A 57671-nucleotide genomic window follows, 5' to 3' on the forward strand; every position below is an offset into this window, starting at 1 on the left:
CTCGCCCTGGCCGGCCTCGCCGCCGCGGCGCTCCGCGTCACCGGCGCCGCGCCCGCCCTCGTCCCCGCCGCCTACGCCCTCGGCGGCGCCGTCTGCGTCCTTGCCGCCCTCCTGGGCGCCCGGGGCCGCACCCGCAGGGCGCTGTGGCTGCTGATCGCCGGGGTGGCCGTGATGGCTCTCGGAGACCAGTTCGACTGAGGTGACAGCGCGGCCGTTACTGTCCTGTGATCTGCCTCGCAGTCCTGTGAATAAGCCCACGAACGCGGCAAACGATCACTTTCGTTTGTAACAGTGGCTTTGCATTGCTCATGCGTTCTTTGCGGGCTGTTCCTTCCAAGGGTCACTGTTCCCGGTCAAAGATCCACACATCCACCCTGGGAGCAAGGTTCGTGGCAGCCCTCGCCCGCTGGTGTGTCCAGCGCCGCCTCGTCGCCGTACTGCTGTGGCTCCTCGCCCTCGGCGGGGTGAGCGCCGCGGCCTTCGCCGCGGGCAGCGCCTACTCCAACGACTACGAGGTCGCCGGCACCGAGTCGGGCCGCGCCACCGCACTCCTCCAGGACGGATTCCCCGACCTCGGCGGGGACAGCGACACCGTCGTCTGGCACACCGACCACGGCACCGTCCGCGCCGCCGACGTCCAGCAGACGATGACCCGGACCCTGGACGAGATAGCCGAACTGCCCGGCGTGGCCTCCGTCACCGGCCCGTACGACGGCCGGGGCACCGCCCTGATCAGCGCGGACGGACACACCGCCTACGCCACCGTCACCTTCGAGGACCGCGCCGAGGACATCGACCGGGCCGAGGCGCAGGCCGTCGTCGACACGGCGAAGGACGCCGAGACCGACGGGCTCCGGGTCGAACTCGGCGGCACCGCCTTCGGGCTCACCGAGTCCTCCGGCGGGCATCTCGCCGAGGTGGTCGGCGTGGCCGTCGCCGCGGTCGTCCTCTTCCTCGCCTTCGGCTCCCTCGCCGCCTCCCTGCTGCCCATCGCCACCGCCCTGGTCAGCGTCGGCACCGCCTACGCCGGGACCGTGCTGCTCGGGCACGTCATGACCGTCGCCGACTTCGCGCCCATGCTCGGCATGCTGATCGGGCTCGGCGTCGGCATCGACTACGCGCTGTTCATCGTCACCCGGCACCGGCGCGGCCTGAAGCGCGGCCTGCCCGTCACCGAGTCCATCACCAACGCCGTCGCGACCACCGGACGCGCGGTCGTGTTCGCGGGTGCCACCGTTTGCATCGCCCTGCTCGGCATGCTGATCCTGCGGCTGAACTTCCTCAACGGCGTCGCCATCGCCGCGTCGCTGACCGTGGTGCTCACCGTCGCCGCCTCCGTCACCCTGCTGCCCGCGCTGCTGTCCTTCATCGGCATGCGCGCCCTCAGCCGCCGCGAGCGGCGCCGGCTCGCCGAGCACGGACCGCAGCCGGAGCTGCCGACCGGTCTCGCCGCCCGCTGGTCGGCGTTCGTCGAACGCCACCCCAAGCTGCTCGGCGCCCTCGCCCTGCTCGTCATCACGATCCTCGCCCTGCCCACGCTCTCCCTGCGCCTGGGCACCTCCGACCAGGGCAACAACCCGCAGACCAGCACCACCCGCCAGGCCTACGACCTGCTCGCCGAGGGCTTCGGGCCCGGCGTCAACGGCCCGCTCACCCTGGTGACGCAGGTCGACGGCGGCGACGACCGGCTCGCCCTGGACAACCTCGACGCCACGCTCCGTGCCACCGAGGGCGTCGCCTCGGTGACCCCGGTCACCTTCAACACCGCCGGTGACACCGCCTACCTCACGCTCGTCCCCGACTCCTCCCCGCAGTCCGACCGGACCAGCGACCTCGTCGAGCGGCTCCGCTCCGAGGTGCTGCCCCGCGCCGAGACCGGCACCTCCCTGGACGTGCAGGTCGGCGGCGTGACCGCCGGCTACGACGACTTCGCCGACGTCATCGTCGGCAAGCTGCCCCTGTTCGTGGGCGCCGTCGTCGGCCTCGGCTGTCTGCTGCTCCTGCTCGCCTTCCGGTCCATCGGCATCCCGCTGAAGGCCGCCGCGATGAACATCGCCGCCGTCGCCGCGTCCTTCGGGATCGTCGTCGCCGTCTTCCAGTGGGGCTGGGGAAGCGAACTGCTGGGCCTCGGCCGGGCCGGACCGATCGAGCCCTTCCTTCCCGTGATCATGGTCTCCGTCCTCTTCGGGCTCTCCATGGACTACCAGGTCTTCCTGGTCAGCCGGATGTACGAGGAGTGGCTGGAGACCGGCGACAACCGGCGGGCCGTCCGCGTCGGCCTGGCCGAGACCAGCCGGGTGATCAACTCCGCCGCGGTCATCATGATCTCGGTGTTCCTCGCCTTCGTGCTCAGCGGCGACCGGGTCATCGCGATGTTCGGCATCGCGCTCGCCGCCGCCGTCGCCCTGGACGCCTTCGTCCTGCGCACCCTGCTCGTCCCCGCCCTGATGCACCTCCTCGGCGGCGCCAACTGGTGGCTGCCGCGCTGGCTGGACGCCCGGCTGCCGAGGATCAGCATCGAGGCGCCCGAAGTCCGCGCCGGCCATGAGAGGCTGGCCGACGTCGTGGAGGAGTTCGAACAGGAGCGACGGGACGATGTACGCGATACCGCTCGGTGACGACGGCGCCGAACTCAGGCCGCTGGAACCCTGGCACGCCGAGGAGTTCCTCGCGCACCTGGAACGGGGCCGGGACTTCATCAACCAGTACGTGCCCTTCGCCTCCAAGGCCCAGGACACCGCCGGCGCCCGCGAGGTCCTCCAGCGCTACGCCGACATGCGCGCCGCCGACACCGGCTCGCTGCACGGCCTGTGGCTGGACGGCAGGCTGGTGGGCGGGGTGCTCTTCCTGAACGTCGACGCCACCGCCCGCAACTGCGAGGTCGGCTGCTGGCTGGAACCGGCCGGCACCGGACGCGGGCTCGTCACCCGCGCGATGCGGGTGCTCCTGGACTTCGCCTTCGGGCCCCGGGGCATGCACCGCGTGGAATGGCACGCGGCGTCGGCGAACCAGCCCAGCCTCAACGTGGCCCGGCGGCTCGGCATGACCCGCGAGGGCGTGCTGCGCGAGAACTGGCCGCACCGCGGCGTCCGCCACGACACCGAGATCTGGGCGATCCTCGCCCCCGAGTGGCAGGCCGCACGCGAGCACACCGCTCACAACGATCATTAAGAAACCTCTCAGACAGCGTCCGTACGGTGCGAGACATGGGAACGAAGACAGTGGACGAGACGAAGACCGCCCCGGAGCACAAGGCCGTCGAGGCCACCGAACCCCAGGACGTCGACCAGCACGACGCCGAGGTCCTCCACAACGGCGGCGAGGACACCGACGACGGCTTCGACGCCAAGCCGGCCGGCACGGAGAACTCCTCCTTCGTCGGCCAGGGCGCCGCGGCGATCGTCGCCGCGGCCCTCGGCGTGGTGTCGCTGACCGGCGGCTGGGTCGGCACGGTGGCCTCGGCGCGCGAGGAGATCACCGGCCAGCTGGAGATGCAGGCCGCGACCAACGCGACCGTCGCCACGCAGCTGGAGGCCGTCTACGGCGACGCCTGGCAGGCCACCGCGCTGTGGGGCGGCGTCTTCGCCCTCGTCGCGCTGATCGTCGGCGTCGTGGTCCTGGCCCGCCCCGCCTTCGGCGCCCCGGGCAAGCCGCAGCCGGCGTGGATCAAGTCCGTCTCCTGGGCCGGCGTCTCGCTGGGCGTCGTCGGACTGCTCCTCGCGGTCCTCAAGTACACCGACGTCCTGCTCAGCCTGCCCTCCGCCGGCTGAATCACCGCAGCTCACAAGGGGCCCCAGGGCGTCCGTAAGCACCTTACGGACGCCCTGGGGCCCCTTCGTCGCATCTAAGGCCCCCGGCGCCGCCGAAGATGCGGAACTCTCCCGATGTGGCGGACCCCCCTGGGAAACGAGAGTGGAGCCATCGCAGAAAGCGAGCACCACACCACCGACTCTCCGCAGGGGACACCATGTTCGAGCACCACCTCCACCACGTCCGTTCCGCCGACCTGATTCGCGAGGCCGAGAACCAGCGGCTGGTCCGCGAGGCCCTCCGCGGCCGCCGCGCCGCCCGCCGGGAAGCCGCACGACGCGCCGCCGAGGGCGAGGTGCATACCTCCCTCCGCGGACGGCTCCGTTCCGCCCGCACCGCGTGAGCGCCGGGGGAGTGCGACGGGGCAACCAGCCCGCCGCACTCCCGAAAACCGGTGCCCCGCAGGCCGGGCCGCGTGCCATGCTCTGGCCCGTGGAGAGCCAGTCCGTCAGCCCGGTGTTCGTCGGCCGCACCGACGAGTCGCAGACCCTGAACGAGGCGCTCGCCCGCGCCGCCGCCGGAGAGCCGCAGGCATTCCTCATCGGCGGCGAGGCCGGCGTCGGAAAGACCCGCCTCGTCGAGGAGTTCGCGGCCCGGGCGGACCGCGCCGGAGCCGTCGTCGCACTCGGCGGCTGCGTCGAGATCGGCGCCGACGGACTGCCCTTCGCCCCGTTCTCCACCGCCCTGCGCGCCCTGCGCCGCGCCCTCCCCGCCGAACTGGCCGCCGCGGCCGCCGGCCAGGAGGACGAACTCGCCCGCCTGCTGCCCGAACTCGGCGAGACCGGCTCCGCACGCTACGACGAGCACGGCACCGCCCGCCTCTTCGAACTCACCGCCCGCATGCTGGAACGCGTCACCGCCGACCGCACCGTCGTCCTCGCCCTGGAGGACCTGCACTGGTCCGACGCCTCCACCCGCCACCTCCTCGCCTACCTCGTGCGCACCCTGCGCTCCGGCCGGCTGGTCGTCCTCGCCACCTACCGCTCCGACGACATCCACCGCCGCCACCCGCTGCGCCCCCTGCTCGCCGAACTCGACCGGCTGCGCACCGTCCGCCGGATCGAACTCGGCCGCTTCAACCACGCCGAGGTCGGCCGCCAGATCGCCGGGATCCTCGCCGCCGAACCCGCCCCCGACCAGGTCGACGCGATCTTCGAACGCTCCGACGGCAACGCCTTCTTCGTCGAGGAACTCGCCGTCGCCGCCCACGAGGGCTGCCGCACCGGCCTCACCGACTCCCTGCGCGATCTGCTCCTGGTCCGCGTGGAGGCGCTGCCCGACACCGCCCAGCGGGTCGCCAGGATCGTCGCCGAGGGCGGCTCCACCGTGGAGCACCGACTGCTGGCCGCCGTCGCCCGGCTCGCCGAGGACGACCTGATCGAGGCGCTGCGGGCCGCCGTCAACGCCAGCATCCTCACCCCCGCCCCGGACGGCGACGGCTACCGCTTCCGCCACTCCCTGGTCCGCGAGGCCGTCGGCGACGACCTGCTGCCCGGCGAGCGCTCCCGCCTCAACCGCGCCTACGCCCAGGCCCTCGAATCCGACCCCGGCCTCGTCCCCGCCGACGAACGGGTCATGCGGCTGGCCAGCTACTGGTACCACGCCCACGACCCCGCCAAGGCGCTGCCCGCCGTCCTGGACGCCTCCGTCACCGCCCGCCGCCGGCACGCCTACTCCGAACAACTGCGGCTCCTGGAACGCGCCATGGAGCTGTGGGAGGCCGCCCCCGCCGAGGTACGGACCACCCTGCGGCCCGTCGACTACACCGAGGTCTATCCCCCCTGCGGCTGCGACCCCGCCACCGCCCCCCTGCGCTATCTCGACCTGATGGCCGAGGCCGCCGTCGCCGGACGCCTCTGCGGCGAACGGGAACGCGCCCTGAAGATCACCAAGCGGGCCCTGCACCTGCTGGAGACCGAGGGCGACCCGCTGCGCTCCGCCTGGTTCTGGATCCAGCGCTCCCGGCTGGTCCAGGCACAGGCCCGCGGCGACGGCTGGGACGAGATCGCCACCGCACAGGAACTCGTCCGCGGACTGCCCCCGTCCGAGGTGCACGCCGAGGTACTGGCCACCGTGGCCTCCTGGGCCATGGTCCGCGCGCCGGGCCCCGACGCGGTGACCGCGGCCGAGCGCGCCGTCGAGTACGCCCGCATGGTGGGCGCCACCGACATCGAGCTCAACGCCCGCCTCACCCTCGGGGTCCTCCTGGTCGACGCCGGCGGCGCCGAGGCCGGGCTCGCCCTGCTGCACGGCGTCCGGGAGGAGGCGGTCCCGCTGGGGCTGCCGTCCGTGCTCGGCCGCGTCCACATCAACCTGGCCTCCGTCCTCGAAGGAATCGGCCGCTCCGAGGAAGCCGTCGACGTCCTGCGTGCGGGCCTCAGCCTCGTCCAGGCCCGCGGCCTGAAGGACTCCGAGGCATGGCTGTGGGCCAACCTCGCCGAGTCCCTGATCTCACTCGGCCGCTGGGACGAGGGCATCGAGGCCGCGCTCACCGCACAGCGCACCGGGCAGGTCGCCAAGCCGTGGGGCTGCGCCGCCCGCTGCCTCGCCCTCGTCGCCCTGGCCCGCGGGCACCACGACGAGGCCACCCGCCACCTGTCCGAGGGCCGCGCCTCCTACGGCGACCACGACCCCATGCCGCAGAACAACCTCCCCCTGGACCGCCTCGCCCTCGCCCTCGCCGCCGACGGGGGCCGCCTCCTCGACGCCCGCGCCGAACTCGCCCGCATCCTCGACCACGGCTTCCAGCCCGGCACCCAGCGCTACGCCTGGCCCCTGCTGCTGGCCGCCGCAGTCGCCGAGGCCGACGCCCGCGACCTGCCCGCCTTCGCCGAGGGCCGCGCCGAGACCCTGCGGAGCATCCACCGGGCGACGAAGACCCTCACCACCGACGTCCCCGTCTGGCGCGCCTACGACCACTGGGTCCGCGCCGAACTGGCACGCGCCGAGGGCCAGGCGTCCCCGGACCTGTGGTGGACGGCGGTCACCGCCTTCGAGCAGCTCCAGCGCCCGCACGACCTCGCCCAGGTCCGCCACCGCCTCGCCCAGGCCCTCCTCGCCACCGGCGGCGACGAGGACCGCGCCTCGGCGGCGGAGCTGCTCCGGCTGGCCCACGCCGTCGCCGACCACCTGGACGCCCGCCCCCTGGCCGAGGAGACCGCCTCGCTCGCCCAGCGGGCCCGGCTGCCCCTGGTGCCCGACGCCCGCCGGCCCCCGGACGGCACCCTCGGCCTCACCACCCGCGAACACGACGTCCTCCGCCTGGTCGCCGCCGGCCGCAGCAACCGCCAGATCGCCGAGGAGCTCTTCATCTCCCCGAAGACCGCGAGCGTCCACGTCTCCAACATCCTCGCCAAGCTGGGCGTCGCCGGGCGCGGGGAGGCCGCGGCGGTGGCCCACCGGACGGGACTGTTCGAGAAGGAGGAGGGCGAACGGGCACCGGCGGGCTGAGCGCCGCTCCCGCACGACCCGCCCCGCTACTTCACCCGCACCTCCAGGATCTTGTCGTCCCCGCCCTCCGGGGAGCCCCGTCCGTCCGTCTCGCTCGTCACCAGCCACAGCCTGTCGCCGCCGGCCGCGACCACCGTGCGCAGCCGGCCGTGGTCGCCCTCCAGGAACGCCTGGGGCTCCGCCGAGCTCTCCGTGCCCTTCAGCGGGATGCGCCACAGACGCTCGCCCCGCAGCCCCGCCATCCAGACCGAGCCCTCGGCGTAGGCGATACCGCTGGGCGACGCCTCGTCCGTGGCCCACTGGGCTATCGGGTCGTGGTACGCCGGATCGTCCGAATCGCCCTCCACCTCGGGCCAGCCGTAGTTGTCGCCCGGCTTGATCGCGTTCAGCTCGTCCCAGGTGTCCTGGCCGAACTCGGCCGCGAACAGGCGCTGTTCGGGATCCCAGGCCAGGCCCTGCACATTGCGGTGCCCGTAGGAGTACACGGGGGAGTCGGGGAACGGGTTGCCCGGCGCGGGCTCGCCCTCCGGGGTCATCCGCAGGATCTTGCCGCCCAGGGACTCCTTGTCCTGGGACAGCCCCTCCTCGCCGCTCTCACCCGTGCCCGCGTACAGCATCTTGTCGGGGCCGAAGGCGATCCGCCCGCCGTTGTGGACGAAGCCCTTCGGGATGCCTCGGAAGACCGTGTCGGGAGCGCCCAGTTGCTCACCGGCCGGCTTGTCCGTGTCGTAGAGCATGCGGACGATGCGGTTGTCCGAGGCGGAGGTGAAGTACGCGTAGACCATGCGGTCCGAGGCGTAGTCGGGGGAGAGCGCGAGGCCCATCAGGCCGCCCTCGCCGGCCGGGGACACCCCGGGCACCTCGCCCAGTTCGGTCTTCTTCCCGGTCTCCGTGTCGACCCGGGTGACGGTGCCCTCGTCGCGCGAGGAGACGAGGAGGTCGCCGTCGGGGAGCGGGGCCAGGCCCCAGGGGGATTTCAGCCCCTCGGCGACCGTGCGCACGACGGTGGCCGAACCCTTCGCGGGCGGGGTCTCCTCGGCCGCCGCCCCGGACGGGGGCGGCGCCGCCGGGGAGGAGCCGCTCGACGCGGTGGCGCCGCCCGAGGCGGACGGCTCCCCTTCCCCGTCGGAGGAACACCCGGCCGCCAGCAGGAGCGCGGCCGCGGCCCACACGGCCGTCACAGCTCGACGTTGCACGATCTTGGTCCCTTCGACGCGGCGAGTTCTACCTGTCATACACCGCCCGCGCCCCACAGGTTCCCGATCACCGCACACCGAACCGCGATCGCCCCGACGAGCCCCCGGCCACGGCCGGCCCCGGTCCCGCCGACCGACGAGTTCCGAGCGGGCCGGTTCCGGGCGGGCGCCGGACGAGGTCCCGACGAGAACCCGCCCCCGGCGCCCCCTCAGTCCCAAGACCCCGAGCCCTTCGGTCCCAAGACCCCAAGCCCTTCAGTCCCAAGACGCCAAGACCCCAAGACCCCAAGCCCTTCAGTCCCGAGACCCCAAGACCCCAAGACCCCAAGACCCCAAGCCCCTCAGTCCCAAGACCCCCGGGCCCCCGGCAGCGCCCCCAGCTCGGCCAGATCCTCCGCCGTGAGCCGCAGCCCCGCCGCCCCCGCGTTCTGCGCCACCCACCGCTCCTGCTTCGCCCCGGGCACCGGCACCACATGCGGCCCCTGGGCCAGTACCCAGGCCAGCGCCACCTGCGCCGGCGCGACCTCCGCCCCGTGCCGGCGGGCGACCCGGCGCAGCCCGGCCACGATCGGCTGGTTGGCCGCCATCATCTCCGCCGTGAAACGGGGGTGCCGGGCGCGCAGGTCGTCGGGTTCGAAGCCCTCGCCCGGCGTCAGCGTGCCGGTGAGGAAGCCGTTGCCGAGCGGCATCGCGGCCAGGAACCCGATCCCGCGCGCCGCGCACCACGGCAGCAGCGCGTCCAGCGCCTCCGGGGACCACACCGACAGCTCCGCCTGCACCGCGGCGACCGGGAAGACCTGCTGCATCCGCCGCAACTGCCGCAGCGTGGAGTCGTGCAGCCCGGCACCGGACCGGCGCCCGCCGCGCGCGCCCACCGCGCACAGGCCCAACGCCCGTACCTTTCCCGCCTGGACGAGCTCCGCCATCGCACCCCACGTCTCCTCGACCGGAACCTCGGGGTCCGCGCGGTGCAGCTGGTACAGGTCGATCACGTCCGTCTGGAGCCGCCGCAGCGAGGCGTCGCAGGCCCGTCTCACGTAGCCGGGGCGGCCGTTGGCCACGATGTGCTGCTCGCCGACCAGCAGTCCGACCTTGGTCGACACGAAGGCCTCCGGCCGGCGCTCCTTCAACACCCGCCCCAGCAGCAGCTCGTTGGTGAACGGCCCGTACATGTCCGCCGTGTCCAGCAGCGTCGAGCCCAGGTCCAGCGCCCGGTGCACCGCCCTCAGCGACTCGTTCCCACGCTGCCGTGATCCGCTGTACGCCCAGCTCATCGGCATGCATCCGAGTCCGACAGCCCCCACCGCGAGCGCCGCCGCGCCGATCGTCCTGCGCTCCACCTGGCCGTAACCCTCCCTCTTCCGCCACCCCAACCTAACCTCTGCCGTCCCGGCGGCCTGACATAGCCTCCTGGGCATGACTGCTGACGTGTGGCTTCCCATCCCCCCGGAAGAGATCGAGGGCCTTCCCGAGGGGCCGGACTATGTCTTCTGGGACGGCGCCGAGGAGTTCCCCGCGGACCCCGCCGCCTGCGCGTTCTACGTCGTCCCCTACATGAGGCCACCGGCCGTCGGGCAGCGCCCGCTGCCCAAGATGAGCTCCGTCGAGGTCGTCCAGACCCTGTCCGCCGGCACCGACCACATCGAGCCGGGACTGCGGCACCTGCGCCCCGGCGTCGCGCTGTGCAACGCCCGCGGGGTCCACGAGGCGAGCACGGCCGAACTCACGCTCGCCCTGATCCTCGCCTCGCTGCGCGGCATCCCGGACTTCGTGCGCGCCCAGGACAAGGGGGAGTGGCTCGGCGGCTTCCGGCCCGCGCTCGCCGACAAGAACGTCCTCATCGTGGGGTACGGGTCGATCGGCGCCGCCATCGAGGACCGGCTCGTGCCCTTCGAGGTGGCGCGGGTGGCGCGCGTCGCGCGCTCCGAGCGCACCACGGCGCGCGGTGTGGTGCATCCACTCACCGAACTGCGCGCCCTGCTCCCGGAAGCGGACGTCGTCGTCCTGTCCACGCCCCTCACCGAGGCCACCCGGCACCTCGTCGACGCCGGCTTCCTGGCACGCATGAAGGACGGCGCGCTGCTGGTCAACGTGGCCCGGGGCGGCGTCGTGGACACGAAGGCCCTGCTCGCGGAGGTGGAAACCGGGCGCATCACCGCCGCGTTGGACGTCACCGACCCCGAACCCCTGCCCCCGGGGCACCCGTTGTGGCAGGCGCCCGGTGTGCTCGTCAGCCCGCACGTCGGCGGCCCCACGTCCGCCTTCGCGCCGCGGGCCAAGCGACTGCTGGCGGATCAGTTGAGCCGATTCGTGAACCGGGAGCCGCTGCGCAACGTGATCCTTACGACGGGCGCCCCCGGCGGCCCGCCGACCGACGCGGCAGCCCCGTAATCCGGTTCGGGTACCCTCCGCGACCGCTCGAACGCTTTCCGTACCCGCATCCTCGCTGGTCGTCACGGAGCGTAGAGAACCTATGTCCCTGAGTGACGAGACTGGTGTATCGTCCCGACAGGGGCTGCGCCGCGCACCGTTCGGCGCCGGGGACGGACATGTGAGACTGTGAGGGGGGCGACGGGCGATGCACGGCCTATGGACCAACGATCCGACGCGGCGGGGCCGCCGACGACCCTGGCGCACCAGCGCGCGCAGACGAGGCCAGCACGGCCAGCACGGCGGCCATCACCACCAGCAGCGCAGGCACGGCGGCCGCCGGAGGCAGACGCACCCAGCGCCCCGGGACCCGCGGGACCCCGGAGCGGCGCGGACCGGGAGGGCCCGGTGAGCTCGCCGCCCCCCACGACCACCCTCAACGGGGCGTTCCGGGCCCGGCCCGTACCGGGCGTGCGGACCGGGCGCCCGTCCTCGGGCGGCGGGACCGGTGTGCTGCCCCAACTCGTCCTGGCCCTGGTCTGCGCGGGATACGCCGTCGGTTCCGCGCTCGGCTGGGGTTCGGAGCAAGCCGCCCTGGTCATGGGGGACTTCGGGCTCAGTGTCGCGGCGGGCGCCGCCGCCGTGTCCTGTTTCCTCTACGCCCGCGACCGCCGTATCCGCTTCCGTCCCGCCTGGCTGCTGTTCGGCCTCTCCTCGCTGATGGCGGCCCTCGGCAATCTGGTCTGGGGGTGGTACGAGGTCGTCCTCGGGCAGCCCGTGCCCAGCCCCAGCTACGCGGACGGGTTCTTCCTCTGCTTCGCCCCGCCGGCCATCGTGGGGCTGCTGGTGCTCGCCAAACGCCCGGTGACCAAGGCGGGTTGGGTCTGCCTCGGCCTGGACGCCTGGCTGATCGGCGGCTCCCTGCTCACCCTCTCCTGGAGCCTGGCCCTCGCGCAGACCGCCGCGCAGTCGGAGGCGGCGAGCGTGGCGCACACCGCGCTGTCGCTGGCCTACCCGATGCTGGACATCGCCCTGGTCAGCATGGTGCTCGTGCTGCACTTCCGGCGCTCCTCGGTGAACCGCACCGCGATCAACACCGCGATCGGCGCCCTCGCGCTGACCGTGATGTGCGACGCCCTGTTCACCTCGCCGCTGATGCACAACGACTACCGCTCCGGCCAACTCCTCGACGCGGGCTGGTTCGCGGGCTCGCTGCTGCTCGCCTACGCCCCCTGGGCCACACCCCGCGCCGACGAGGCCGAGCGGCAGGAGAGCGAGCGGCAGGAGGGCGAGCGGCAGGAGGGCGAGCGGTACGCGCGCGCGGCCCGCGAGCACCCGCCGGGCGAGCGCGGCGGCGACCACCCGCATCCGCCCGCGCCGGGAGGCGATCACGGCCGGTACCCGGTGGCCCGCCCGATCGCCGGCTCGCTCGCCGCCCTCACGCCCTATCTCGCCGCCGCCGTCTGCACGTTGGGGATCCTCTACAACGTCCTCAACGGCCGCAGCGTCGACCGCGTCGTGCTCATCACCGGCGGCACCGTCGTGCTCGCCCTGGTGATGCGCCAGGGCATCATGCTGCTCGACAACATCACCCTGACCCAGGAACTGGCGCAGAAGGAGAACCACTTCCGCTCCCTGGTGCAGGGCTCCAGCGACGTCATCATGATCGCCGCCCCGAACGGCATCCTCCGCTACGTCTCCCCGGCCGCGGCCGGCGTCTACGGCCGCCCCGCGGAGGAGCTGGTGGGGACCGAACTCGCCAACCTCATCCACCCGGAGGACCTGGGCTGCGTGGTGCACGAGGTGCGCCGCTTCCTCGCCGCCGCCCCACCCGAGGAACCCACCACGCGCATCGAGTGCCGGTTCCGCTCCGGCGACGGCGGCTGGCTGAACGTCGAGTCCACCGTCAACCGGCACCACGGCGGCCTGATCTTCAACAGCCGGGACGTGACCGAGCGGGTGCGCCTCCAGGCGCAGCTCCAGCACAACGCCGAGCACGACCCGCTCACCGACCTGCCCAACCGCGCCCTGTTCACCAAGCGGGTGCAGCAGGCCCTCTCCGGCCGCCGCGCCTCCGACCGGGGGGCCGCCCTGCGCGGCACCGCCGTCCTCTTCATCGACCTCGACGGCTTCAAGGCCGTCAACGACACCATCGGGCACCAGGCCGGGGACGAACTCCTCGTGCAGGCCGCCCGACGGCTCCACGAGGCGGTGCGGCACGGCGACACCGCCTCCAGACTCGGCGGCGACGAGTTCGCCGCCCTGATCGTCGGAGACGGCACCCGGGACCGCACCGCCCGCGAACGGCACATCCTGGAACTCGCCGACCGTCTCAGGGTCACGCTCTCCCAGCCGTACGTCATCGACGGCAACGATGTCCGGGTCGCCGCCTCCATCGGCGTCGCCTTCGCCGAGCCCGGCCTCGGCGCGGGCGAGCTGCTGCGCAACGCCGACCTCGCGATGTACCGGGCCAAGGCCGCCGGGAAGGGCCGGGTCGAGCTGTACAAGCCGCAGATGCAGCAGGACGTCGTACGCAAGGCGGAGCTGGTCACCCGGCTGCGGGCCGCGCTGCACGACGGCGAGTTCGCGCTGCTGCACCAGCCGGTGGTGCGTCTCGACGACGGCCGGATCACGGCCGTGTCCGCGCAGGCGCGCTGGCGGTCCTCGCAAGGCGTGCTGTACACACCGGCCGAGTTCCTGCGGGTGGCCGAGGACAGCGACCGGACCGCCGAGCTGGGCCGGTGGATGCTCCACGAGGCCGTCGAGCAGGCCGCCGAGCGCTGCGCCACGGGGCTCACGATGCCGGTGAGCGTCCGGATGACCGCACGCCGGCTGCTGGACCGCGGGATGCCGCTGGACTCGATCGAGGCCCTGCTCACCCGGCACGCCCTGCCGTCGGGCTCGCTGGTCATCGAGGTGGCCGACACCGACGTACGGGTCGGACTGGACGAGCTGGAGCGCCGGCTGGCGGCGCTGCGCAGAATGGGCGTCCGGATCGCGCTGGACGGCTTCGGCACCGGCAGCGCGGCGATCGTCGCGCTGCGCAGGCTCCCGGTCGACGTCCTCAAGCTGGACCGCGGGCTGGTCGAGGGAGTCGTGGAGTCGGCCCGGCTGCACAAGATCACCAGCGGTCTGCTGCGGATCGCCGGCGATCTGGGGCTCCTCTCGGTGGCCGACGGAGTGGATCTGCCCGAGCAGGTGGTGGCGCTGCGCGCGATGGGCTGCACCCATGGACTGGGCATGGCGTTCTCCGGCCCGCTGGACGAGTACCGGCTGCGCAGGGCGCTCGGATCCGGCCGGTATCCGGTCCCGCACGGACCGGTGGAGCCCGCCTTCGCCGGCCTCGCGAGCGAGCCCAAGGCGCGCGTCGCCATCGAGGGCGGATGGGGCTCGGCACGCTCCGCGGACGGCGACGGCACGGGCCCGCGCAGGCCCGACGGGCTGAGCGCGATCGTGGCCTCCACCCCGACCGCGGCGCCCGGGAGGTGAGGGCGATCTCGCACGGGACCGGGGCGGTTGGGTCCGCCCCGGGTGTGCCCACGGCATGCCCGGGCGGGCCGCGGCGTCGCCCACATGTTGAGACTCCCGTCCCACCACCTTGACACGCGGTGCGTGCCGGGGGGAGGGTCAGTGCCATGCGCACCCGAATTCTCGTACTTGGAAAGCGCGTCGGCTGACGCTGAGCCCCTTGACCGCTCAGCTTCCCACTCCGGCGCGCTCCCCTCGCTTGCCTTACGGCACGAGGGGTTTTTTGTTGCACCAGCACCAGTCGTACACCGTACAAACTTCGCAAAAACCCTCAGCATCGAGAAGAGAATGCCGATGACCGAGCAGGCCACCGGGGCCCATCATCCGCAGCCGCGGCCCCGTTCCGGAGGACAGCAGTCCACGCCCGAGCACGTGACGGGTGCGCAGTCCCTCATCCGCTCTCTCGAGGAGGTCGGCGCCGACACCGTGTTCGGCATTCCCGGCGGTGCGATCCTCCCGGCGTACGACCCGCTGATGGACTCCACGAAGGTCCGCCACGTCCTGGTCCGGCACGAGCAGGGCGCCGGCCACGCCGCCACCGGCTACGCGCAGGCCACCGGCAAGGTCGGCGTCTGCATGGCGACCTCGGGACCCGGCGCCACCAACCTGGTGACCCCGATCGCCGACGCGCACATGGACTCCGTGCCGATGGTGGCGATCACCGGGCAGGTCGCCTCGAAGGCGATCGGCACCGACGCCTTCCAGGAGGCGGACATCGTCGGCATCACCATGCCGATCACCAAGCACAACTTCCTGGTCACCAAGGCCGAGGACATCCCGCGGGTGATCGCGCAGGCGTTCCACATCGCCTCCACCGGCCGCCCGGGCCCGGTCCTGGTGGACATCGCCAAGGACGCGCTCCAGGCGCAGACCACCTTCTCCTGGCCGCCCACCATGGACCTGCCCGGCTACCGCCCGGTGACCAAGCCGCACGCCAAGCAGATCCGCGAGGCCGCGAAGCTGATCACCTCCGCGAAGCGCCCGATCCTCTACGTCGGCGGCGGCGTCCTCAAGGCGTCGGCCACCGCGGAGCTGAAGGTCCTCGCGGAGCTGACCGGAGCGCCCGTCACCACCACCCTGATGGCGCTCGGCGCGTTCCCCGACAGCCACCCCCAGCACCTGGGCATGCCCGGTATGCACGGCTCGGTGGCCGCCGTGACCGGTCTGCAGAAGGCCGACCTGATCGTCGCCCTCGGCGCCCGCTTCGACGACCGCGTCACCGGCAAGCTGGACAGCTTCGCGCCGTTCGCCAAGATCGTGCACGCCGACATCGACCCGGCGGAGATCGGCAAGAACCGCGCCGCCGACGTGCCGATCGTCGGTGACGCCCGCGAGGTCATCGCGGATCTGATCCAGGCCGTGCAGAAGGAACACAGCGAGGGCCACCGGGGCGACTACGAGGCCTGGTGGAAGGACCTCTCCCGCTGGCGCGACACCTACCCGCTCGGCTACGACCAGCCCGAGGACGGCTCGCTCTCCCCGCAGCAGGTCATCGAGCGCGTCGGCCGCCTCGCCCCCGAGGGCACGATCTTCGCGGCGGGCGTCGGCCAGCACCAGATGTGGGCCGCGCACTTCATCGACTACGAGAAGCCGGCCACCTGGCTCAACTCCGGCGGCGCCGGAACCATGGGCTACGCGGTCCCGGCGGCGATGGGTGCCAAGGCCGGAGCCCCGGACCGCACCGTCTGGGCGATCGACGGCGACGGCTGCTTCCAGATGACCAATCAGGAACTGACCACCTGCGCCCTGAACAACATCCCGATCAAGGTCGCGATCATCAACAACGGCGCCCTCGGGATGGTCCGCCAGTGGCAGACCCTCTTCTACAACCAGCGCTACTCCAACACCGTGCTGCACAGCGGCCCGGAGGCGGACGGCAAGCAGCCGAGCGCCGGCACCCGGGTCCCCGACTTCGTCAAGCTGTCGGAGGCCATGGGCTGTTACGCGATCCGCTGCGAGGACCCGGCCGACCTCGACAAGGTCATCGAGGAGGCGAACTCGATCAACGACCGCCCGGTCGTCGTCGACTTCATCGTCCACGAGGACGCGATGGTCTGGCCGATGGTCGCCGCCGGCACCTCCAACGACGAGATCATGGCCGCCCGGGACGTCCGCCCCGACTTCGGCGACAACGAAGACGACTGAGCGAGAGAGACGTACAGAACATGTCCAAGCACACGCTCTCGGTCCTGGTGGAGAACACGCCCGGCATCCTGGCCCGGATCGCCGCCCTGTTCTCCCGCCGCGGCTTCAACATCGACTCGCTCGCGGTCGGCGTCACCGAGCACCCCGACATCTCCCGCATCACCATCGTGGTGAGCGTGGACGACCTGCCGCTGGAGCAGGTGACCAAGCAGCTCAACAAGCTCGTCAACGTGCTGAAGATCGTCGAGCTGGAGCCCGGTTCGGCCGTTCAGCGCGAACTCGTTCTGGTGAAGGTGCGCGCCGACAACGAGACGCGCTCCCAGATCGTCGAGATCGTCCAGCTGTTCCGCGCCAAGACCGTCGACGTCTCCCCGGAGGCCGTCACCGTCGAGGCGACCGGTTCCAGCGACAAGCTGGAGGCGATGCTCAAGATGCTGGAGCCCTTCGGCATCAAGGAACTCGTCCAGTCCGGCACCATCGCGATCGGCCGTGGTGCGCGTTCGATCACGGACCGGTCGCTGCGCGCACTCGACCGGTCGGCATAACGACGGATCCGGGCGGCCGGGACACACCGGCCGCCCGCATGCCGAGACCCCAGACCTTCCCTTCCGCCCGCCGTCATACGGTGGGACGCAACACCTGCACACAAGGAGAGAACCCAAAGTGGCCGAGCTGTTCTACGACGCCGACGCCGACCTGTCCATCATCCAGGGCCGCAAGGTCGCGGTCATCGGTTACGGCAGCCAGGGCCACGCCCACGCGCTGTCGCTCCGTGACTCGGGTGTCGACGTGCGCGTCGGTCTGCACGAGGGCTCCAAGTCCAAGGCGAAGGCCGAGGAGCAGGGCCTGCGCGTGGTGACCCCCTCCGAGGCCGCCGCCGAGGCCGACGTCATCATGATCCTGGTCCCGGACCCGATCCAGGCCCAGGTCTACGAGGAGCACATCGCCCCCAACCTCAACGACGGCGACGCGCTGTTCTTCGGCCACGGCCTGAACATCCGCTACGGCTTCATCAAGCCCCCGGCCGGCGTCGACGTCTGCATGGTCGCCCCCAAGGGTCCGGGCCACCTGGTCCGCCGCCAGTACGAGGAGGGCCGCGGCGTTCCGTGTATCGCCGCCGTCGAGCAGGACTCCACCGGCAACGCCTTCGCGCTCGCCCTGTCCTACGCCAAGGGCATCGGCGGCACCCGCGCCGGCGTCATCAAGACCACCTTCACCGAGGAGACCGAGACCGATCTCTTCGGTGAGCAGGCCGTCCTCTGCGGTGGCACCGCCGCCCTGGTCAAGGCCGGTTTCGAGACGCTGACCGAGGCCGGCTACCAGCCGGAGATCGCGTACTTCGAGTGCCTGCACGAGCTGAAGCTCATCGTCGACCTCATGTACGAGGGCGGCCTGGAGAAGATGCGCTGGTCGATCTCCGAGACCGCCGAGTGGGGCGACTACGTCACCGGCCCGCGGATCATCACCGACGCCACCAAGGCCGAGATGAAGAAGGTCCTCGCCGAGATCCAGGACGGCACCTTCGCCCAGCAGTGGATGGACGAGTACCACGGCGGCCTGAAGAAGTACAACGAGTACAAGCAGCAGGACTCCGAGCACCTGCTGGAGACCACCGGCAAGGAGCTGCGCAAGCTCATGTCGTGGGTCAACGAGGACGCGTAAGCCCTCCGCGACGGGGTCGGAGCACATCGCTCCGGCCCCGTTGTCCAGCCTGTCCAGCCACGGACGGGTGATCCTTACGCAGTGGCGCAAAGCGCCGCTCGCGGCGCCACTACACTGCTGCACAACATACGCGTCAGGCCCACAGCGTCGTGCGTCTTCCACGCGGCCAAGCGACACCGTGGGATGCCAGGCAGACCTCCACGGCGCCGCTCCCCCTCCACCGCCTGCGGCCGTCGGGACGGCCGTCCGCATCGCAACTGTGAGGACTCACGTGAGCTCGAAACCCGTCGTACTCATCGCTGAAGAGCTGTCGCCCGCGACCGTCGACGCGCTCGGCCCCGACTTCGAGATCCGCCACTGCAACGGCGCCGACCGGGCGGAACTCCTCCCGGCCATCGCCGAGGTGGACGCGATCCTGATCCGCTCGGCCACCAAGGTCGACGCCGAGGCCATCGCCGCCGCGAACAGGCTGAAGGTCGTCGCCCGCGCCGGCGTCGGCCTCGACAACGTCGACGTCTCCGCCGCCACCAAGGCCGGCGTGATGGTCGTCAACGCCCCCACCTCCAACATCGTGACCGCCGCCGAGCTGGCCTGCGGTCTGCTCGTCGCCACCGCCCGCCACATTCCGCAGGCCAACGCCGCGCTGAAGAACGGCGAGTGGAAGCGCAGCAAGTACACCGGTGTGGAGCTGGCCGAGAAGACCCTCGGTGTCGTCGGCCTCGGCCGCATCGGCGCGCTCGTCGCCCAGCGCATGTCCGGCTTCGGCATGAAGGTCGTCGCCTACGACCCCTACATCCAGCCCGCGCGCGCCGCGCAGATGGGTGTGAAGGTGCTGTCGCTGGACGAGCTGCTGGAGGTCTCCGACTTCATCACCGTCCACCTGCCGAAGACCCCGGAGACGGTCGGTCTGATCGGCGACGAGGCGCTGCGCAAGGTCAAGCCGAGCGTGCGCATCGTCAACGCCGCCCGCGGCGGCATCGTCGACGAGGAGGCGCTGTACTCCGCCCTCAAGGAGGGCCGCGTCGCCGGCGCCGGTCTCGACGTGTACGCGAAGGAGCCCTGCACGGACTCCCCGCTCTTCGAGTTCGACCAGGTCGTCGCCACCCCGCACCTCGGCGCCTCCACCGACGAGGCGCAGGAGAAGGCCGGCATCGCCGTCGCCCGCTCGGTGCGCCTCGCGCTCGCCGGTGAGCTCGTGCCCGACGCGGTGAACGTCCAGGGCGGTGTCATCGCCGAGGACGTCAAGCCCGGTCTGCCGCTCGCCGAGCGCCTCGGCCGGATCTTCACCGCGCTCGCCGGCGAGGTCGCGGTCCGCCTCGACGTCGAGGTCTACGGCGAGATCACCCAGCACGACGTGAAGGTGCTCGAACTCTCCGCGCTCAAGGGTGTCTTCGAGGACGTCGTCGACGAGACGGTCTCCTACGTCAACGCCCCGCTGTTCGCGCAGGAGCGCGGTGTCGAGGTGCGGCTGACGACCAGCTCGGAGTCGGCCGACCACCGCAACGTCGTCACCGTGCGCGGCACCCTGGGCAACGGCGAGGAGGTCGCGGTCTCCGGCACGCTGGCCGGCCCCAAGCACCTGCAGAAGATCGTCGCGGTCGGCGAGTACGACGTCGACCTCGCCCTCGCCGACCACATGGTGGTGCTGCGCTACGAGGACCGTCCCGGTGTCGTCGGCACCGTCGGCCGGGTCTTCGGCGAGGCGGGCATCAACATCGCCGGTATGCAGGTCTCGCGCGCGGTCGCCGGCGGCGAGGCGCTCGCGGTGCTGACCGTGGACGACACGGTGCCGGCCTCCGTGCTGGCCGAGGTCGCCGAGGAGATCGGCGCGACGTCCGCGCGAGCGGTCAACCTGGCCTGACCCGCCGCCCGGGGGCCGAGGCCCCCGGGACGGCCCCCGTCATCGAACGCCGGTCGGACCGAGCAGCTCGGTCCGACCGGCGTTCGTGCGTTCCCGCGGCAGGTACATCACCGCGAGCACCGCCGCCCCCGTCAGTGCGACCGCCCCGGCGACCGCCGCCCCGTGCATCCCGCTGGTGAACGCCTCCCGTGCGACCGCCGCGAGGCCCGGCGTGGAGTCGGCGACCGCCAGGGCCCCGCCCAGCGTCTCGCGGGCCGGTTCCGGTGCCGAGGCCGGCATCTCGTGGCGGTAGACCGCCGTACCGATCGAGCCGAGCAGGGCCATGCCCAGCGCGCCGCCGAACTCCGAGCCCGTCTCCATCAGCGAGGACGCCGAGCCCGCCCGCTCCACCGGGGCGAGGCCCATCGTCAGGTCCATGATCTGGGACATCGCCACGACACCGCCGACCGCGAGCGCCGCGCACCCGGCGAGCAGCAGCCCCAGCGAGTCCGTCCCGACCAGGAACAGCAGCCCGAAGCCGGACGCGGAGATCAGCAGGCCGGCGGCGACGACATGGGCCCGCTCGACGCCCTTGTGCACCAGCTGGGTGGCGAACGGTGCGGCCGCGCCGATCGGCACCGAGGGCAGCAGCGCCCACAGGGCCGCTTCCAGCGCGCTCTTGTCGAGCACCGACTGCAGATACTGCGTGGTGAAGTACGCCGAGCCCATGATCCCGAACGCCGAGACCAGGTTCAGCCCGACCGCGGGGGCGAAGCCCCGGCCGCGGAACAGGGCGGGGGAGATCATCGGTGACGCCGTCGTGCGCTGGCGGTGCACGAAGAGGGCCGTGAAGAGCAGGCCGACGGTGATCGAGACGACGTAGCGGACGTTCCAGCCCTCGGAGGGGATCTCCTTCAGTCCGTAGATCACGGGCAGTACGGCCGCCATGGAGAGCGGGACGCTCAGCAGGTCGAAGCGGCCGGGGGCGGGGTTGCGCGACTCGGGGAGCAGCAGCGGGCCGAGGACCAGCAGCAGGGCCATGGCGGGCAGGTTGACCAGGAAGACCGAGCCCCACCAGAAGTGCTCCACGAGCACGCCGCTCATGACGGAGCCGAGCGCGATCCCGGCCGTCATCACCCCGGACCACAGGCCGATCGCCTTCGCCCGCTGGGCGGGGTCGGTGAACATCGTGCGCAGGATGGCCAGCGTCGAGGGCATCAGGGTCGCCCCGCCGATGCCGAGGACCGCGCGGGCCGCGATCAGCGTCTCGGCGCTGTCCGCGTACGCCGCCACCAGGGAGGCGGCGCCGAAGGCCGCGGCGCCGGTCAGCAGCAGGCGGCGGTGGCCCACGCGGTCGCCGAGCGCGCCCATGGTCATCAGCAGTCCGGCCAGGACGAAGGCGTAGATGTCGAAGATCCACAGCTGCTGGGTGCCGCTCGGCTCCAGGTCGGCGCCGATCGCCGGGATCGCGAAGTAGAGGACGGAGACGTCCATCGAGACCAGCAGCAGCGGCAGCATCAGCACGCTCAGCGCGGTCCATTCGCGCCGTCCGGCACGCGGGGGAGGGGTCGGGTTCGTCGTCATGCCGGTGAATGTACGCGCGTATTAAACGCCTGTCTAGAACGCACGTATGGGACGTGCGTATGGATCGGGGTAGTCTGGCCCGCATGGGACACCGTGAGGATCTGCTCGAAGGCGCCAAGAGCTGCCTGCTGGCGAAGGGCTTCGCGCGGACGACCGCGCGCGACATCGTCAAGGAGTCGGGGACCAATCTGGCCTCGATCGGCTACCACTACGGCTCGAAGGACGCCCTGCTCGCACAGGCGTACATCGCGCTCGTCGAGGGGATGGGCGACGCGTTCGAGGGCGACGGGGAGGCCGGGATCACCGCCGAGCCGGGCTCGGTCGAGCGGTTCGAGGAGGTGTGGTCGAACATCATCGCGACCATGCGCGAGCCCGGGTCGATCTGGCGGCTCAGCGTGGAGATCATCGCCATGGGCGACCAGCTGCCCGAGGTCCGCGACCACCTCGCCCTCGCGCAGCGCGAGGCCGGACGCGGGCTGATCCCGCTGCTGATGGGCGGACGCGAGGAGGACGTCACGGACGAGACCGCCGACACCCTCGGCATGTTCTACGTGACCCTGATGACCGGCCTCATCGCCCAGTGGACCTTCGACCCCCAGACCGCCCCCGGCGCGGAGCAGCTCACCGAGGGGCTGCGCCAGGTGATCGCGGCCGCCGGCAAGTCCTAGGGGTCCCTCTGGCGTCGCGGAGATTCGCCAGAAGGCCCTACAGCCGCGCCGCCTTGAGCACCATGTGCAGCAGCAGCCGGTGCTCACCGTCGTCCAGGTCGAGGCCCGTCAGCTGTTCGACGCGGGACAGGCGGTAGTAGAGGGTCTGCCGGTGGATGCCCAGCTCGGCGGCGGTGCGGGCGGCCTGGCCGGCCCGGTCGAGGTAGACCTCGGCGGTCCGGGCCAGCTCGCGGTGGGCGGGGGAGAGCAGCGGCGCCACCGCGGTGTCCCGCGCCGCTCCCGGGGGCAGCGCCGCCAGCAGCCGGTACGGGCCGATGCCGGCCCACTCGGCGACGGGCCCGAGCCGGGGCTCGGCGAGCACCGCGCGCGCCGCCGCGGACGCCTCCCGCCAGGCCGGCCCCAGTTCCGCCAGCCCGGCCCGGGCGGCCGCGATCCCGGCGCCCGCCCCCTCCGCGCGCTCCAGCAGCCGCCCCGCGGCGCCGGTCGCCGGGGTCAGCACCTCGGGGGAGCGCAGCCTGACCAGCAGGGCCAGGGCGTGGCCCGCCGCCCCCCACGGCACCGTGCACAGCGCCGTCGCGCCCGGCACCGCCCGCACCGAGGGGGCGTCGTCGGCGTCGGCCGACGGCCAGGGCGCCACGCAGACGACCGTGTGCGGGGAGTCGGCGCGCGCGCCCAGGGCCGCCCGGAGTTCGGCGACCGCCATGTCCCGCTGCCAGTCCCGCTCGGCGGTGAGGACCGCCCGCAGCTCCCGGGTCAGGTCGGCGCCGTGCTGGGCCTCGTCGGCGAGCAGGGCGCCGATCCGCGGGGTGACGTCCATGGCGGCGGCGAGCTGGCGGTCGGTGGGGCCGGGGTCGTCCTCCAGGAGCCAGACGTAGCCGAGGACGACACCCCGATGGCGTACCGGCAGGCAGATCCGGCCGCGGTAGACGCCGGCCTCCGGGGTGGGCGGGATGCGGACGGGGGCGCTCGCGCGGGTGATGCCGAACCCCTCGAACCAGCTGCGGACCGCGGCGGTGGAGCGCCGGGTCAGGATCGAGCGGGTGCGCACCGGGTCCAGGGCCGAGGCGTCCAGCGCGTCCTCGCTGTCGTAGGTGCCGAAGGCGATCAGCTCGAAGTCGCGGTTCTCCAGTGTCGCGGGGGCGCCCAGCAGCTCCGAGATCTCGTCCACCAGCTCCTGGTAGTCACCCTTGTAATCGGTCGCCACCCGGGCATTCTCCCTCATCCGGCCGACCGCTTCATACATATGTATGAGATCCGTGGCGCGGATGCGTGACAGCTGTAGATGGCCGAGGATCGGAGGGATCCTTAGATTTCACGGTGGTTCTCCGTGCCGTACCCGAATCGTGGGGAAGCGGCCTGTTTCTGATGGTTTGTGGAGGTGCCCCGTGCTGGGTCCCGTGATTCTCGCCGCGTCGCGCAGTGACCGGATGCGACGTCTGGTCTCGGCGGCCCCGGTCACCAAGCAGGTCGTCGACCGCTTCATCCCCGGTGAGACCGTCGCCGAGATCGTGCCGATCATCGAGGACCTCACGGCCAAGGGTCTGGAACTGACCATGGACGTGGTCGGCGAGGACATCACCACGCCCGGGCAGGCCGAGGCCGCCCGCGACGCGTACCTGGAGCTGATCGACCGGCTCAAGGGCCTCGACCTCGGCACCCGCGCCGAGATGTCGGTGAAGCTGTCCATGTTCGGCCAGGCGCTGGAGGGCGGCCACGAGCTGGCCCTCGCCAACGTCCGCCCGGTCGTCGAGGCCGCCGCCGCCATCGGCACCACGGTCACCCTGGACGCCGAGGACCACACCACCCTCGACTCGATGTTCGCCATCCACGACGAGCTGCGCGAGGACTTCCCGCAGACCGGCTGCGTCATCCAGGCCTACCTCTTCCGCACCGAGGACGACGCCCGCCGCCTCGCCGCGAACGGCAGCCGCGTCCGCATCGTCAAGGGCGCCTACAAGGAGCCCGCCTCGGTCGCGTACCAGGACAAGGGTGAGATCGACAAGGCGTACGTCCGGGTCATGCGCATCCTCATGGAGGGCTCCGGGTACCCGATGATCGGGTCCCACGACCCCCGTCTGATCTCCATCGCCCAGGAGCTCGCCCACCGCGCCGGCCGCAAGCTCGACGAGTACGAGTTCCAGATGCTCTACGGCATCCGCGGCGAGGAGCACCTGCGCCTGGCGGCCGAGGGCCACCGCATGCGCGTGTACACAGCGTACGGCACCGACTGGTACGGCTACTTCATGCGGCGGCTGGCGGAGAAGCCGGCGAACCTCCGATTCTTCGCCCGCAGCATGCTCACCCGAGGCTGAGAGATGACGCTCACGCAGAGGCCTTTCGGCCGGGGGTCCGGGGGTCGTCCCCCGGGAAGGCACAGTATGCGGCGGCTGGCGGAGAAGCCGGCGAACCTCCGATTCTTCGCCCGCAGCATGCTCACCCGAGGCTGAGAGATGACGCTCACGCAGAGGCCTATCCGCCGGAGGTCCGGGGGGCGCCCCCCGGGAGAGCACAGCTTCGTCCGGTCGATGGTCAGCAAGGGCTGAGCCCGAAACACCCGCTCACGTACAAGGAGTTACGGATCTCATGGACGCTGTGACCCAGGTCCCCACCCCCGTCAACGAGCCGGTGCACGGCTACGCCCCCGGCTCGCCCGAGCGCGCCCGCCTGGAGGTCAAGCTCAAGGAGCTGGCCGACAACCCGATCGACCTGCCGATGACCATCGGCGGCGAGAAGCGGATGGGCGGCGGCGAGGCCTTCCAGGTCGTGCAGCCGCACAACCACAAGGCCGTGCTCGGCACCTACCGCAACGCCACCGAGGCCGACGCGCAGGACGCCGTCGACGCGGCCCTCGCCGCCGCCCCGGCCTGGCGCGCGATGTCCTTCGACGACCGCGCGGCGATCATCCTGCGCGCCGCCGACCTGCTCTCCGGCCCCTGGCGCGAGACGCTCGCCGCCTCCACCATGCTCGGTCAGTCCAAGACCGCCCAGCAGGCCGAGATCGACACCCCCTGCGAGCTGGTCGACTTCTGGCGCTTCAACGTCGCCTACGCCCGCCAGATCCTCGCCGAGCAGCCCCCGGCGAACTCCCCGGGCGTGTGGAACCGCATGGACCACCGCCCGCTGGAGGGCTTCGTCTACGCGATCACCCCGTTCAACTTCACGGCCATCGCGGGCAACCTGCCGACCGCCCCGGCCCTGATGGGCAACGTGGTCGTGTGGAAGCCGTCCCCGACCCAGACCCACGCCGCCGTGCTGCTGATGCGGCTGCTGGAGGAGGCCGGTCTGCCCAAGGGCGTCATCAACCTGGTCACCGGCGACGGCATCGCCGTCTCCGAGGTCGCCCTGAACCACCGCGACCTGGCCGGCATCCACTTCACCGGTTCCACCAAGACCTTCCAGTACCTGTGGAAGACGGTCGGCACCAACATCGAGAAGTACCGCTCGTACCCGCGCCTGGTCGGTGAGACCGGCGGCAAGGACTTCGTCGTCGCCCACCCGTCGGCGGACCGCTCGGTGCTCAAGACCGCCCTGACCCGCGGTTCCTTCGAGTACCAGGGCCAGAAGTGCTCGGCGAGCTCCCGCGCCTACATCCCGGCCTCCATCTGGAACTCCGGTTTCAAGGAGGAGTTCGCGGCCGAGGTCGACTACCTGACCATGGGTGACGTCACCGACCTGTCGAACTTCATCGGCGCGGTCATCGACGAGCGGTCCTTCGCCAAGAACAAGGCGGCCATCGACCGCGCCAAGGCCGACCCGGCCTGCACGATCGTCGCGGGCGGCACCTACGACGACTCGGTCGGCTACTTCGTCCGCCCGACCGTCATCGAGTGCGCCGACCCGGAGAACGAGGTGTTCACCACCGAGTACTTCGGCCCGATCCTCGCCGTGCACGTCTACGAGGACGACCAGTACGACGAGATGCTGACCCAGATGGAGTCGGTCTCCGACTACGCCCTGACCGGCTCGGTCATCTCCGCCGACCGCGCGGCGACGGCGTACACCATGGAGAAGCTGCGCTACGCGGCCGGCAACTTCTACATCAACGACAAGTCGACCGGCGCCGTCGTCGGCCAGCAGCCCTTCGGCGGCGGCCGTGCCTCCGGCACCAACGACAAGGCCGGCGCCCCGCAGAACCTGATGCGCTGGACGCTGACCCGCGCCATCAAGGAGACGCTGGTCCCGCCGACCGACTACGGCTACCCGCACATGGGCTGACCCCCCCCGCGACGGGCGCCCGCCCGTCCCGTGAACCCCGCCCCCGCTCCGGATCCCCCCTCCGGACCGGGGGCGGTTTCACGCGTAGCGGGCCCGGCTCACCCGGGCATCTCGGTGCGCTCCCACCACTCGTAGACGGGGAGGGCGCCCGCGGGGGTGTCCGCCGAGCGCGAGGTCGGGCGGAAGTGCTCGTAGCCGTTGCGGAGCTCGATCTTGACGTCGGGGCCGGGGGCCGGGACCGGGACGATCCGCTCGGGGAGGTCGTCCGGTCCGCCTTCGAGGAACACCTGCTGCGTGTCGGTCATGAGGTCAGGTGTTCCCCGGTCGCCGCCGGGGGCGGTGCGGCGCGGGGAGGATCAGCCGTGTGGGCGATCCGCGCCCACGCGGTCATTGCTCCCCGGCACCCGCGCCCACGGTCCGGCCCAGGAAGTCCCGCATCAGCGCGGCGATCTGCGCCCCGTGCGTCTCCAGGGCGAAGTGGCCGGTCGGCAGCAGGTGGATCTCCGCCTTGGGCAGGTCCCGCCGGAAGGCGAGCGCCCCGGCCGGGACGAAGATCTCGTCGTGCCCGCCCCACACGGCGAGCAGTGGCACCCGGCTCTCGCGGAAGTACGCGTGGAAGGCCGGGTACAGGGCGAAGTTGGAGCCGTAGTCGGAGATCAGGTCGAGCTGGATCTCCGACTGGCCGGGGCGGGCCATGTCGGCCGCGTCCCGCTCGTAGGCGTCGGGGCTGACCAGGTCGTGCTGGTCCTCGGGCACGCCGTGCAGGTACTGCCACCGGATGCCGTCGGGGCTGGAGATCTCCCGTACGGCCGCCTCGGTCCTCTCGTTGCGCTCGGCGATCAGCGCCAGCACCGGCGCCCAGGCCTCGGCGCCCAGGCCGTCCTCGTAGGCGTTGCCGTTCTGGGTGACGATCGCGGTGACCCGCTCGGGGTGGGCCAGGGCCAGGCGCAGGCCGATCGGGGCGCCGTAGTCCTGGATGTAGAGGGCGTACCGCGCGAGACCGAGGCGCTCGGTGAACTCTCCGGTGATCGAGGCCAGCTCCTCGAAGGTGTAGCGGAACTCCGCGGCGGACGGCGTCGCCGAGCGGCCGAAGCCGAGGTGGTCCGGGGCGATCACCCGGTAGCCGTCGGCGAGCAGCGGGATCAGCTCGCGGAACATGTGCGAGCTGCTGGGGAAGCCGTGCAGCAGCAGGAGCACGGGCGCGTCCTTCGGCCCGGCCTCCCGGTAGTGGATCTCGTACCCGCGGACGGTGGTGGAGCGGTGGTGAACCCGGTGGGTGGTCATACGGGCATCGTGACCCGCCCGCATCTAACCAGTCAAGTGACTTTTAAAGGTTAGGTGTGGGCGCGGACCGTCTCAGATAGTAGGAAGTCCGAGTAATTGTGGAGACAGAAGCGGTGGGCTCCCTTAACTTTGTAGGAGCCGAACGTGTCGCTCGATCAAGCGAACGGCGGATGTGAGCCGGGCCCCTTGCAGGCAACCCCTGCGGCACCGCTCCCCGCCCCACCCGGCGTCTCGTAACCCCCCTTCCGCACTCCCTGATTTCGAAGGAGTCGATTTCCCATGGCCGAGACGACCGCCCGCCGAGTGCGTCACCTCACCCCCGCGAACGAGTCCGACCGCAAGAACGCCGCCGCCGCGCTCCAGCGCGCGCTCGACCGCCGTGACAACGGCGGCTCCACCGGCCACTGAGCCGGTCCCCACAGCGCCGGGAGCCGCGACCCGCGCGAGGTGCGGCGCGGCCCTACGCGCCGCGCCGCACCTCGAAATGGTCGACCCGCCTGCCGTCGTGGGCCAGCGCGGACACCTTCAGCCGGGGCCGCGCGCCGCTCTCGGCCTCCACCTTGAGCAGCGAGAAGCCCCGGTAGCGCACCCGGGACCACTCCACGGTCTCCTTCCGGGCGTTCCGTGACCGCGTCCAGTGGAAGGTGTCGACCGACTCCAGGTCCTTCACCCGGCCCTCGTAGCTCTCCGCCACGCCCGGCGGGAAGCCGTACAGGTCCTTGCCGCCCCCGCCGGCCGTCACGTACACGGTCCCGTCCCGCGACGGATCCGTGGCCCCGCCGATCGGCACCGGGCGGCCCACCTCGCCGTTCCTGATGGCGTCGGTCCGCTCGTACACATGGTTGTGGCCGTTGATCACCAGATCCACCCGGTGCTCGGCGAAGAGCGGCAGCCACTCCGCGCGCACCCCGCCGTCCGAGGCGTGCGTCGACGTCGAGTAGGCGCAGTGGTGGAAGAAGACGACGACGAAGTCCACCCCCTCCGTCGCGCGCAGCTCACGCAGCCGCCCGGCCAGCCACTTCGTCTGCCGGCCCCCGGTGTGCCCGAGGTTGGCGGGGATCTCGTACGACACGTCGTTGGCGTCCAGCGCGACGACGCCGACGTTGCCGTAGACGAAGGAGTAGACCCCGGGCGCCGTCCGCGGGTCGAAGCCGCTGTCCGGGAGGCTGAAGCGGGCCAGTTGGCCGCCGTAGCCGTCCGGCGAGTACCAGGCCTCCATGTCGTGGTTGCCGGTGGTCACCATCCACGGCACCGACCGCGCGACCTGCTCGTTCTGCTTCAGGAACAGATCCCAGAACCCGGGGTCGTAGCCGTCCTCCTCGGTGCCCCGGCCCTTGGCGTTGGCGTAGCAGATGTCACCGGCGTGCAGATGGAAGGCGGGCTTCTGACGCAGCACCAGCTGGTCGCCGGCCTCGGCCGCGTCGCTGACACCCTGGTCCCCGAAAGCCGTGAAGACGAAGGGACCGGGGCTCGCCGGAGCGGTGCGGAAGGGGACGACGCTCGCGCGGTGCTCCGTCGAGGCGGGGTCGAAGCCGTCGTGGCCGACGCCGTAGTAGTACGTCGTGTCCGGCAGCAGGTCGTCCAGCGCCGCGTGCACGTAGTACTGGTCGAGCGCGAGGCGCACCCCCCGCACCCCCGGGGTGTGCAGGGCGCGGATCTCCGCCGCCACCTTGGCGCCCAGCTCGTCGGGGCGCGCGCCGATCCGCACGTAGGGCCGCTTCACCGCGGCCGGCACCTGCCAGGAGACGCGCATCGCGGTCCGCGGATCGGCGCCGAAGGCGAGATGACGGCCGAACGGCGTGACCGCCGAACCCGGCACCTTCGAGGTGGCCGTGGGCCCCGCCGCCGGTGCCCCCGGCCCCGAGCAGCCGGTCAGCAGGCCGCCCGCCACCGCCCCCGCCGTCACCAGCGCCCGGCGCCGGGTGAGCTTCGTGCGCGCGTACTCGTACTGCTCGGCCATGCTCATCCGGCGGGCGAGCCGCGGCGGAACGCCGATGTCGGGGAGGTCCATGCTGGAGAACTTCCCAGCGAAGCCCAACGCCCGTGGGGCGTACGGGTGAACGGAGACCGACACGATGGGGCGACCGCGGACCGGATGTCCGTATGGCGGACAGCGCATGTCATTCCATGGGACGAGGAGTAGGGTCGCCGACATGTCTCGCAGCATCAATCTCGCAGTGATCCCCGGTGACGGCATCGGCCAGGAGGTCGTGGCCGAAGGTCTGAAGGTCCTCTCCGCCGTCCTGCCGCAGGACGTGAAGCTGGAGACCGAGGAGTACGACTTCGGCGCCCGGCGCTACCACGCCACCGGTGAGACCCTCACCGACGCCGACCTCGACGCGCTCAAGAAGCACGACGCCATCCTGCTCGGCGCCATCGGCGACCCCTCGGTCCCGTCCGGCGTCCTGGAGCGGGGCTTCCTGCTCAAGCTGCGCTTCGCCTTCGACCACCACGTCAACCTGCGTCCGTCGAAGCTCCTTCCGGGTGTCGCCACCCCGCTGGCCGGCGAGCCGGAGATCGACTTCGTCGTCGTCCGCGAGGGCACCGAGGGCCCGTACACGGGCAACGGCGGCACCATCCGCAAGGGCACCGCGCACGAGGTCGCCACCGAGGTCTCCGTCAACACGGCCTTCGGTGTCGAGCGGGTCGTCCGGGACGCCTTCGCCCGCGCCCAGGCGCGGCCGCGCAAGAAGCTGGCGCTCATCCACAAGAACAACGTGCTGGCCTTCGCCGGTCACCTGTGGACGAACGTCTTCAACAAGGTGGCCGAGGAGTTCCCCGAGGTCACCACCGAGTACATGCACGTCGACGCGGCGACCATCTACCTGGTCACCCAGCCCGAGCGCTTCGACGTGATCGTCACCGACAACCTCTTCGGCGACATCATCACCGACCTCGCCGCGGCCGTCTCCGGCGGCATCGGCGTCGCCGCCAGCGGGAACATCAACCCCGCCGGCGACTTCCCCTCGATGTTCGAGCCGGTCCACGGCTCCGCGCCGGACATCGCCGGCCAGGGCAAGGCCGACCCCACCGCCACGGTCCTGTCCGTCGCCCTGCTCCTGCGCCACCTCGGCTACGACGCCGAGGCGGCCCGCATCGACGAGGCGGTCTCCGCCGACCTCGCCGAGCGCACCGGCAAGCCCGCCCGCTCCACCACGGAGATCGGCGACGCCCTCGTCGTACGGGTAGCCGGCTGACCCTGCCGCGCTCCAAGCCGCCGGGTCACTTCGTGCCCGGCGGCTTCCCCATGTCCGCCGCCGGGTGCCACCATCTTCACCTGGGCCGCATTCACGCCGTTTCGTCCACGGCAGGCCGCGCGCGATAATCGAACGCGGAGCCGCGAAATGAGGGAATGCTCGGACGTCCTAGCACTGGCCACGGGCAGTACGGGGCGTGTGCGGCCCTGCCACATCCACCGGTAACCGCATTCCCCGGGGGGCGACCCCCGGACCCCCGGCCGGACGACCGGACGCTGCCCAGCCGTTCGCCAGGAAGCGAAGGACACTTACATGACGACGCCCACGATCGAGCTCAAGCCCTCCGCCAGCCCGCTCGCCGACGCACAGCGCGCGGCGATCCTGGCCGACCCCGGGTTCGGCCGCCACTTCACCGACCACATGGTGACGATCAAGTGGACCGAGGGCCGCGGCTGGCACGACGGGCAGCTCGTCCCGTACGCGCCGCTCTCCCTCGACCCGGCCACGATGGTCCTGCACTACGCGCAGGAGATCTTCGAGGGCCTCAAGGCGTACCGCCAGCCCGACGGCTCCGTCGCCACCTTCCGCCCGGACAAGAACGCCAAGCGCTTCCAGGCCTCCGCCCGGCGCCTGGGCATGCCCGAGCTGCCGGTGGAGACGTTCATCGAGGCGTGCGACGCGCTGGTGAGGCAGGACTCGGCCTGGGTCCCGGCGCACGGCGGCGAGGAGTCCCTCTACCTGCGCCCGTTCATGATCGCGACCGAGGTCGGCCTCGGCGTGAAGCCGGCCAACGAGTACCTGTTCCTGGTGATCGCCTCCCCGGCCGGCGCCTACTTCCCCGGCGGCGTGAAGCCGGTCTCCATCTGGGTCTCCGAGGACCACGTCCGCGCGGTGCCCGGCGGCATGGGCGACGCCAAGACCGGCGGCAACTACGCCGCGTCGCTGCTCGCGCAGGCGGAGGCGGCGGCCGAGGGCTGCGCGCAGGTCTGCTACCTCGACGCGGTCGAGCGCACGTGGGTCGAGGAACTCGGCGGCATGAACCTGTACTTCGTCTACGGCGACCGCATCGTCACCCCGACGCTCACCGGGTCCATCCTGGAGGGCGTGACCCGCGACTCCCTGCTCGGCGTCGCCCGTGACCTCGGGTACACGGCCGAGGAGGGGCGGATCTCCGTCGACCAGTGGCAGCGCGACTCGGAGAACGGCTCCCTCACCGAGGTCTTCGCCTGCGGCACGGCCGCGGTGATCACCCCGGTCGGCACGGTCAAGCGGACCGGCGCCCAGTGGCAGCAGAGCGGCGGCGAGCCCGGCGAGGTCACGCTGAAGCTGCGCCAGGCCCTGCTGGACATCCAGCGCGGCACGGCGGCGGACCGGCACGGCTGGATGCACCCCCTGGGCGACTGAGACGAGCGGCATCGAAGCGGGCGTTAAGGGGCTGCCGCCTCCGGACGCCCGCTTCGGTCTGTACGGCCTCGCTGTCGAGCTCCGGACGAGACCGTCGCCGATGCGGGCGCCCAGGGGCCGCCGCCCCGCATCGGCCTATACGGCCTCGTCCTCGAGCACCGGACGCCCCGGAACCCCCACCTCCGCGGGAACCGTGCCCGGGACCGACACCAGGTAGGCCGCGCCGCCCACCAGCCCCGACAGCAGGAAGCTGCAGTCCACCCCGCCGGTCAGCGCCAGCAGCGGCCCCTCGTACGACGGCAGCGCCACCGCGAGCACGCCCACCGTCGCGCCCAGCGCCCAGGACACCGTCGCCGCGATGTTCCAGCCGCCCCGGTACCAGTAGATCCCGCCCCGAGAGCGGCGGTTGAAGACCTGGAGGGCCTCGGCGTCGTACCCGCCCCGGCAGCGGGCGAAGCCGATCAGGGTGATGACCGCCCAGGGTGTGCCGATCGCCGTCAGCAGCAGGACGAACGAGGTCATCGCGTCCTGCGCGCTGGAGGCGTAGTGGCCGACGAAGACGCAGGCCGTGGCGACGACGGCGACCGCGCAGGTGGCCGTGGCCCGGGAGGCGCGGGGCAGGATGGCGTCCAGGTCCAGGCCCATGGAGTACAGCATCAGCCCCGCGTTGCCGACCGAGCCTGCACAGGCGGCGAGCAGCAGCGGCACCAGGTACCAGGAGGGCGCCGCGTCCACCAGCGGACCGGCGTAGTCCAGGGCCGCGCGCGCCGCGAACGCCGTGAAGGTGCCGAAGAGCTGGGGGACGAGCAGGCCGAGGGCCAGGCCCAGCCAGGTCGCGCGCAGCACCCGGCGCGAGGAGTGGCGGGCGGGGGAGATGTAGCGGGTGTAGTCGCCCAGGAGGGTGATGAAGGCGATCGGCCCCGACAGACCGGCGGCGACCGTGGCCAGCGCCCAGGTCGGCCAGAACCCGCCGAGCAGATGGCCGCCGGCCTCGGGGAGCGCGGCGGTGGTGAAGTCCGGGGCGTAGGCGAGGACGCCGAGCAGCAGCAGTGCCGTCATGCCGACCGCGAGGACGCGGGACATGGCGAGCAGCACCCGGTACCCGTACACCGCGCCGGCGACCGTGGCCGCGGAGAGCAGCCCGTAGACCACGCCGTAGGAGACGTCGTTCACCGGCAGGCCGAAGAGGCGGTTCAGGGCGCCGAGCATCACGTCGCCGCCGATCCACACGGTCAGCGCGGTGTAGCCGAGGGCCAGCAGCAGTCCGACGACCGAGCCGACGAGCCGGCCGCGCACCCCGAACTGGGCGCCGGACGACGTGGAGAGGTTGGTCGCCGTGCGCAGGGAGATCAGGGCGAGCGGCGCGGTGAGGACCGTGCCGACGGCCGTGCCCACCAGGATCGAGCTGACCGAGGCCCACCAGCCGAGGCCGAAGGAGGGCGGCAGCCAGCCGAAGACGATCACACCCAGGCAGAGGTTCGAGCCCAGCAGGATCGAGACGAGGTCACGGGGCCCGCTGGTGCGTTCCCCCTCGGGGATGGTGTCGACGCCCCGCTGTTCCATCGGCATGGCTGGTCTCCCTTGATCGGCCGCCCGAAAGTTTGAGCGGCGTTCAATGTGGACCTGTGCACGGTCGCACGTCAATCTTTCCTTCGCGGGAATGTCATGCTTAGAGTGATGCTCTAAAAAGGAGGTGCCCGCGTCATGAGACTGACCCCCACCGAACGTGACCGGCTGCTGCTCTTCGGAGCCGCGGAGCTGGCCCGTGCCCGCCGGGCCCGTGGCCTCAGACTGAACGTGCCGGAGGCCACCGCCCTGATCGCGGACACCGTCTGCGAGGCCGCCCGGGACGGCAGGCGGCTCGCCGAGGCCGTCGAGGCGGCCCGCTCGGTGCTCGGCCCGGACGACGTGCTGCCCGGCGTGGCGGACGTGGTCACCGAGGTGCACGTGGAGGCGGTCTTCGACGACGGCTCCCGGCTCGCGATCGTCTCCGACCCGATCGGCGGCTCCCTCGGCGCCGAGGCCCCGGGCGCGCTGCTGCCCGGCCCGGAGCACCCCGAACCGGAGGCGGCACTGCGCCTGCCGGTCACCAACACCGCCTCCGTGCCGGTCTCCGTCACCTCCCACTTCCACTTCTTCGAGGCCAACCCGCGCCTCGACTTCGACCGCGCCCGGGCCTACGGCATGCGGCTCGCGGTGCCCGCCGGCTCCTCGGTCCGGTTCGGGCCGGGGGAGAGCCTGGAGGTCGGGCTGCTGCCGATCGGCGGCGCGCGGATCGCCATCGGCTTCGCGGGTCTCGTCGACGGCGCCCTCGACGCGCCGGGCGCCAAGGAGGAGGCCCTGCGCAGGGCCGCCGCCTGCGGATACCTCGGAGTCCACGACGAGGAGGCCGGCCGATGAGCCGCCCCGGAGGCCACCCCGCCGAGGCCCGCCGCCTCACCCCCCACGAGTACGCGGCCACCCACGGCCCGCGGGCCGGGGACCGGATCCGCCTCGGCGACTCCGGACTGACGGTGCGGGTCGAGTCCGACTCGCAGGCCTACGGCGACGAGTTCCTCGCCGGCTTCGGCAAGACCGCCCGCGACGGACTGCACCTCAAGGCCGCCGCCGTCCGCGACACCTGTGACGTCGTGATCAGCAACGTCGTCGTGATCGACGCGGTCCAGGGCATCCGCAAGGTGTCCATCGGCATCCGGGAGGGCCGGATCTGCTCCATCGGGCGGGCCGGCAACCCGGACACGCTCGACGGGGTCGACGTCGTGGTCGGCACCGGCACCTCCATCGTGTCCGGCGAGGGCCTCATCGCCACCGCAGGCGCGGTCGACACCCATGTCCATCTGCTGTCGCCGCGGATCATGGAGGCCTCGCTGGCCTCCGGCGTGACCACGATCATCGGGCAGGAGTTCGGGCCGGTGTGGGGCGTCGGCGTCAACTCGCCCTGGGCGCTGCGGCACGCCTTCAACGCCTTCGACGCCTGGCCGGTCAACATCGGCTTCCTCGGCCGGGGTTCCTCCTCCCACGACGCGCCCCTGGTGGAGGCCCTCGCCGAGGGCGGCGCCTCGGGCTTCAAGGTGCACGAGGACATGGGCGCCCACACCCGGGCGCTGGACACGGCGCTGCGGGTCGCCGAGGAGCACGACGTGCAGGTCGCCCTGCACAGCGACGGACTGAACGAGTGCCTGTCGGTCGAGGACACCCTGAGGGTCCTGGAGGGCCGGACCATCCACGCCTTCCACATCGAGGGCTGCGGCGGCGGACACGTCCCCAACGTGCTGAAGATGGCGGGCGTCGCCAACGTCATCGGCTCCTCCACCAACCCGACCCTGCCCTTCGGGCGGGACGCGGTCGCCGAGCACTACGGCATGATCGTCTCCGTCCACGACCTGAAGACGGACCTGCCCGGCGACGCCGCCATGGCCCGGGACCGCATCCGCGCCGGCACCATGGGCGCCGAGGACGTCCTGCACGACCTGGGCGCGATCGGCATCACCTCCTCCGACGCGCAGGGCATGGGGCGGGCCGGCGAGACCGTGCGCCGCACCTTCGCCATGGCCGGGAAGATGAAGGCCGAACTCGGCGCCCCCGAGGAGCACGACAACGAGCGCGTCCTGCGTTACATGGCGAAGCTGACCATCAACCCCGCCATCGCGCACGGCCTCGCGCACGAGGTGGGCTCGCTGGAGGTCGGCAAGCTCGCCGACATCGTGCTCTGGAGCCCCGAGTACTTCGGCGCCAAACCGCAGCTCGTCCTCAAGGCCGGCTTCCCCGCCTACGGCGTCACCGGTGACCCCAACGCCGCCACCGACACCTGCGAACCGCTCGTCCTCGGACCGCAGTTCGGCGCCCACGGAGCCACCCCCGCCGACATCTCCGTCGCCTTCGTCGCCCAGGCCGCCCTGGACCAAGGCAACGACACCATGCCGACCCGGCGCCGCCGCGTCGCCGTACGCGGCACCCGCGGCATCGGCCCCGCCGACCTGCGCCTGAACTCCCGTACCGGAGCCGTGGACGTGGACCGGCGCACCGGCCTGGTGACGCTGGACGGCGAGCCGCTGCGCTCGGAACCGGCCGACTCGGTCGCCCTGAACCGCCTCTACTTCCTCTAGTTCCCCTAGGACCCCCGCGATGACCTACCGCATGCCCCCCGAGTGGGCCCCGCACGAACGCACCTGGATGGCCTGGCCTGGACCCAACCCCACCTTCACCACCGACGCGGAACTCGCCGAGGCGCGCGCCGCCTGGGCCGCCGTCGCCCGTGCCGTGCGCCGCTTCGAGCCGGTCACGATGGTGCACGGCCCCGGCCAGGCCGACTCGGCGCGCCGGCTGCTCGGCCCGGACGTGGAACTGGTGGAGCGCGAGCTCGACGACGCCTGGATGCGCGACATCGGCCCGACCTTCGTCCACGACGAGGAGGGCCGACCGGCCGCCGTGGACTGGGTGTTCAACGGCTGGGGCGGCCAGGACTGGGCCCGCTGGGAGCACGACGCCAAGGTCGCCGGCCAGGTCGCGGACCTGGCCGGGGTCCCCGTGCTGTCCTCCCCGCTGGTCAACGAGGGCGGCGCCATCCACGTCGACGGCGAGGGCACGGTCCTGCTGACCGAGACCGTCCAGCTCGGCGCCGGCCGCAACCCCGGCTGGAGCCGGGAGCGCGTCGAGGCGGAGATCCACGCCAGACTCGGCACCACCAAGGCGATCTGGCTCCCGCACGGCCTGGCCGGCGACTACGGCCGCTACGGCACCCAGGGCCACGTCGACATCGTCGCCGCCTTCGCCCGGCCCGGCACCGTCCTGGTGCACACCCAGCGCGATCCCGAGCACCCGGACTTCGAGCGCTCCCTGACGTACCTGGAGATCCTGCGCGGCCAGACCGACGCCAGGGGCCGCCGCCTGGAGGTCGTCGAGGTCCCCGCCCCGGCCGTCCTGCGCGACGAGGAGGGCGACTGGGTCGACTACTCCTACATCAACCACTACCTCTGCAACGGCGGCGTCGTCCTGTGCGCCTTCGACGACCCGCACGACGAACTCGCGGCCGGGATCTTCCGGCGGCTGTTCCCCGAGCGGACGGTGACCCTGGTGGACGCCCGTACCATCTTCGCGGGCGGTGGGGGCATCCACTGCATCACCCAGCAGCAGCCGAGCACCTAGGGAGCAGCCGGATGGCCGGTGCGCGCAGACACGCGCCGCCGCGGGAGGACGTACTCGCCGCCGCCATGGAGATGATCGCCGAGCGCGGTCTGGAGAAGCTCACCATGGCGGCGCTCGGCCGCGAGGTCGGGATGAGCAGCGGGCACCTGCTCTACTACTTCGGCTCCAAGGACGAACTGCTGCTGCGGACCCTGGAGTGGAGCGAGGGCCGGCTCGGCGCCGAGCGCGGCCGGCTGCTGACCCGGCCCGCCCCGGCCCGCGAACGGCTGGACGCCTACGTCGACCTGTACGTGCCCGACGGCCACCGCGATCCGCACTGGACCCTGTGGCTGGAGGTCTGGAACCACTCGCAGAACGCCGACGACGCCGCCCGCGACCGGCAGGCCGCGATCGAGGGCGCCTGGCACCGCGACCTGGTGGCCCTGCTCGCCGAGGGCGTCTCCCGGGGCGAGTTCCGGCCGGTCGACCCCGACCGCTTCGCGGCCCGTCTCAGGGCGCTCCTCGACGGCTTCTCCATCCACGTGGCGATCGGACTCCGCGGCACCGACCGCGCGCAGGTCCTCGGCCACGTCGAGGAGTTCCTGCGGGACTCCCTGCTCGCGGACGGCTGAACCCCGCCCGGACCGTACGCGACGGGCGCCGCGTCGCCTTCGGCGCCACCCACCATGACCAGCGCAGAGTTCGCATACTGAGACGGGCGGTAACCGCCGGTGCGGTCTGTGCCAGACTGCCCCCGTGCTCTCGTTCGCCATGATTATTGGCAGCAGGCGCGCCGGTCCGCAGTGACCGCCACGTACGACCAGGTACGGGCGGACACCGTCGTCCTCGACCCGCGCGCAGACCTCTCGCACCCGCGAGGGGTTTTTCGCATTTCAGGCCCACCTTCAGCCGGGTGCGCAGCGCGAGGGATCATGGGAGGACGGTGGAGCCGGTCATTCCGGTACAGACCGAGATCCATACATCAGGAGCCTTCAGACCATGACGGAAACCAGCGAGCTCGACGACTCGTTCCACGTCTTCGACACCACCCTGCGCGACGGCGCCCAGCGTGAGGGCATCAACCTCACCGTCGCGGACAAGCTGGCCATCGCACGGCACCTGGACGACTTCGGCGTGGGGTTCATCGAGGGCGGCTGGCCCGGCGCCAACCCGCGGGACACCGAGTTCTTCGCCCGCGCCCAGCAGGAGATCGACTTCCGCCACGCGCAGCTGGTCGCCTTCGGCGCCACCCGCCGCGCCGGCGCCAAGGCCGCCGACGACCCCCAGGTCAGAGCGCTGCTGGAGTCGGGCGCCCCGGTGATCACGCTGGTCGCCAAGTCGCACGACCGGCATGTGGAACTCGCGCTGCGCACGACCCTGGAGGAGAACCTGGAGATGGTCCGGGACACCGTCTCCTTCCTGCGCGAGCAGGGCCGCCGGGTCTTCGTCGACTGCGAGCACTTCTTCGACGGCTACCGCGCCGACCCCGAGTACGCCAAGTCCGTGGTCCGCACCGCGTCCGAGGCGGGCGCCGACGTCGTCATCCTCTGCGACACCAACGGCGGCATGCTCCCCGCGCAGGTCCAGGCGGTCGTCGCGACCGTACTGGCCGACACCGGCGCCCGGCTCGGCATCCACGCCCAGGACGACACCGGGTGCGCGGTCGCCAACACCCTCGCCGCGGTGGACGCGGGCGCGACCCACGTCCAGTGCACGGCCAACGGCTACGGCGAGCGCGTCGGCAACGCCAACCTGTTCCCGGTCGTGGCCGCGCTGGAGCTCAAGTACGGCAAGAAGGTGCTGCCCGAGGGGCGGCTGCGGGAGATGACCCGGGTCTCGCACGCCATCGCCGAGGTGGTGAACCTGACCCCGTCCACGCACCAGCCCTACGTCGGTGTCTCGGCCTTCGCCCACAAGGCCGGTCTGCACGCCTCCGCGATCAAGGTCGACCCGGACCTCTACCAGCACATCGACCCCGAGCAGGTCGGCAACACCATGCGGATGCTGGTCTCCGACATGGCCGGCCGGGCCTCGGTGGAGCTCAAGGGCAAGGAACTCGGCATCGACCTCGGCGGCGACCGGGAACTCGTCGGCCGCGTCGTGGAGCGCGTCAAGGAGCGCGAACTCCAGGGCTACACCTACGAGGCGGCGGACGCCTCCTTCGAACTCCTGCTGCGCGCCGAGGTCGAGGGCCGGCCGCTGAAGTACTTCGGCGTGGAGTCCTGGCGCGCGATCGTCGAGGACCGCCCCGACGGCAGCCACGCCAACGAGGCCACCGTGAAGCTCTTCGCCAAGGGCGAGCGCATCGTGGCGACCGCGGAGGGCAACGGCCCGGTCAACGCCCTGGACCGCGCCCTGCGCGTCGCACTGGAGAAGATCTACCCCCAGCTCGCCAAGCTGGACCTGGTCGACTACAAGGTCCGCATCCTGGAGGGCGTGCACGGCACCCAGTCGACCACCCGCGTGCTGATCTCCACCTCCGACGGCACCGGCGAGTGGTCCACGGTGGGTGTCGCCGACAACGTCATCGCCGCCTCCTGGCAGGCCCTGGAGGACGCCTACACCTACGGCCTCCTGCGCGCGGGCGTGTCGCCGGCTCGGTAGGGCCGGGTACGGCCGACGACGGGCCGGGGGCGCCGCACACGGCGGTGCCCCCGGCCCGTCGGGCGTTGTGCACCCATGCCTGCGTGGTCCCTTGACGGGTCTTCGGGTCGACAGTTAACTCACGGCGTGATCTAAGCCGAATGTGGACTATGAGAGTCGAGGGATGTTCCATGCGAAGAACCGCCCTGCTCGTCTCCACCGCTCTGCTTGCCGCACTGGTGCCGTTCGCCTCGGCCCGCGCGGCCGAGGACCCCGCCCCCGTGCCCGTCGACCGCTTCGAGGGCGAGGTGCCCTTCGCCGAACCGCCGGCGGGGGGCATCTTCACCTGGGGCGGCGACAACGACGATCCGCCCACCCTCCAGCTCAGCGCACGCGAGGACGCCCCCGAGGGCGAGAAGGTCCTCTCCGGCACCTACGACATCAGCGGCTACGGCGGCTTCACCCACGACTTCGCCTTCGCCGAGCCCGCCCACGACTGGTCCGCGAGCAAAGGCGTCCGCCTGTGGTGGGAGGGGCGCGACGACGGCCGCCGGATCGCCTTCGAGCTGAAGGACGGCGGCGCCAACGGCGAGGCGTCCGAGCTGTGGACGACGTCCTTCACGGACGACTTCACCGGCTGGAAGCAGATCGAGCTCCCGTTCACCGACTTCGTCTACCGCACCGACTACCAGCCCGTCGGCGGCATCGACCAGGTCCTCGGCCTCACCGAGACCTGGGGCTACGCCGTCACCCTCCCCACCGGCGCGCCCGGCGGGTTCGCCATGGACGCCGTCGAACTGTACGGCCGCGCCGACCAGTCGCTGCGCGCCTCGGTCACCACCGACGCGGCCGTGTACCCGGTGCGCGAGGGCGCTGCCGCGCAGGTACGGGTCACCGTCGCCACCACCGGTTCCGCCCCGCTCGACGAGGCCGTCACGGTCGCCTACGGGACCGAGGGCGGCACCGCCGAGCCCGGCACGGACTACACCCCGGTCACCGGCACCGTCACCTTCCCCGCAGGCACCGCCTCCGGCACCGCCCGCACGGTCCGGGTGCCGACCCTGAAGGACCGGGCCGCGGAGTCGGCCGAGACGGTCCCGCTGAAGCTGACGGTCACCGGCGCCAAGGCGCCCGCGGAGGCCCCGCAGGTCGTCGTGGACGCCCACGGACTGCCCTACCTCGACAGCGGGCTGCCCGTCCGCAAGCGCGTCGCCGACCTCCTCGGCCGGATGTCCCTGGCGGAGAAGGCCGGCCAGATGACCCAGGCCGAGCGCGGCGCGATGAGCAGGCCCGGCGACATCGCCGCCCTGGGCCTCGGCTCGCTGCTCTCCGGCGGCGGCTCCACCCCCACGCCCAACACCGCCGAGGCGTGGGCGAGGATGATCGACTCCTTCCAGCTGCGGGCGCGGGCCACCCGCTTCCAGATCCCGCTGATCTACGGCGTCGACGCGGTCCACGGCCACAACAACCTGGCCGGCGCCACGATCCTGCCGCACAACATCGGCATCGGCGCCACCCGCGACCCCGAACTCGCCCGGCGGGCCGGTGCGGTGACCGCCGCCGAGGTGCGCGCCACCGGCGTGCCCTGGGACTTCGCGCCCTGCCTCTGCGTCACCCGCGACGAACGCTGGGGCCGCTCCTACGAGGCGTTCGGCGAGGACCCGGCGCTGGTGGAGTCCATGGAGACGGTGATCCAGGGTCTCCAGGGCCGCGTCGACGGCCGGGACCTGGACCGCGGCGACAAGGTGCTCGCCACGGCCAAGCACTTCGTCGGCGACGGCGGCACCACCTACGGCTCCTCCACCACCGGCACCTACACCATCGACCAGGGCGTCACCGAGGTCACCCGGCAGCAGCTGGAGGCCGTCCACCTGGCGCCGTACCAGGAGGCGGTCGACCGGGGCGTCGGCACGGTCATGCCCTCCTACTCCTCCCTGGACCTGGCCGGAGACGGACTGGGGCCGGTCAGGATGCACGCCCGCGGCGACATGATCAACGGCGTGCTCAAGGGGCGGATGGACTTCGACGGCTTCGTGATCAGCGACTGGAACGGTATCGACCAGATCCCGGGCGACTACCCGAGCGACGTCCGCACCTCGGTCAACGCCGGCGTCGACATGGTCATGGCGCCGTACTCCTACAAGGAGTTCCACACCGCCCTGGTCGCCGAGACGGAGGCCGGGCGGATCGGCGGGGCGCGGATCGACGACGCCGTCTCCCGCATCCTCACCCAGAAGTTCCGGCTCGGTCTCTTCGAGCGGCCGTACGCCGACACCGGCGGCGCCGACGCGATCGGTTCCGCCGGGCACCGGGCCGTGGCACGGCAGGCGGCGGCCGAGTCGCAGGTGCTGCTGAAGAACGCGGGCGGCCTGCTGCCGCTGAAGAAGGCGCAGAAGGTGTACGTCGCCGGGTCCAACGCCGACGACATGGGCAACCAGTCCGGCGGCTGGACCATCACCTGGCAGGGCCTCTCCGGCGACATCACCGACGGCACCACGATCCTGGAGGCGATGCGCAAGGACGCCTCGGCGCTGACGTACTCCAAGGACGCCTCCGCCCCGACCGGCGGGCACGACGTCGGTGTGGTGGTGGTCGGCGAGACCCCCTACGCCGAGGGCGTCGGCGACGTCGGCAACGGCCACGACCTGGAGCTGTCGGCCGCGGACAGGGCGGCCGTGGACAAGGTGTGCGCCGCGATGAAGTGCGTGGTGCTGATCGTCTCCGGGCGCCCCCAGTTGGTCGGCGACCGGCTCGGCGACATCGACGCCCTGGTCGCCTCCTGGCTGCCGGGCTCCGAGGGCGACGGCGTGGCCGACGTGCTCTACGGGAAGCGGCCGTTCACCGGGCAGCTCCCCGTCACCTGGCCGAAGTCCGAGGCCCAGCTGCCGATCAACGTCGGTGACACCTCGTACGACCCGCAGTTCCCCTACGGCTGGGGCCTGACCACGCTGACCAAGGTGCCGCAGGGCGGCGCGGCCACCCTCAAGGTGCTCGGGATCGCCGCGGCGGCCGCCGAACGGGCCGGGGCCGACGAGGCAGGCCGCGCGCTGGTCACCAGGGCCCGGCTGATCGTCCAGGGCGAGGCGGTCACGCCCGCCCTCGCCAAGCCCTTCGCGGAGGCCGACCGGCTGCTGACCCGGGGCCGCTACGGCGCGGCCGTGGAGAAGCTGATCGCCGCCCACCGGGCGGGCTGAACCGTCCCACCGGTGCCGGGTCCGGCGGGAACCATCCGCCGGGCCCGGTACGTTTGTCCGTTTCGTCAGGTAGCGTCGAGGTATGAGGACTCCGTTGCTCCGGGGCCTTGTGCGCTGGGCCCTCGTCCCGGTCGCCGCCACCCTCGCGGTGCTCACCGCCGGGGTTCCCGGCGCGCACGCCGCGGCGGACCTGACGACCGTCGCCGAGGCGCTGCGCGAGGACCCCGTCTACGTCGACCCCGCCGCCTCCGACCAACTGTCCTCGGCCGACGCCGAGGCCCTCTCCGACAAGATCAGGGACGCCGACAAGCCGGTCTTCGTGGCCGTCCTCCCGGCCGACCAGCCCGCGGACGACCTCTTCCTCAACCTCCGTACCGAGACCGGCATCACCGGTCTGTACGCGGTGCGCAGCGGCGACCGCTTCGGGGCCCAGGCCGACTCCTCGGTGCTCAGCAACCAGGCGGTGGACAACCTGGTCACCTCGGTGGAGGACGTCGACGACGTCAAGGCCCAGCTCAACGACTTCGTCGACGCCGCCCTGCGGAACGTGGGCGGCTCGGCGCCTGCCTCCTGGTCCTCCTCGACCACGGACGACGGGGTGCCGGTCGCCGGCCTGGTCACCACCGGAGTGGTGCTGGCAGCGGGCGGCGCGGGCGTGTACGCGCTGGTGCGGCGCCGGCGCCTGGCCCACGAGCGGGAGCGGCGGGCCGCGCTGGAGAAGCTGCGGGTGGTGGTCGACGAGGACATCACCGCGTTCGGCGAGGAACTGGAGCGGCTGGACTTCCACCCCGGCGAACCCGGCGCCGACGACGCGATGCGCACCGACTACGAACACGCCCTGGACTCCTACGAGCAGTCCAAGCGGCTGATGGACGCGGCGACCGTGCCGGAGGACGTCCGGGCCGTCACCCGCTCACTGGAGGACGGCCGGCACTCGCTGGCCGTGCTCGCCGCCCGCCGCGAGAGCCGTCCGCTGCCCGAACGGCGGCCGCCCTGCTTCTTCGACCCCCGGCACGGCCCGTCCGTCGCCGACCTCACCTGGACGCCGTCCGGCGGCACTACCCGCGAGGTCCCGGTCTGCGCGGCCGACCGGCGGCGGCTCGACGACGGCGAGGACCCGATGATCCGCGAGGTCACCACCGACACCGGCGCCCGCCGCCCCTACTGGGACGCGGGCCCCGCCTACGGCCCCTGGGCGGGCGGCTACTTCGGCGGCGGCCTCCTGCCCGGCCTGCTCGTCGGCACGATGCTCGGCGGCATGATGGCGAGCCCCGCCTACGCGGCCGACTACGGCGCCGGGTACGGCGACTTCGGCGGCGGGTACGAGGGCGGCGACATCTCGGGCGCCGACTTCGCCACCGACGACTTCTCGGGCGGCTTCGGCGGCGGGGACTTCGGCGGGGGAGGGGACTTCGGAGGCGGCTTCTGAACCTCCCCGCCCACGGGGCACGGAACGGGTCCGGCGCGCGGGGCGCCGGACCCGTCACGGTGCGGGCGGTGGCTCAGAGACCGGCCGCCGCCGAGGCGATGGCCGAGGCGAAGGTGGACACCTCGGTGTAGACACCGGGGGCGTTGGGGCGGGCGCAGCCGATGCCCCAGCTGACGATGCCGACCTGGATCCACTGGTTGGCGGCGTCCCGGCGGAACATCGGGCCACCGGAGTCGCCCTGGCAGGTGTCGACACCGCCCGCCGTGTAGCCCGCGCAGATCTCCTCGCTCGCGATCAGCCCGCTGTAGCCGCTGTACGAACGGCAGGTGGCGTCGCTGACGAACGGCACGGTCGCCTTGAGCTGGTACCGCTGCTGGCTCCCGCCCTCACTGGCGGCGCCCCAGCCGGCGACGGTGAAGGTGCCGGTGTTGTACTGCGTGGTCGTGGCGATCTTCAGCGTGGCCAGGTTGATCGGCTGGGCGAGCTTGATCAGCGCCCAGTCCTTGCCGTCGCCGTTGTAGCCGGGGGCGCGGTAGACGTAGGTGGAGCGGACCGTGATCCGGCTGCTGGACTGGAGGTCCACGGCACCGGCGGTGGCGGTGATGCTCGTGTTGGCCCCGGTGCGGCCCACGCAGTGGGCGGCGGTCAGGACGATCTGCTGGGTGTACAGCGCGCCGCCGCAGCCCATGGAGAGACGGACCATGAACGGGAACTCGCCCTGCGCGGCCCGGGTTCCGCCGACGACGGGCGCGGGTGCGGCCTGCGCGGAGGAGACGGGCTGGAGGCTGACGACGGCGAGCGCGGCCGTGGCGGCGACGGCGCATCTCTTGAGGGCTTTGAGGAGAGACTTCAACGGGATGCCTTCCGTGGGGGGTGAGTGGAGGCGTTCCGGACGACGCCCCCGCCACTGTTGTCGCGAGCACGTCAATCCTGTCTCGGATTATGAGAAGGCTGTGAGCCCCCGACAAGGGGGGAAATCCGGCCAGGCCCTTGCGGCGCGGCCCGATGGCGGACAGAAACCGTCCTACATCCGGCCTACCGTCTCCCCATGACCACCCCGGAACCGCTCCTCTTCGCCACGGTCGACGCCCTCGACGCCTGGCTCACCGCCCATCCGGCCCCGCATCCGGGGCTGTGGGTGAAGGTCGCCAAGAAAGGCTCGAACATCGAGTCCGTCGACTGGGTGGCCGTCAACGACGTGGCCCTGTGCCACGGCTGGATCACCGGGCAGCGCAGGTCCCTGGACGGGTCCTGCTTCCTCCAGCGGATCACTCCGCGCCGGCCCGGCAGCCTGTGGTCGATGGTCAACGTGCGGCGGATCGCGGAGCTGACCGCCGAGGGGCGCATGCGGCCCTCGGGGACCGCCGAGGTCGAGGCGGCGCAGGCGGACGGGCGGTGGGAGGCGGCGTACGAGTCGCAGCGCAACGCCGACGTACCGGAGGACCTGGCGGCGGAGCTGGAGCGCGACCCGCGCGCCCGGGAGGCGTTCGACGGGCTCGGCAGGACCGCCCGCTACCAGGTCATGCTGGGGCTGCTCCAGGCGCGCACGCCGAAGACCCGGCAGGCCCGGCTGGCCGCCGCCCTCGCCCGGCTCCGGGACGCTCGGGAGTAGGGCCCGGGACAGCCGAGCGCCCGCCCTCCCGTACGGGGGAGTGGAGGGCGGGCGCTCGGGGTGTGCGGCGGGGGAGCGGAAGCGGAGGCGTCACGCGTTGCGGATGGCCGAGATGTCGAAGTTCAGCTTGATCTTGTCGGAGACCAGGACGCCACCCGTCTCCAGGGCCGCGTTCCAGGTCAGGCCCCACTCGGAGCGCAGGATCTCCGCCTTGCCCTCGAAGCCGACGCGCTCGTTGCCGAAGGGGTCCTTGGCCGAGCCGTTGAACTCCAGGTCGATGGTGAGCGGCTTGGTGGTGCCGAGGATCGTCAGGTCACCGGTGAGGCGGTAGTCGTCGCCGCCCAGGGCCTCCGCCTTGGTGGAGCGGAAGGTCATGACCGGGTGCTCCTCGGTCCTGAAGAAGTCGGCGCTCTTCAGGTGGCCGTCACGGTCCGCGGAACCGGTGTCGATGCTGTCCATCTTCACGTCGATGGAGGCGCTGGACCGCGACGGGTCCGAGCCGTCCAGCGTCAGCGAGCCGCTGAAGTCGAGGAACTTGCCCTTGACGTTCGTGACCATCGCGTGCCGCGCCGTGAAGCCGAGCGTGGAGTGCGCGGCGTCGATGGAGTACTCGCCGGTCAGGGCGGCCAGCTCCGGGTTGACGGCGGTGTCGGTGGCGACGGCGGTCTCGACGGTGTTCTTGCGGCCGAAGATGCTCATGACGTTCTCCTTGGAAAAGGCGGGGATGTTGAACGTTCAATTAGCTGAACACCCCCGACCGTAGACCTATTCCGTTCAGATTTCAACAACCTCCGACGGGTGTTCGACATGTCACTTTCGGTCACCACCGGTCGCCCGTATGCTTCGACACCGACCGCCGAATGCGCCACCGCGTCACTCCGGGGACGGCATGTGCGGGGTGTGAATGTGAGGCGGGTCTCAGGTGGCCGGATTGTTTGACCTCTACAAGCGCCACGCCCCCTGAGCAGTCGGAACGGCTGCACGCCGCCACGGTTCTGTTCAGGGGTACCAGGAAAACGGTCCGGAGACTGTACGGAGTCAACGGCCCGCTTTCCTTCGTGGGCTTCGTAAGGTCACTACATGACCGTTTTGGAAGAGACGACGGGTGAGCCGACGGGTGAGCCGACGGACGCGCGCGGCCGGGTCGCCGAGCTGCACGAGATCCGCGCCCAGGCACTGGCCGGTCCCGGCGAGAAGGCGACCGCGGCGCAGCACGCCAAGGGCAAGCTGACCGCCCGGGAGCGCATCGAGCTGCTGCTCGACCCCGGCACCTTCCAGGAGGTCGAGCAGCTGCGCCGGCACCGCGCGCAGGGCTTCGGCCTGGAGGCCAAGAAGCCGTACACCGACGGTGTCATCACCGGCTGGGGCACGGTGGAGGGTCGTACGGTCTTCGTCTACGCCCACGACTTCCGCATCTTCGGCGGCGCGCTGGGCGAGGCCCACGCCACCAAGATCCACAAGATCATGGACATGGCCATCGCGGCCGGTGCCCCGCTGGTCTCGCTGAACGACGGCGCCGGCGCCCGGATCCAGGAGGGCGTCTCCGCCCTCGCCGGCTACGGCGGCATCTTCCAGCGCAACACCAGGGCCTCCGGGGTCATCCCGCAGATCTCGGTGATGCTCGGCCCGTGCGCGGGCGGCGCGGCCTACAGCCCGGCGCTGACCGACTTCGTGTTCATGGTCCGCGAGACCTCGCAGATGTTCATCACCGGCCCGGACGTCGTCAAGGCGGTCACCGGCGAGGAGATCACCCAGAACGGCCTGGGCGGCGCCGACGTGCACGCCGAGACCTCCGGCGTCTGTCACTTCGCCTACGACGACGAGGAGACCTGCATCGCCGAGGTGCGCTACCTCCTGTCGATGCTGCCGCAGAACAACCGGGAGAACCCGCCCCGCGCGGAGTCCACGGACCCGGCGGACCGCCGCGGGGACGTGCTCCTGGACCTGGTCCCCGCCGACGGCAACCGCCCGTACGACATGGCCAAGGTCATCGAGGAGCTCGTCGACGACGGCGACTACCTGGAGGTCCACGAGCGCTGGGCGCGGAACATCATCTGCGCGCTGGCCCGTCTCGACGGCCAGGTCGTCGGCATCGTCGCCAACCAGCCCCAGAGCCTGGCGGGCGTCCTGGACATCGAGGCCTCCGAGAAGGCGGCCCGCTTCGTCCAGATGTGCGACGCCTTCAACATCCCGATCCTCACCCTTCTGGACGTACCCGGCTTCCTGCCTGGTGTAGACCAGGAGCACGGTGGAATCATCCGCCACGGCGCCAAACTCCTCTACGCCTACTGCAACGCGACCGTGCCGCGGATCTCGCTGATCCTGCGCAAGGCATACGGAGGTGCGTACATCGTCATGGACAGCCAGTCCATCGGTGCCGACCTCACGTACGCGTGGCCGACGAACGAGATCGCCGTGATGGGCGCCGAAGGTGCCGCCAACGTCATCTTCCGCCGCCAGATCGCGGAGGCCGAGGACCCGGAGGCGATGCGGGCCCGGATGGTCAAGGAGTACAAGTCCGAGCTGATGCACCCGTACTACGCGGCCGAGCGCGGTCTGGTGGACGACGTGATCGACCCGGCGGAAACCCGCGAGGTCCTCATCAAGTCCCTGGCGATGCTCCAGTCCAAGCACGCCGATCTGCCGTCCCGCAAGCACGGCAACCCCCCGCAGTAACCCACCGGTACCGCTGCGGAAACCTCTCTCACGGAGACTGACACCCATGAACGTGCCTGACATTCGCGTCGAGAAGGGCCACGCCGGGCCCGAGGAAGTCGCCGCCATCACGGCCATCCTGCTCGCCCGCGCGGCCGCCCGGCCGTCGGCCGAGCCGGCCCACCGCGGCCGTGCCAAGGCCGGCTGGCGCCGCCTGGAGCGCGAGCCCGGGTTCCGGGCGCCGCACAGCTGGCGCTGAAGCCCCGCACACGCACACAGGCCCCGCCCTCCCGCAAGGGAGGGCGGGGCCTGTGTGCGTTGTGCCCGGGAACGACCGCGGCCCCCGTCCTCCCTTGCGGGAGGGCGGGGGCCGTGAGCGGTACGGGCCGACTAGCGCAGGCGCGCCATCAGGGCGTGCTCGACCAGCGTGATCAGCGCCGACTTGGCGTCCGCGCGGTGGCGGGCGTCCGTGGTGATGATCGGGGTGTCGGGGCCGATCTGGAGGGCCTCGCGGACCTCGTCGGGGTTGTACGGCTGGCTGCCGTCGAAGCCGTTGAGGGCCACGACGAACGGCAGCCCGCTGTTCTCGAAGTAGTCGACCGCGGGGAAGCAGTCGGCGAGACGGCGGGTGTCCACGAGCACGATCGCGCCGATCGCGCCGCGCACCAGGTCGTCCCACATGAACCAGAAGCGGTCCTGGCCGGGCGTACCGAACAGGTACAGGATCAGGTCCTGGTCCAGGGTGATGCGGCCGAAGTCCATGGCGACCGTGGTGGTCGTCTTGTCCCCGGTGTGGGTGAGGTCGTCGATGCCCGCGGATGCGGACGTCATCACGGCCTCGGTGCGCAGCGGGTTGATCTCCGAAACGGCCCCGACGAACGTGGTCTTGCCCACGCCGAAGCCACCCGCCACCACGATCTTCGCCGAGGTGGTGGAGCGGGAAGGACCGCCGCTAGAGCTTGCGAAGTCCACTGAGCACCCTTTCGAGCAGTGTCACGTCTGGCTGGCCACCGGCGTTCTCGTCGCCGCCGGGCTGATGGATGGCGACCAGTCCCGCCTCCGCCAAGTCGGCGACGAGGATCCTGGCCACGCCGAGGGGGATCGTCAGCAGGGCGGAGATTTCCGCCACCGACTTGATCTCCCGGCAGAGGTTGCAGATCCGCTGATGCTCGGGCAGCTGCCCCTGCATCTGGTGCGGAGCCGCGGTGGTGTGCACCAGCGCCTCGATGGCGAGCTGGTACCGCGGCCTGGTGCGTCCGCCCGTCATGGCGTACGGGCGCACCAGGGGGTTGTTCGTCGCCCCGGCGGGCGACGGCTCAGGGGCGCGTCGATGCGGCTGCACCGGCTGGATGCGAGGCGCCTGCGGCTGGTCGTACGGCCCCGGGCCCTGCGGACCCTGGGGGGCGTAGGGCTGCTGCCGCCGCTGGCTCGGCGTGGAGGGGAAGTTGTACCGGTTCTGGGAACCGTCGTTCTGACCCTGGGCAGGGCCGTACGACCAGTTGCCCGATGATGAACCGTCTGGGGGTGTTGCCACTTTCTCTCCTCCTCCGACTGTGCCTGGCACCCATCATGTGGAGCCGCGTCCCGAAACCTTACGGCCCCGGGACGCCAAAACGCACCGTGTGTCTGTCAGTTGAGCAGGCTCCCTTGGAGCTCCGCACGCAGATCCGGCGTCAGGACGGTACCCGCACGGTCCACCAGGAGGGCCATCTCGTACCCAATGAGGCCGATGTCCGCCTCCGGGTGCGCGAGGACCGCGAGCGAGGAACCGTCGGATACGGACATGATGAACAGGAATCCCCGCTCCATCTCCACAACCGTCTGGTTCACGGCGCCGCCCTCGAAGATGCGCGAGGCACCCGCGGTCAGCGAGGTCAGACCGGAGGCGACCGCGGCAAGCTGGTCGGCGCGGTCGCGCGGAAAGCCTTCGGACATCGCCAGAAGGAGTCCGTCGGCGGAGACCACCACCGTGTGGGACACCCCGGGGGTGTTGTCCACGAAGTTGGTGATCAACCAGTTCAGGTTCTGTGCCGCCTGGCTCATCGGGCTCACACTAACGCTCCTGGTTGTAGGTGCTGTCAGGCCCACTGTGGTTCCTAGTGGCCTGGCCGTTCGTTTCACTTCCCGCACTGCGACCCCGCTGGACACCGCGGCGCAGGTTGCTCAGCCTGCCCCGGACGTCCTCGGGAGCGCGGGAGACCTGTGGGCCGCCCTGGGGGGTGGCTTCGGCGGCTCCCTCGACCAGGTTGGCCTTGGGTACCCGCCGGGGCAGACCGGAGGAGGTGACTCCGCCCGCCTTGGGCTTGCGGAGCTGCGCCGCCTGCTGCCAGCGATCGTCGTTCGCCGAGCGCCAGCCGGACTCGCCGGGGCCGTCGGCGGGGGCCGGTGCGTCCTGGCCCGCGGGCCGGGCGCCGTTGGCGCCGCTCGCGGGGCCACCGCGGCGCGGGAGCCCTGCGTCGGTCAGCTCGTGGGCAGCGGACGGGGCCGGTCCCGGACGGTCGAAGCCTACGCTGTTGCGCTCACCCGCGTCAGCGGGCTGCACAGGTTCCGGTTCCGGAGCGTACTGGTCGGAGTAGTCACCGCGGTAGTCGTCCTGCTGCGGCCAGTCGTCCTGGTAGCGGCGCTCCTCGAAGGCCGGGAAGGACTCCGGGGCGGACCCGTGGGCGGCCGCCGGCTCCTCCTGGGCGGGCTCCGCATAGGCCTGCTCGGGGTAGCCGCCGTGGGACGAGAACGTGTCGTTCTGCGGCAGGCCCCCGTTCTGGGCGTAGTACGGCTCCTCGTACGACGTCTGCTGCTGCTCGTCGTACGTCGTCTGCTGGTCGTAGCCCGACTGCTGCTCGGGGAAACCGTTCTGGCCGTTGCCGTAGGACTGCTGCTGCGGGGCGGCGAACTCGTCGTACCCGGTGGTGCCCTCGCCGGACTCCGGACCGTGCGTCTGGGCCTCCAGGGCCGCACGGCGCTCCTCGCGGACCAGGGAGCGGCCCACGGGGTCCAGGTCGCGGATGTCGTCCGGGACCTCGTAGCGGCTGTCGTCGAAGCCCAGCTCGGCCGCCGTGCGCATCGGCTGGCCGCCGAAGTTCTCACCCTGGAACTGCTGCTCCGGGATGATCTGCGAGACGGTGAACTGGTCGGGCGCCGGGGCCTCGCCGCCGCCACCACCATGGGTGATCGCGTCGGGCAGCATGACCAGCGAGGTGGTGCCGGCCTGCTCGCCCGAGGGGCGGAGCTGGACGCGGATGCCGTGCCGGTCCGACAGGCGGCCGACCACGAACAGACCCATGCGCTGCGAGATCGCGGCGTCCACGGTCGGCGGGTTGGCCAGCTTGTGGTTGATGTCCGCGAAGTCCTCGGCGGTCAGGCCGATGCCCTTGTCGTGGATCTCGATCATGACGCGGCCGTCGGGGAGACGGGTCGCGGTGACGCGGACCTTGGTCTGCGGTGAGGAGAACGTGGTGGCGTTCTCCAGCAGCTCGGCCAGCAGGTGCACGAGGTCGGTCACGGCGCGGCCGTGGATCTCGGCCTCCGGGACGCCGGAGAGCTCGATGCGCTCGTACTGCTCCACCTCGGAGGAGGCGGCGCGCAGGACGTCGACCAGCGGGACCGGCTGGTCCCAGCGGCGGCCGGGCTCCTCGCCGGCGAGGACCAGGAGGTTCTCGCCGTTGCGGCGCATACGGGTCGCGAGGTGGTCCAGGCGGAAGAGGTTCTCCAGCTGGTCCGGGTCGGCCTCGTTGTTCTCCAGGTCGGTGATCAGGGTCAGCTGGCCCTCGATCAGGGACTGGTTGCGGCGCGAGAGGTTGGTGAAGATCGCGTTGATGTTGCCCCGCAGCAGGGCCTGCTCGGCGGCGAGCCGGACGGCCTCACGGTGGACCTGGTCGAAGGCGCGGGCGACTTCGCCGATCTCGTCCGTGGTGGTGATCGGGATCGGCTGCACCCGGGTGTCGACCCGGCCGGGGTCGGTGCGCGAGAGCTGGTCGACCAGCATCGGCAGACGCTGCTCGGCGATGCCGAAGGCGGCGTTGCGCAGCTGGCGCATCGAGCGGCTCATCTGGCGGGCCACCATGCCGGCCAGGATGAACGCCACGAGCAGCGCGACCACGACGGCGGCACCCACGATGAAGGCGTCACGCTTGGCGTCGTCGGCGATCGCCGCGGCCTCGTTCACCGCGGTGTCGGTCAGGTCCGACTCGATCTGGCGGTAGGCGTCGTACTTGAGGGTGTTGACCGCCCACCAGTTCTCGGCGGTGACGCCCTGCTGGGCCAGGCCCTGACGGATCAGCGGGTCGGTCGACTTCATGCCCGCGACGGCCCGCACCATGTCGGTCGGGTTGGCCGGCGGAGCGACGTACTCGGGGTTGTTGGCCTTGGCCTCCTTGGCCATGGCCGCACCCTTGGTCTTGATGTCCGCCTCGGCGGCCTTCAGACGCTGCTCGTCGGCCTCGGTGCCACCGCCGACGTACTCCTGGACGGCGATGCCCTCCAGGTAGGCGTACGAGGACAGGGCGACCTTCTGGCTGGCGAAGCTGCTGTTGCCCGGGCCGGGCTGGACCAGCATGTGCATACCGATCGAGCGCTGGAGCGACAGGGCGCCCTTGGTCAGCTCGATCGCGTACACGGTCCGGCCGTACGAGGTCACGTTGCCGGTGCCCAGGCCCAGCTCGTTGGCGAACTCGGTGAGCGGGTGGGCGATGTCGACATAGCCCTCCTCGGTCTTCACCCCGAGGCGGTCGGAGGTGTAGGCCTCCTCGCGCAGCGTCGCCAGGTCGGGCTCCACCTTGCGGAACAGCGACAGACGGCGCTCCAGGCCCGGTGTGTCGGGGACGCTCTGGGCCGCCACGTCGAAGGCGTCGGCGGCGTCGTCCGTGGCCTTGCGGGCCGCGGTGACGACGTCCTTGTCCTTGTTCAGGAGCAACGGCGCGGCGGTGATGTCGCGCTCGTTGTAGAGGGCGTCCGCGTAGTTCAGCGAGGCCCGCACGAGGTTCGCGGTGTCCTTCGCGTCCTCGGCCCCCTGCCAGGTGTCGATCGAGCTCTTCACCTGGAAGCCGCCCATGACCAGGCCGACCAGCACGGGTATGAGCAGGATCGCGTTCAGCCGGGTCGGCACACGCCAGTTGCGCGGGGAGAGTCGGCCACCGCTGGAAGCGGGTGCGGCCGTCGGCTCCGGACCGGACACAGGGGCGGGCGCCGCTCCGCGCGGCGGCGGGGTGAAGTTGCCCCGGGCCGACGGCTCGGGACCGTTCGTGCTTCGCCTCACTCGACCAACAACCTCTCGGCGGTCGGCACCTTCGTTGTGCCGCAGACTCTCAGGGCCCGGTACTCGATCGACTGATGAGTACGTCTTTGACTATTGGGCAGTTCAGGCATTCCAGCATGGGGACCTGCGCACTTCCAAACAGTGGGAAGCGAAGTTTTGCTGTGATGTAAGCCCCAGATAAAACGGTCATAAAGAGCGAGCCCCGCCAAAAGGCGGGGCCTTCGTGCGCGCAGCGGCACCGGATGACCGCGACGCGTTGCGGTACCACCGGATTCCTCTGCCGAAACGTTATGAACACCGAAGCCGACCGTGTCAAATGCCACAGCCGGCTCCGGGACTCCTACGACGGCTGCCGGAGGGGGCAGCCTGATCGGTTGCCTACCGCAACCGTGCCATGAGGGCGTGCTCGACCAGCGTGATCAGCGCACTCTTGGCGTCGGAGCGGTGGCGGGCGTCCGTGGTGATGATGGGGGTGTCGGGGCCGATCTGCAGGGCCTCGCGCACCTCCTCCGGCGCGTACGGCTGGTGCCCGTCGAAGCCGTTGAGGGCCACGACGAACGGCAGCCCGCTGTTCTCGAAGTAGTCGACCGCGGGGAAGCAGTCGGCGAGACGGCGGGTGTCCACCAGCACGACGGCGCCGATCGCGCCGCGCACCAGGTCGTCCCACATGAACCAGAAGCGGTCCTGGCCGGGCGTACCGAACAGGTACAGGATCAGGTCCTGGTCGAGCGTGATGCGGCCGAAGTCCATGGCGACCGTGGTGGTCGTCTTGTCCCCGGTGTGGGTGAGGTCGTCGATGCCCGCGGATGCGGACGTCATCACGGCCTCCGTGCGCAGCGGGTTGATCTCGGAGACGGCGCCGACGAACGTCGTCTTGCCGACGCCGAAGCCGCCCGCCACCACGATCTTCGCGGAGGTGGTCGCCCGGCCTCCGTCAGAGCTTGCGAAGTCCACTGAGCACCCTTTCGAGCAGCGTCACATCCGGAGCGCCGCCGTTGTTCTCGTCGCCGCCCGGCTGGTGAATGGCGACAAGCCCGGCCTCCGCCAAGTCGGCGACGAGGATCCGGGCCACACCGAGAGGCATCGAGAGCAGCGCCGAGACCTCGGCGACCGACTTGACCTCACGGCACAGATGGCAGATGCGCTGGTGCTCCGGGAGCAGCCCCATAAGCGCTGCCGGGTCGGCCGTGGTGCTGATCAGGGCCTCGATGGCCAGCTGATAGCGCGGCCGGGTCCGGCCGCCGGTCATCGCGTACGGACGTACCAGCGGCTGGTCGCCCTCATCCTCGTACGGCTCCGCGTACGGATCATGAGAGGCGTTGGGCGGGGTCATGAATCCTCCGGACGGGACAGCAAGTTGGTCAGTCGTGCCGTCTGACGCGGCCGGTGGGGGGAGTGTGTCGGCCTGACGGTGATTTGGTGAGACGGGTGGATCCAGGGAGGGTCAGTGGAGCAGACTGCCTTGGAGCTCGGCACGGAGGTCGGGCGTCAGCACGGCACCCGCCCGGTCCACCAGCAGTGCCATCTCGTAGCCGACGAGGCCGATGTCGCACTCCGGGTGCGCGAGGACGGCCAGCGACGAGCCGTCGGAGACGGACATGAGGAAGAGGAATCCCCTCTCCATCTCCACGACCGTCTGTGCCACGTTGCCGCCCTCGAAGATCCGGGAGGCACCCGCCGTCAGCGAGGTCAGTCCGGACGCGACGGCCGCGAGCTGGTCCGCGCGGTCACGAGGGAAACCCTCCGACAGCGCCAGCAGGAGACCGTCGGCGGACACGACGACGGTGTGGGACACCCCGGGGGTGTTGTCCACGAAGTTGGTGATCAACCAGTTGAGGTTCTGTGCCGCCTGGCTCATCGGACTCAACTAACGCTCCTGCTGGTGAGTGGGGCTCGGGAAGCTGCCGGTCTGACCGTTGCCGGCCTGACGACCCTGCGCGATACCCCGACGGAGATTGGTCAGCCGTCCGCGCACGTCATCAGGCGCACGCGAGACCTGCGGACCGCTTTGGTGCTGTTGCTGCTGGGCCGTGCCCGGGACGAGGTTCGCCCGGGGCACCCGGCGCGGGAGGCCGGAGGTGGTGACTCCGCCCGCTGCCGGCTGCCGGACCCGCTCGGCCTGCCGTACGAGGTCGTCGTTCGGCGAGGTGCGCCAGGTGCCGGTGGCGGCCTGTCGCTGAGGGGCCGGAGCCTGTGGTGCCTGGGCCGGCGGCGTGGGGGCCGCGGCCTGGGACTGCTGGTGGTGCTGCGGGGCCTGCGGCTGCTGGCCGTTGCCCTGCTGCTGAGCCGCCTGCTGACCGCGGAACCAGTTGGTCTCCAGCGTGTCGTACAGGGGCGTCCGCCCGTCACCGGGACCGGGCGCCGGGGGCAGTGCCTCGGGCTCGGGCCGGTTCGGCCGCTGCTGCTGACGCGGCGGGGCCGGGGGACGGGGCGGGGTGTAGTCGGCCGGACCGCCCGCCTGGGGGCGGTCGAACTGGCCCGTGGCGGAGGGGTTCGGCAGCGAGTGCTGTCCGGTCGTGGAGCCGTTGTTGTAGCCCTGCTGAGCCGGGAACTGACCCGTGGACTGCGCACCGCCGGGGCCGTAGAGGTCCGGACGGCCGTACTCACCGGTGTTCTGGTTCTGCGCGCCGTTCGGCCGCGGGAACTGGCCGGTGTTCTGCGGGGCGTCGTACGACGGGGCCCGGCCGGCGTCGGCGCGCGGGACGGCCGGTATCTCGGCCGTGGCGGCCGGACCGTGCCGGTCGTCGATCCGCGGCATCCGCGAGGTCGCGTCCTGCTCGTCGTGGCCGCGCGGGGTGTCCAGCGAGGCGCGCGGCACCGGCGGCTGGGCGTTGTCGTCGCTCCAGCTCGGGGTGCGCTGCTGACCGACGCCGGCGCCCGGCAGTTCGGCGCGCTGCCCGCCCCGGCCGCCCGGCAGCTGCGGGCGACGGCTGCGACGGCCGCCTCCGCCCTGCTCGGCGCCCGGGTTCTGCGGCTGCTGCGGAGCGGCGGACGCGGGACGTCCGCCACCGAAGGCGTCCTGGGCCTGCGGGGCACCGGCGGACTGCATGCCCTGTCCGGCGCCCGGCGCCTGGCCGAAGGCCGACTGCGCGGGCGGAGCCTGGCGGTTCTGCGGAGCACCGGCCGGGGGCTGCGCCCCACGCGGGGCGGCCGGGCGGCCGGCCCCGTCACGTCCGGGCAGCGCGGCGCGCGGTCCCTGACCGGCGCCGAGCAGTCCGCCCGAGGGCGAGCCGGCGCCGACGGCACCGGCGTTGCGCCGGGCGGCGGCCGCACCCGCGGCGGCCTGCGCGGCGGCGGGGCCACCGGTCGGGCCACCCGGGCCGGGCTTGCCCGGGGCCGGCTTGCGGCCGCCCTGGGCGACGTCGACCGGGAGCATGACCAGCGCGGTCGTACCACCGGAGTCGGACGGGCGCAGCTGGATGCGGATGCCGTGCCGCTGCGACAGACGACCGACCACGAAGAGGCCCATG

46 protein-coding genes (2 of these 46 cut by a window edge) are annotated in these 57671 nt (G+C 71.8%); 28 read left to right on the forward strand and 18 right to left on the reverse strand.

Annotated features, from left to right (window positions below):
* The 6 genes from ABT296_RS10175 to ABT296_RS10200 all read left to right on the forward strand — a co-directional run.
* On the forward strand, nucleotides 1-198 hold the 3' end of the coding sequence (locus ABT296_RS10175) for a hypothetical protein (protein ID WP_351925309.1). 213 nt of this gene lie to the left of the window's left edge; the window shows 198 of its 411 coding nt (coding positions 214-411); its start codon lies off the left edge, out of view; the stop codon is at nucleotides 196-198.
* Nucleotides 199-389: 191 nt separating this feature from the next.
* Entirely contained in the window at nucleotides 390-2618 is a 2229-nt protein-coding gene (locus tag ABT296_RS10180) for an MMPL family transporter (RefSeq protein ID WP_351925311.1), read from the forward strand.
* Nucleotides 2596-3171 carry a GNAT family N-acetyltransferase gene (locus tag ABT296_RS10185; RefSeq protein ID WP_351925313.1) on the forward strand — a complete coding sequence of 192 codons (576 nt, stop codon included), beginning with the start codon at nucleotides 2596-2598 and terminating at the stop codon, nucleotides 3169-3171. The genes ABT296_RS10180 and ABT296_RS10185 overlap by 23 nt, the downstream gene beginning before the upstream one ends.
* Nucleotides 3172-3206: 35 nt before the next feature.
* Complete coding sequence (locus tag ABT296_RS10190) at nucleotides 3207-3770, forward strand: hypothetical protein (protein ID WP_351925315.1); 564 nt, start codon at nucleotides 3207-3209, stop codon at nucleotides 3768-3770.
* Nucleotides 3771-3967: 197 nt separating this feature from the next.
* The gene (locus tag ABT296_RS10195) at nucleotides 3968-4153 is read left to right on the forward strand and encodes a hypothetical protein (protein WP_351925316.1); all 186 of its coding nucleotides are present in this window, start codon (nucleotides 3968-3970) and stop codon (nucleotides 4151-4153) included.
* 77 nt (nucleotides 4154-4230) lie between these two features.
* Entirely contained in the window at nucleotides 4231-7260 is a 3030-nt protein-coding gene (locus tag ABT296_RS10200) for a helix-turn-helix transcriptional regulator (RefSeq protein WP_351925318.1), read from the forward strand.
* Between the two features lie 26 nt (nucleotides 7261-7286).
* Here the strand turns inward: ABT296_RS10200 and ABT296_RS10205 are convergent, their stop codons facing one another.
* Nucleotides 7287-8495: a PQQ-dependent sugar dehydrogenase gene (locus tag ABT296_RS10205; protein WP_351925320.1), complete on the reverse strand. Its 1209-nt coding sequence runs from the start codon at nucleotides 8493-8495 to the stop codon at nucleotides 7287-7289.
* A gap of 302 nt (nucleotides 8496-8797) precedes the next feature.
* Nucleotides 8798-9796 carry an aldo/keto reductase gene (locus ABT296_RS10210; protein ID WP_351925322.1) on the reverse strand — a complete coding sequence of 333 codons (999 nt, stop codon included), beginning with the start codon at nucleotides 9794-9796 and terminating at the stop codon, nucleotides 8798-8800.
* Nucleotides 9797-9872: 76 nt separating this feature from the next.
* Here ABT296_RS10210 and ABT296_RS10215 point away from each other — a divergent pair, with 76 nt between their 5' ends.
* The 6 genes from ABT296_RS10215 (at nucleotide 9873) to serA (ending at nucleotide 20022) form a co-directional block, all read left to right on the forward strand.
* The gene (locus ABT296_RS10215; RefSeq protein ID WP_351925324.1) at nucleotides 9873-10847 is read left to right on the forward strand and encodes a 2-hydroxyacid dehydrogenase; all 975 of its coding nucleotides are present in this window, start codon (nucleotides 9873-9875) and stop codon (nucleotides 10845-10847) included.
* Nucleotides 10848-11234: 387 nt separating this feature from the next.
* Nucleotides 11235-14315, forward strand: a complete 3081-nt coding sequence (locus ABT296_RS10220; protein ID WP_351925326.1) for a putative bifunctional diguanylate cyclase/phosphodiesterase — start codon at nucleotides 11235-11237, stop codon at nucleotides 14313-14315.
* Nucleotides 14316-14642: 327 nt separating this feature from the next.
* Nucleotides 14643-16499: an acetolactate synthase large subunit gene (locus ABT296_RS10225; RefSeq protein ID WP_351925328.1), complete on the forward strand. Its 1857-nt coding sequence runs from the start codon at nucleotides 14643-14645 to the stop codon at nucleotides 16497-16499.
* 20 nt (nucleotides 16500-16519) lie between these two features.
* Nucleotides 16520-17044: an acetolactate synthase small subunit gene (ilvN, locus tag ABT296_RS10230; RefSeq protein WP_351925330.1), complete on the forward strand. Its 525-nt coding sequence runs from the start codon at nucleotides 16520-16522 to the stop codon at nucleotides 17042-17044.
* A gap of 118 nt (nucleotides 17045-17162) precedes the next feature.
* Nucleotides 17163-18161: a ketol-acid reductoisomerase gene (gene ilvC, locus ABT296_RS10235; protein ID WP_351925332.1), complete on the forward strand. Its 999-nt coding sequence runs from the start codon at nucleotides 17163-17165 to the stop codon at nucleotides 18159-18161.
* A gap of 271 nt (nucleotides 18162-18432) precedes the next feature.
* Nucleotides 18433-20022 (forward strand): phosphoglycerate dehydrogenase, encoded by a 1590-nt coding sequence (gene serA, locus ABT296_RS10240; RefSeq protein ID WP_351925334.1) that lies wholly within the window; start codon nucleotides 18433-18435, stop codon nucleotides 20020-20022.
* Between the two features lie 39 nt (nucleotides 20023-20061).
* On the opposite strand, the gene ABT296_RS10245 is transcribed toward serA, so the two are convergent.
* A complete protein-coding gene (locus ABT296_RS10245; protein WP_351925336.1) occupies nucleotides 20062-21585 on the reverse strand; it encodes an MFS transporter in 1524 nt (507 codons plus the stop codon).
* A gap of 83 nt (nucleotides 21586-21668) precedes the next feature.
* Here ABT296_RS10245 and ABT296_RS10250 point away from each other — a divergent pair, with 83 nt between their 5' ends.
* Nucleotides 21669-22253 (forward strand): TetR/AcrR family transcriptional regulator, encoded by a 585-nt coding sequence (locus ABT296_RS10250; protein WP_351925338.1) that lies wholly within the window; start codon nucleotides 21669-21671, stop codon nucleotides 22251-22253.
* Nucleotides 22254-22290: 37 nt separating this feature from the next.
* Here the strand turns inward: ABT296_RS10250 and ABT296_RS10255 are convergent, their stop codons facing one another.
* The gene (locus ABT296_RS10255) at nucleotides 22291-23475 is read right to left on the reverse strand and encodes a PucR family transcriptional regulator (protein WP_351925340.1); all 1185 of its coding nucleotides are present in this window, start codon (nucleotides 23473-23475) and stop codon (nucleotides 22291-22293) included.
* A 163-nt stretch (nucleotides 23476-23638) separates the two neighbouring features.
* Here ABT296_RS10255 and ABT296_RS10260 point away from each other — a divergent pair, with 163 nt between their 5' ends.
* Both ABT296_RS10260 and pruA read left to right on the forward strand, forming a co-directional pair.
* Nucleotides 23639-24565: a proline dehydrogenase family protein gene (locus ABT296_RS10260; RefSeq protein ID WP_351925342.1), complete on the forward strand. Its 927-nt coding sequence runs from the start codon at nucleotides 23639-23641 to the stop codon at nucleotides 24563-24565.
* Between the two features lie 271 nt (nucleotides 24566-24836).
* Nucleotides 24837-26468, forward strand: coding sequence for an L-glutamate gamma-semialdehyde dehydrogenase (gene pruA / locus ABT296_RS10265; RefSeq protein WP_351925344.1), 1632 nt, complete (start codon nucleotides 24837-24839; stop codon nucleotides 26466-26468).
* A gap of 98 nt (nucleotides 26469-26566) precedes the next feature.
* Here pruA and ABT296_RS10270 read toward each other — a convergent pair whose 3' ends face one another.
* Entirely contained in the window at nucleotides 26567-26773 is a 207-nt protein-coding gene (locus ABT296_RS10270) for a DUF5988 family protein (protein ID WP_351925346.1), read from the reverse strand.
* A gap of 82 nt (nucleotides 26774-26855) precedes the next feature.
* Nucleotides 26856-27752, reverse strand: a complete 897-nt coding sequence (locus tag ABT296_RS10275) for an alpha/beta fold hydrolase (protein WP_351925348.1) — start codon at nucleotides 27750-27752, stop codon at nucleotides 26856-26858.
* A gap of 279 nt (nucleotides 27753-28031) precedes the next feature.
* Here ABT296_RS10275 and ABT296_RS10280 point away from each other — a divergent pair, with 279 nt between their 5' ends.
* Nucleotides 28032-28160, forward strand: a complete 129-nt coding sequence (locus ABT296_RS10280) for a hypothetical protein (protein WP_351925350.1) — start codon at nucleotides 28032-28034, stop codon at nucleotides 28158-28160.
* A gap of 52 nt (nucleotides 28161-28212) precedes the next feature.
* On the opposite strand, the gene ABT296_RS10285 is transcribed toward ABT296_RS10280, so the two are convergent.
* The gene (locus ABT296_RS10285) at nucleotides 28213-29763 is read right to left on the reverse strand and encodes a purple acid phosphatase family protein (protein ID WP_351925352.1); all 1551 of its coding nucleotides are present in this window, start codon (nucleotides 29761-29763) and stop codon (nucleotides 28213-28215) included.
* A gap of 142 nt (nucleotides 29764-29905) precedes the next feature.
* Here ABT296_RS10285 and ABT296_RS10290 point away from each other — a divergent pair, with 142 nt between their 5' ends.
* Nucleotides 29906-30949 carry a 3-isopropylmalate dehydrogenase gene (locus ABT296_RS10290; protein WP_351925354.1) on the forward strand — a complete coding sequence of 348 codons (1044 nt, stop codon included), beginning with the start codon at nucleotides 29906-29908 and terminating at the stop codon, nucleotides 30947-30949.
* A 312-nt stretch (nucleotides 30950-31261) separates the two neighbouring features.
* Nucleotides 31262-32353 (forward strand): branched-chain amino acid aminotransferase, encoded by a 1092-nt coding sequence (locus ABT296_RS10295; RefSeq protein WP_351925356.1) that lies wholly within the window; start codon nucleotides 31262-31264, stop codon nucleotides 32351-32353.
* 135 nt (nucleotides 32354-32488) lie between these two features.
* Here ABT296_RS10295 and ABT296_RS10300 read toward each other — a convergent pair whose 3' ends face one another.
* Entirely contained in the window at nucleotides 32489-33922 is a 1434-nt protein-coding gene (locus tag ABT296_RS10300; protein WP_351925358.1) for a cytosine permease, read from the reverse strand.
* Nucleotides 33923-34057: 135 nt separating this feature from the next.
* Here ABT296_RS10300 and ureA point away from each other — a divergent pair, with 135 nt between their 5' ends.
* From ureA to ABT296_RS10335, 7 genes are all read left to right on the forward strand, one after another.
* Nucleotides 34058-34753, forward strand: coding sequence for an urease subunit gamma (gene ureA, locus ABT296_RS10305; protein ID WP_351925360.1), 696 nt, complete (start codon nucleotides 34058-34060; stop codon nucleotides 34751-34753).
* The gene (locus ABT296_RS10310) at nucleotides 34750-36459 is read left to right on the forward strand and encodes an urease subunit alpha (RefSeq protein WP_351925362.1); all 1710 of its coding nucleotides are present in this window, start codon (nucleotides 34750-34752) and stop codon (nucleotides 36457-36459) included. The genes ureA and ABT296_RS10310 overlap by 4 nt, the downstream gene beginning before the upstream one ends.
* A 19-nt stretch (nucleotides 36460-36478) precedes the next feature.
* A complete protein-coding gene (locus tag ABT296_RS10315) occupies nucleotides 36479-37498 on the forward strand; it encodes an agmatine deiminase family protein (protein WP_351925364.1) in 1020 nt (339 codons plus the stop codon).
* 11 nt (nucleotides 37499-37509) lie between these two features.
* On the forward strand, nucleotides 37510-38109 hold the full coding sequence (locus ABT296_RS10320; RefSeq protein WP_351925366.1) for a TetR/AcrR family transcriptional regulator: 600 nt from the start codon (nucleotides 37510-37512) through the stop codon (nucleotides 38107-38109).
* Nucleotides 38110-38476: 367 nt separating this feature from the next.
* Complete coding sequence (cimA, locus tag ABT296_RS10325; RefSeq protein WP_351925368.1) at nucleotides 38477-40081, forward strand: citramalate synthase; 1605 nt, start codon at nucleotides 38477-38479, stop codon at nucleotides 40079-40081.
* A 170-nt stretch (nucleotides 40082-40251) separates the two neighbouring features.
* Nucleotides 40252-43254: a glycoside hydrolase family 3 N-terminal domain-containing protein gene (locus ABT296_RS10330; protein ID WP_351925370.1), complete on the forward strand. Its 3003-nt coding sequence runs from the start codon at nucleotides 40252-40254 to the stop codon at nucleotides 43252-43254.
* Between the two features lie 82 nt (nucleotides 43255-43336).
* The gene (locus ABT296_RS10335; protein WP_351925372.1) at nucleotides 43337-44683 is read left to right on the forward strand and encodes a hypothetical protein; all 1347 of its coding nucleotides are present in this window, start codon (nucleotides 43337-43339) and stop codon (nucleotides 44681-44683) included.
* A 73-nt stretch (nucleotides 44684-44756) separates the two neighbouring features.
* Here ABT296_RS10335 and ABT296_RS10340 read toward each other — a convergent pair whose 3' ends face one another.
* Nucleotides 44757-45536, reverse strand: coding sequence for a serine protease (locus ABT296_RS10340; RefSeq protein WP_351925374.1), 780 nt, complete (start codon nucleotides 45534-45536; stop codon nucleotides 44757-44759).
* Between the two features lie 195 nt (nucleotides 45537-45731).
* Here ABT296_RS10340 and ABT296_RS10345 point away from each other — a divergent pair, with 195 nt between their 5' ends.
* The gene (locus tag ABT296_RS10345; RefSeq protein WP_351925376.1) at nucleotides 45732-46295 is read left to right on the forward strand and encodes a YdeI/OmpD-associated family protein; all 564 of its coding nucleotides are present in this window, start codon (nucleotides 45732-45734) and stop codon (nucleotides 46293-46295) included.
* A 90-nt stretch (nucleotides 46296-46385) separates the two neighbouring features.
* Here the strand turns inward: ABT296_RS10345 and ABT296_RS10350 are convergent, their stop codons facing one another.
* Nucleotides 46386-46994 (reverse strand): YceI family protein, encoded by a 609-nt coding sequence (locus ABT296_RS10350; protein ID WP_351925378.1) that lies wholly within the window; start codon nucleotides 46992-46994, stop codon nucleotides 46386-46388.
* 381 nt (nucleotides 46995-47375) lie between these two features.
* Here ABT296_RS10350 and ABT296_RS10355 point away from each other — a divergent pair, with 381 nt between their 5' ends.
* Both ABT296_RS10355 and ABT296_RS10360 read left to right on the forward strand, forming a co-directional pair.
* Entirely contained in the window at nucleotides 47376-48971 is a 1596-nt protein-coding gene (locus ABT296_RS10355; RefSeq protein WP_351925380.1) for an acyl-CoA carboxylase subunit beta, read from the forward strand.
* A gap of 46 nt (nucleotides 48972-49017) precedes the next feature.
* The gene (locus ABT296_RS10360) at nucleotides 49018-49209 is read left to right on the forward strand and encodes an acyl-CoA carboxylase subunit epsilon (protein ID WP_351925382.1); all 192 of its coding nucleotides are present in this window, start codon (nucleotides 49018-49020) and stop codon (nucleotides 49207-49209) included.
* Between the two features lie 131 nt (nucleotides 49210-49340).
* Here the strand turns inward: ABT296_RS10360 and ABT296_RS10365 are convergent, their stop codons facing one another.
* The 8 genes from ABT296_RS10365 to ABT296_RS10400 form a co-directional block, all read right to left on the reverse strand.
* Nucleotides 49341-49922, reverse strand: a complete 582-nt coding sequence (locus ABT296_RS10365) for a GTP-binding protein (protein WP_026150693.1) — start codon at nucleotides 49920-49922, stop codon at nucleotides 49341-49343.
* Nucleotides 49903-50484 (reverse strand): DUF742 domain-containing protein, encoded by a 582-nt coding sequence (locus ABT296_RS10370; protein ID WP_351925384.1) that lies wholly within the window; start codon nucleotides 50482-50484, stop codon nucleotides 49903-49905. The genes ABT296_RS10365 and ABT296_RS10370 overlap by 20 nt, the downstream gene beginning before the upstream one ends.
* 95 nt (nucleotides 50485-50579) lie before the next feature.
* Nucleotides 50580-50993 carry a roadblock/LC7 domain-containing protein gene (locus ABT296_RS10375; protein WP_003993185.1) on the reverse strand — a complete coding sequence of 138 codons (414 nt, stop codon included), beginning with the start codon at nucleotides 50991-50993 and terminating at the stop codon, nucleotides 50580-50582.
* 10 nt (nucleotides 50994-51003) lie between these two features.
* A complete protein-coding gene (locus ABT296_RS10380; protein ID WP_351925385.1) occupies nucleotides 51004-54201 on the reverse strand; it encodes a sensor histidine kinase in 3198 nt (1065 codons plus the stop codon).
* 378 nt (nucleotides 54202-54579) lie between these two features.
* Nucleotides 54580-55155, reverse strand: coding sequence for a GTP-binding protein (locus ABT296_RS10385; RefSeq protein ID WP_015657619.1), 576 nt, complete (start codon nucleotides 55153-55155; stop codon nucleotides 54580-54582).
* Complete coding sequence (locus ABT296_RS10390) at nucleotides 55136-55534, reverse strand: DUF742 domain-containing protein (RefSeq protein ID WP_015657618.1); 399 nt, start codon at nucleotides 55532-55534, stop codon at nucleotides 55136-55138. The genes ABT296_RS10385 and ABT296_RS10390 overlap by 20 nt, the downstream gene beginning before the upstream one ends.
* A gap of 111 nt (nucleotides 55535-55645) precedes the next feature.
* Complete coding sequence (locus tag ABT296_RS10395) at nucleotides 55646-56059, reverse strand: roadblock/LC7 domain-containing protein (protein ID WP_004983056.1); 414 nt, start codon at nucleotides 56057-56059, stop codon at nucleotides 55646-55648.
* A gap of 9 nt (nucleotides 56060-56068) precedes the next feature.
* Nucleotides 56069-57671, reverse strand: partial view of a sensor histidine kinase gene (locus ABT296_RS10400; protein ID WP_351925388.1) — the 3' portion only. Its footprint extends 2012 nt past the window's final position; 1603 of the gene's 3615 nt are visible here — the last part of the coding sequence; its start codon lies off the right edge, out of view — the gene reads right to left on this strand; it ends in the stop codon at nucleotides 56069-56071.

Source organism: Streptomyces sp. NPDC000983 (assembly GCF_040299205.1).
Classification (GTDB): domain Bacteria; phylum Actinomycetota; class Actinomycetes; order Streptomycetales; family Streptomycetaceae; genus Streptomyces.

Bases quoted from the DNA above. Each gene is read 5' to 3' on its own strand.
- ABT296_RS10185 (WP_351925313.1), top strand. From the start codon at position 2,596: ATGTACGCGATACCGCTCGGTGACGACGGCGCCGAACTCAGGCCGCTG.
- ABT296_RS10190 (WP_351925315.1), top strand. From the start codon at position 3,207: ATGGGAACGAAGACAGTGGACGAGACGAAGACCGCCCCGGAGCACAAG.
- ABT296_RS10195 (WP_351925316.1), top strand. From the start codon at position 3,968: ATGTTCGAGCACCACCTCCACCACGTCCGTTCCGCCGACCTGATTCGC.
- ABT296_RS10200 (WP_351925318.1), top strand. From the start codon at position 4,231: ATGCTCTGGCCCGTGGAGAGCCAGTCCGTCAGCCCGGTGTTCGTCGGC.
- ABT296_RS10205 (WP_351925320.1), bottom strand. From the start codon at position 8,495: ATGACAGGTAGAACTCGCCGCGTCGAAGGGACCAAGATCGTGCAACGT.
- ABT296_RS10215 (WP_351925324.1), top strand. From the start codon at position 9,873: ATGACTGCTGACGTGTGGCTTCCCATCCCCCCGGAAGAGATCGAGGGC.
- ABT296_RS10225 (WP_351925328.1), top strand. From the start codon at position 14,643: ATGCCGATGACCGAGCAGGCCACCGGGGCCCATCATCCGCAGCCGCGG.
- ilvN (WP_351925330.1), top strand. From the start codon at position 16,520: ATGTCCAAGCACACGCTCTCGGTCCTGGTGGAGAACACGCCCGGCATC.
- ABT296_RS10245 (WP_351925336.1), bottom strand. From the start codon at position 21,585: ATGACGACGAACCCGACCCCTCCCCCGCGTGCCGGACGGCGCGAATGG.
- ABT296_RS10250 (WP_351925338.1), top strand. From the start codon at position 21,669: ATGGGACACCGTGAGGATCTGCTCGAAGGCGCCAAGAGCTGCCTGCTG.
- ABT296_RS10255 (WP_351925340.1), bottom strand. From the start codon at position 23,475: ATGAGGGAGAATGCCCGGGTGGCGACCGATTACAAGGGTGACTACCAG.
- pruA (WP_351925344.1), top strand. From the start codon at position 24,837: ATGGACGCTGTGACCCAGGTCCCCACCCCCGTCAACGAGCCGGTGCAC.
- ABT296_RS10270 (WP_351925346.1), bottom strand. From the start codon at position 26,773: ATGACCGACACGCAGCAGGTGTTCCTCGAAGGCGGACCGGACGACCTC.
- ABT296_RS10275 (WP_351925348.1), bottom strand. From the start codon at position 27,752: ATGACCACCCACCGGGTTCACCACCGCTCCACCACCGTCCGCGGGTAC.
- ABT296_RS10280 (WP_351925350.1), top strand. From the start codon at position 28,032: ATGGCCGAGACGACCGCCCGCCGAGTGCGTCACCTCACCCCCGCGAAC.
- ABT296_RS10285 (WP_351925352.1), bottom strand. From the start codon at position 29,763: ATGGACCTCCCCGACATCGGCGTTCCGCCGCGGCTCGCCCGCCGGATG.
- ABT296_RS10290 (WP_351925354.1), top strand. From the start codon at position 29,906: ATGTCTCGCAGCATCAATCTCGCAGTGATCCCCGGTGACGGCATCGGC.
- ABT296_RS10295 (WP_351925356.1), top strand. From the start codon at position 31,262: ATGACGACGCCCACGATCGAGCTCAAGCCCTCCGCCAGCCCGCTCGCC.
- ABT296_RS10300 (WP_351925358.1), bottom strand. From the start codon at position 33,922: ATGCCGATGGAACAGCGGGGCGTCGACACCATCCCCGAGGGGGAACGC.
- ureA (WP_351925360.1), top strand. From the start codon at position 34,058: ATGAGACTGACCCCCACCGAACGTGACCGGCTGCTGCTCTTCGGAGCC.
- ABT296_RS10310 (WP_351925362.1), top strand. From the start codon at position 34,750: ATGAGCCGCCCCGGAGGCCACCCCGCCGAGGCCCGCCGCCTCACCCCC.
- ABT296_RS10315 (WP_351925364.1), top strand. From the start codon at position 36,479: ATGACCTACCGCATGCCCCCCGAGTGGGCCCCGCACGAACGCACCTGG.
- ABT296_RS10320 (WP_351925366.1), top strand. From the start codon at position 37,510: ATGGCCGGTGCGCGCAGACACGCGCCGCCGCGGGAGGACGTACTCGCC.
- cimA (WP_351925368.1), top strand. From the start codon at position 38,477: ATGACGGAAACCAGCGAGCTCGACGACTCGTTCCACGTCTTCGACACC.
- ABT296_RS10330 (WP_351925370.1), top strand. From the start codon at position 40,252: ATGCGAAGAACCGCCCTGCTCGTCTCCACCGCTCTGCTTGCCGCACTG.
- ABT296_RS10335 (WP_351925372.1), top strand. From the start codon at position 43,337: ATGAGGACTCCGTTGCTCCGGGGCCTTGTGCGCTGGGCCCTCGTCCCG.
- ABT296_RS10345 (WP_351925376.1), top strand. From the start codon at position 45,732: ATGACCACCCCGGAACCGCTCCTCTTCGCCACGGTCGACGCCCTCGAC.
- ABT296_RS10350 (WP_351925378.1), bottom strand. From the start codon at position 46,994: ATGAGCATCTTCGGCCGCAAGAACACCGTCGAGACCGCCGTCGCCACC.
- ABT296_RS10355 (WP_351925380.1), top strand. From the start codon at position 47,376: ATGACCGTTTTGGAAGAGACGACGGGTGAGCCGACGGGTGAGCCGACG.
- ABT296_RS10360 (WP_351925382.1), top strand. From the start codon at position 49,018: ATGAACGTGCCTGACATTCGCGTCGAGAAGGGCCACGCCGGGCCCGAG.
- ABT296_RS10375 (WP_003993185.1), bottom strand. From the start codon at position 50,993: ATGAGCCAGGCGGCACAGAACCTGAACTGGTTGATCACCAACTTCGTG.
- ABT296_RS10390 (WP_015657618.1), bottom strand. From the start codon at position 55,534: ATGACCCCGCCCAACGCCTCTCATGATCCGTACGCGGAGCCGTACGAG.
- ABT296_RS10395 (WP_004983056.1), bottom strand. From the start codon at position 56,059: ATGAGCCAGGCGGCACAGAACCTCAACTGGTTGATCACCAACTTCGTG.